The sequence below is a fragment of the Neobacillus driksii genome (assembly GCF_013409995.1).
In the GTDB taxonomy this organism is placed as follows: Bacteria; Bacillota; Bacilli; order Bacillales; family Cytobacillaceae; genus Neobacillus; species Neobacillus driksii.
This window is the reverse complement of sequence record NZ_JACCBX010000006.1, coordinates 175,780-233,450: the sequence shown is the minus strand read 5'-3', so window position 1 is coordinate 233,450 and position 57,671 is coordinate 175,780. Positions and strand designations below refer to the sequence as shown.

Sequence of the window (57,671 nt, the reverse complement as noted above, 5' to 3'; positions counted from 1 at the left end):
TAAAAACATCCGACATCTCAAGATGTAATGCCGTCATTGCTCTAGCAGTTGGTCCTCCCCATGGAAGAAGGTTCATGACACCTGAAGCCGATACAGCGATTCCAGCAAGAATTAACGGTTTCATACCAATACGTTTATACAAAGGTAACATGGCAGAAATCGTAATCATGTATGTAGTAGTTCCATCCCCGTCAAGGGATATTAAAAGTGCAAGAACGGCAGTTCCGATGGCTATTTTAACTGGATCTCCCTTTACAACTCTTAAGATAGTCGAAATAATCGGATCAAAAACTCCTGCATCAATCATGATACCGAAAAAGAGAATAGCGAAAAGGATCATAATTCCAGTTGGGGCAACACTTTTTATCCCTTCGAGCGCCATTGGCCCCATTTCTTTGCCAAATCCGCCGATTAATGCAAATACGACCGGAACCACAATAAGCGCAATCATAGCGGGAAGGCGTTTAGTCATAATTAAAATCATAAAAGTGATAATCATCAAAAACCCTAATATTGCAAGCATCGTCCTCACCTCTTTTGTTAGTAAATTAAATATAATCGAAATATTCAGATGTGAAAACGTTACCAAAATAAAGTTATTAACGTAAATTAAATAGTTTATGTTCATTTTGTTCATAGGAAAAGGAGGCAAATGTTTGCCCCCTCACTTTATTGGATAATATTTCTTTTCCGGCCTTCCAACAATTCCATAAACTACCTCTGTCCTTACTTCCTGTATGGAGGAGAGATATTCCAAATACCTTCGTGCAGTGATCCTTGATGCACCAATTTCCTTACCAACATCTTCTGCGGAAAGACCTTCTCTTCTACCGTTGAAAACAGCCTTAACTTTTCCAAGCGTGATTTCATCAATTCCTTTTGGCAATCCGATACTCTTTGCTGAATCTTCACTTTTTCCTTTACGAAATAGAAGGTCTACATAATTCTGATTTACTTCTTGGGAAGCCGAAAGAAGCGAGTGTTTTTTAATAAATTCCTGTATCACTTCATCGAATCTTTCCCTGCTAACAGGTTTGATTAAGTAATTCTCAACTCCATACCTCAGAGCTTTTTCAAGGAAAACTTTATCAGTTGCTGCTGTTATCATTATAATACTGACTTTGGGGAAATTCTCCCGGATAGTGGGGAGTAACTCAGAACCTAGCATATCCGGCATATATACATCTAGAAGCAGTAAGTCGGGGGTTTTCTGCTCTAATAATTGCAAAGTCTGCTCACCATTCAATGATTTTCCAATCACGTCTATTTCCTTAAACTTATCTAAAAATTTCTCATGTATATCCGCTATTCGAAAATCATCTTCCGCTATAGCCGCTTTTATCTTATCCAAAATTCCCATCCCCTTGCAAATTCTTTGGTAGATAAACTGTAAAAACAGTTCCATTTTCTAGGTTGCTTTGCACCTCGATAATTCCATTCAATTCCAATACTGATTCTTCAGCATTAGATAATCCAAATCCTCGTGGTTCACTGCTTTTTTTCGAGGTATACCCTCTTTCAAAAAGAAGAGGAAATTCTACTGGACTTATTCCCTTCCCATTGTCTGAAATCTCAAATATAATATCTCGACCGATATCTGTAGCGAAAAACGTAACCGTGGGCATCTCACATTCTAAGACAGCTTCAAAGGCATTATCTATTAAGTTTCCAAGGATTACGATCAAGTTTGAGAGTTTAATATGGGACGGTAAACGATCCAAATAGCTGTCTGAAATAATCTCAAACTGTATTTTCTTTTCTGATGCTTTTCCTAATTTCCCTAAAAGGATTGCCTGCACTTTGGGATCTTTGATCTGGTTAAAAACGACTGAATTCTGAAATTGCAGTGTTTGAGTTTCGCTTTGGATCATATTTATTGCCTCGTTATATTCACCAAGTTGAAGCAAACCCAATAACACATATAATTTATTGGTAAATTCATGCGTTTGGGCACGAAGATCTTCCGAATATCTTTTTACTTCAGATATAGTATTTAGCATTTGCTCTATTTCTGTTTTGTCACGAAAGGAAGCAACAACCCCCTTAATACCATTTTCATCAACAATCGGAGTACTATTGACGATAATCGTTTTATCATTCCAGATCATTTCTTTATCCGATTGAGAGTTTCCCGTCCGTAATACCTCATACAAATAATTAGAGGGAAATAACCCATCCACTTTCATATTTCTGACTGTTCCCTGAAGATGTAGAAGCCGTTTTGCCTGCTGATTCATCATCGTAATGTAGCCTTCTTTATCAATTGCTAAGATGCCTTCTTTTACCGCATGCAGGACAGCGTTTTTCTCTTTATATTGAGATGCGATTTCGTACGGCTCAAGTCCCATCGTATCCCTGCGGATATTGCGTCCGAGTAAAACACTACCTAAAAGGGAAATCAAAAGGGCAATGAAAGAAACAATGAGCACTCTTCTAAGATTATTTATGATTTGCTGTTTGACATCTTCAAGTAGATATCCTACTGAAACGATACCGATAATCTCCCCCTGATGATTAAAAATAGGGGATTTTCCTCTAATAGATGGCCCTAGCGTACCCTCTGCCTTCGAGATATAATACTCACCTTGAACAAGTGCTCTTTCATTATCTCCACCTGTCATCTTTAGCCCGATTTTTGTGTTCAAAGGATGCGAATATCGTATACCATCTCTATTTCCAATGACTACAAATTCCGCACCTGTTTCTTTTCGTATTTTCTCTGCTATCGGCTGTATCGTTTTAGAAGGGTCGCTCGATTGGAAAGCATCGATAATAGTCGGCATAAATGAGACGGTTTTCGATAATTCCAATGCCAGCCTTCCCTTATTTTCCTCAATTTGTTTACTTTCCATATAACTATAAAATCCTGACATTAGGATGATTAACAATAAACCTAGTGAGAGAACCAGCCCGAATATTTTTGTTTGTAGGGTAACTTTTATTGTTCTCAGGCAGAAAACCTCCTAGTAAAAAATCTCTTAATTCTTAGTTGCTTTGCTTAAAACCATATAAACACGTTCTGGTCGACCGACAGTTCCGTAAGATAAATCTGCCTCTATACTTTCATTATAAACTAAATGTTCAAGGTATCTTCTAGCGGTTGTTCTGCTTACACCTATTTCTTTCGCAACACTCTCTGCTGTTAGTCCATATTCAACCTTCCCGAGAACCTCCATTACTTTTTCTAATGTTAGCGGATCGATTCCTTTCGGAAGGTAAGACTTTTCATTTCCAGCACCATCCGCTACTTTCCGCAATAGCTTGTCCACCTGCTGCTGAGTCACATGTGTATTATCTTTTCCTAACTGCAAAAGATTTCCATGGTACTCCTTAAATCGAAGTAGGGATTGCCTAAATCGGTCAAAAACTACCGGTTTAATAATATAATCAAACACGCCTATACTAATAGCCTCTTGAACTCTATTAATTTCTTTTGTGGCTGTAATCATAATAACATCCATTTGTTTCGATTGTTGTTTTGTTTCTTTTAATAAATCAATTCCGTTCATATCGGGAAAATAGACATCTAACAAAAGTAAGTCGGGCTGCAAAATATCTAATAGGGTTTTCGCTTCCAGATAACTGGCTGCTATGCCAACCGTTTGAAAGCCTTCGATTTGTTCAAGAAACCTCTTCTGAATTTCTGCTATCCTTAAGTCATCCTCAACAATTAAAACTTCAATATCTCTTTTCCCCTTCATACACATTCCCCCTGCTTTTTGGTATCGCCACAGTAAAAATAGTACCTTCCCCAAGATTTGATGAAAATGTGACATATCCACCTAAGCCCTTAATTGCCTTTTGAACTAGACTAAGCCCAAGACCTGCATTACTCTTCGTATTCTTTGTTGTATAGCCTTCTTTAAAAACCTGTTCATTATTTTTAATATCTATCCCCTTCCCGTTATCTTCTACCTCAATAATCAACTCCTTACCAAGGTCGGTTAGGAACAGTGCGACTTTTTTCTCTTCTTTTTCATTCTCCCTGACTGCTTCAAAAGCATTGTTGACAAGGTTGCCAATAATGGTTACTAATGAATCTCTGCTGATTTCATATGGGATATCTTTAAAGCTACTCTGTCTATCTATTGAAAAATCAACTTTCAATTCGCTCGCTAGACTTACCTTTCCTAATATAAATCCTGCAATAATAGGATCAGGTATTTCCTTCATTAAAAATTGAATGAAGCCCTGGGCGACATCCACTTCTTTTGAGATAAAATCAATGGCTTCTTTATATGAGCCAAGCTGAATCAAGCCTAGCAGGGTATAGAGACGATTAGAGTATTCGTGGGTTTGAGCACGTAATCCTTCTGCATATGCTTTTACATGAGATAATTCTTGCAGTAACTGGGCTAGCTCTGACTTATTACGTAAACTTGCAACTGCCCCAATCACAACACCTTTCTTATTAAAAATCGGAATCCGATTTGCCAAAAATACATCCCCAAAGATGATAATTTCTTTATCATATTCCGCCTGACCTTTTCGAACCACCTCTAGGAGATTCGTATTTTCTAAAACCTCTTCAATTCGTTTTCCACGAAGCAGAATCTCATTTGGAACTTTCAAAATTTTATGAGCGGTTTCATTCACTACAGTGATTCGCCCATCGGTATCGATTGCTATAATTCCTTCATGAATAGACTCTAATATCGCATGTTTTTCTTGGTACATCCAGGCAATTTCTTTCGGTTCTAGTCCAAACATTGCCTTTTTGATATTTAAAGAAATGAGTAAAGCTGCTAGTAGTCCTCCTACTAAAATAAGCAGTGTAGCAAAAAAGATTTTTTTCTGTATCACCGAAACTTCCTTTTCAATATCCGTCTGTAGGTAACCAACTGAAACAACGCCAATCACTTCTCCCTCGCTAAAGATGGGTGCTTTACCCCGTAGAGACGGACCTAGTGTCCCGGTAGACTCTGAGACGACAGATTTTCCTTTAAAAACAAGACCATTATCGCCCCCGACCATTTTTTGTCCTAAGCGCTTTGGATTGGGATGTGAATATCGTATTTCATTCCGATTCCCGATAACAATAAATTCTGCCCCAACCTGTTTACGAATGTTTTCTGCGATCGGCTGGATCGTTGAAGCAGGATTTTCAGCTTGAAACGCTTTCTTGATATCTGGCATATTAGCAATCGATTGGGCTACAGATAAGGCTTTAGAACCTATTTCCTGTTTAAGATTGGTTTCCATTATGTTTTTAAAGGTAACCTCAAAAATAACTCCGATTGAGACAATAAGAAGAAGAATAACTAACATTAATTTCGAATGTAACCGCACGCAATCACCTCATTTATATTATATTAAAAAAACTCCTTAAATAAAGGAGTTTTCTCATTATTATAAAAATTTAGCCCTCAATATTAATAATTACATCCTTTCCTCTTCTCTTCATCATGAAAGGGATTAATAACCAAAGGAAGGTAATGATAAGAAAAACAAGTGAAATTGGTCTTGTAAAGAATACGCTGAAATCCCCATTAGAAATGGTTAAAGCCCTTCGTAAATTATTTTCAACCATGGGTCCTAAAACCAGTCCAAGAACAAGAGGGGCAATTGGATAATCATTCTTGCTCAAGAAATAGCCAAGAAGTCCACATCCTAATAAAAGTAAGAGATCGTAAGTTGATACTTGAACTGCATAGACTCCAAAAATCGAGATGGCAATAATCATAGGAATCAAGAATTGCTTTGGTGTTTGAATAATTTTCGCAAACACTTTGACAAGTGGGAGATTTAAAATTAATAGCATAATATTTCCGATAAACATACTGGCAATCAGTCCCCACGCCACTTGAGGATGGTCCTCAAATAATAACGGCCCCGGCTGGACATTATACATCATTAGGGCTCCCATTAAAATGGCCGTTGTACCTGAACCTGGAATCCCTAATGTTAATAAGGGGATCATCGCCCCACCAGATGCCGCATTATTTGCCGATTCAGGTGCCGCAACCCCTGCAATCGTTCCTGTTCCAAACTTTGAAGGCGTTTTTGAAATCTTTTTTTCAAGAATATAAGAAAAGAAGGAAGCGAGTGTTGCACCAGCACCTGGTAGAATGCCTACAAAGAAACCTAAGATCGAACCTCGAGCAATTGGTCCTGCGGATTCTTTTAGCTCAGCTTTAGATGGAAGTAAATTGTTAATCTTTGCAATTTCGGTATCTTCCTCTTCTTTTTCCAAAATGGTTTTAAAAACCTCACCGACAGCAAACAACCCTACCGCGATGGTTAAAAATTCAATTCCCTGATATAACCATGGAACATTAAACGTAAATCTGGCAATACCTGATACGTTGTCGATGCCAATCGTACCCAGTAACAAACCGAAAACAGTCATAATTAGAGCCTTCGTTACCGATTTTCCCGCTAATCCACTGACAGCCCCCAGCCCTAATAGCATTAAGGAAAAATATTCTGCTGGTCCAAATTTAAGCGCTACAGTTGATAATGGTTTTGCTAATGCAATCAGTGCCACAAGGGTAATAATCCCCGCCACAAAAGAACCGATTGCCGAAATCGATAAGGCACTTCCTGCTCTTCCTTTCTTGGCCATCTGATAACCGTCCAATGTCGTAACAACAGAGGAGGATTCTCCTGGAGTATTTAATAGTATGGAAGTGGTCGAGCCGCCATACATCGCTCCATAATAGACCCCAGCAAGAAGAATAATAGCACTCGTTGCTGCATTTTCTGGTGGGAGTCCTCCCGTAATAGAAGCCGTTACTGGAATGAGAAGGGCTACCCCGCTCATTGGTCCAATCCCAGGAAGCACACCAACAGCGGTCCCAATTAAAACCCCAACAAAGGCAAAGAGGATATTATACCAAATAAGTGCCGTTCCGAATCCCTGAAATAAATAATCTAGTGTACTCATCTTGAGTCCTCCTTTCTATCTCGCTTAAAACCAAATTGGCCAGTCTGGCAGTGTACCTTTTAAAACCTCTACATATAAAAAATATACAAGTCCTGAAAAACAAGCTGATATGATAAGGGATTGAATCACTTTCGAACGTTCCATCGTTTGAAAGCAAACGAATAAAAATAGAAAGGTAGTGATGACATACCCTATTGTTTCCAGCGTTAAAATATAAATCAATGTAGCTGCAAATATGATTAAGAAAGGCTTATACTGTAATTTTTCTTTCGTTCCCTGTTGATTCTTCGTGATGAATGTTTCATAAAATAAACGGATACTTAATAAAACGAGTGCGCTTCCAAGAATGAATGGAAATATATCAGGCCCTACTGCACTTCCATAGGACGAGCTTTCAAGATTCTTGCTCCCAATAATAAATAGAACACCTACGGCAAGAAACAATGCTGATGCAATGTAATCGAATTTTAATACCATTCCTAATCCCCCTTCAGAAAAAATAGAGGAAGGAGAAAGTTAACTCCTTCCCTCATGTTTTACTTTTGCATTCCTAATGCTGTTAATAATTGTTGGACTTGGCTTTCTTGCTCTTCTAAAAACTTTTTGAAATCAGAACTGTTTTTATACTCCAATTCCCAGCCTTGCGTCTCAACTTCTTTTTTCCATTCAGGAGAGTTAACGAGCTTATCAATTGCTTGTTCCCAATAGGTTTTCGCTTCTTTAGACATTTTTTCAGGACCAAACACCCCGCGCCAAATCGTAAACTCTGCATCTACACCCTGTTCTTTAGCAGTTGGAACATCCTTAAAATCACCCGTTAAACGCTCAGTTGAGGTAATCGCCAACACGCGCACCTTGCCCGCCTTTAAAAATTCTTTAACACTTGAGGCATCAGTACCTATGACATCTGCGTTACCGCCGAGTAGTGCCGTAATTGCTTCACCGCCGCCATCATAGGAAACGTATTTAACTTTTGTTGGGTCCACGCCATATTTATAAGCAGGTAAAATGGAAATTAAATGGTCCATGGAACCTGGTGCGGATCCACCTGCAAAGGTAAGTTTACTAGGATCTTTCTTTACCTCTTCCAAAACTGATTTTAGGTCTGTAAATTTGGAATCGGCTTTTACAACTATTGCACCGAAATCTTTTGTAAGCTGCGCCAATGGTGTTGTATTTTTGTAGCCGTATGGACTGTTTCCTTCTTTTTTCAGGTTGTTAATAACAATCGGTGGTGAATTGACAAAGAGCATGTCATTATTTTCAACCTGCTGGGTAGCGTATTCTGCCATGAAGACAGCACCGCCGCCACCAGGCTTATTCTCTACCGTCAAAGGCTGTTCAACGATCTTCGTTTCACCCAGCACTTTCGTAAACGCTCGAGCGGTTAAATCCCAGCCGCCCCCTGCCCCTGATGGTGCGACAACTGTAATCGCCTTCGTTGGATAGCCAGTAGCTTCTTCCTTCTTTCCTGGGCTTGCTGTTTCATTACTGCTGCTGCATGCACCAAGGCTTAAGGCTAATGCTCCTGCAACCATAACTGCTGATATTTTTTTCATAGAAAACATTTCAATTCCCCCTTGTAAACGTTTTCTTAATTTTACAAAATTTTTGAATTTTTAATAGATTATACATTTAAACAGCATTAAAAACTTTTTAACCATTTTGTTCATTTTGTTCACGAAGGTAAAATATCCGATTTCCTAAAAAGCTATTTTTTGTCAATAATGTACTCGAATAGTTCCACTTAGATAAGCCACGATATAAGTGTAAGATAATTTTTTGAGGAGTTGACAATACTTGAAAAAAGGCTTGATTACTTTCGTTTTAACCTCTACTCTCATCGGTTTAACTGGTTGTGCTGGAGATAATCACAATGCTGGCAATGATAACAACGGTGCAAATTTAGGGGTAAATAACGTTAGAAACAACATGAGAAACAATGATAACAATGGTGTTACCGGAAGAAATGTTTCGAACCAAAACTTAAGAGTTTCAACTCGTGCGGCAAACAATGTAGAACGATTAGGAGAAGTGGGTCAAGCCCATGTAATCATCCGTAATAACGACGCATATGTAGCTGTCCGATTAAACAATCAGCAAGGTACTACAGGGGATCGTGCCGGTACTGGCACAGGTACAACGAATAACAGGGGTGGAAACGGCAATAATGCTGGGAATACCCAAAATACCGGGACTAGTAATGCAGGGATTACTGGAACCAACACAAATGCTGGCAATAATGGGAGCACAGGAAACAACACGAACGTAGGAAACGGGTTTACAGGAAACTATACGAACTCTGGAAATACAGGCACTACAGGTCCCAACATGAATACTGGGACTGGTGCGATAACCGGAAACAATACGGGTGCTGGGACAGATCGTATAACTGGAACAAACACAAACACCGGTAATAATGGTACTGGTGGAACAGGTACGAATACAGGTAATACTGGTACGAATATGAATGGTAACAATGGGACAGGTGGTACCAACTATAAAGAAGTATCTACTCGTCTTGAGCAAAGGATTGCTGACCAAGTAAGGGCAGCTGATAAAAAAATTCACAATGTTTATGTTTCTTACGATAACGATTTCTACACTCAAATGAACAACTATTCAAACGATATTCAAAATGGACGAAACAGAAATGGTATCTGGGATGATTTTACCGATACTGTCGGAAGGTTTTTTCGTTAATAATCCATGGAGAAAACTGTCGAATTCACGTCGACAGTTTTCCCGTTTCAATTTATAATATTAGGACCTTTCCAACAAACATTCTTTAGGAGGAATCTCAATTAATCCCTCAATACTTGGCTGCCTCATCGCTCCACCTTCCGTCCATTCAGCGAATTTTATCTTAACTGTTTTTACAGGTGTTACCCAGGTGGCATGCGCATGACGTTGAGGTGTCTTGTGAAAAGGATGCTGGTCTATTACCAATCCCCTTAATTCTTTCGTTAGTTCTTTCCAGTCAACAACGGTCATTTTCCCGGTCCCTGTATGACCCACATAATGAAGGTTCCCTTTATTATCATATAGACCGAGTAGAATGGAATTTATGGTATCATGCCCTAATGTAAAACCTCCGATGACGGCGATGATATCACGATAATTTTTTACCTTGAGCCAGTCATCCCGCTTTTTTCCAATTGAATAATGTGAACTAAGCCTTTTCATCACGATCCCTTCCATACCTTGTTCCTTAATGGCATGAAATAAGGCTTCTGCTTCAGAGATAGAAGGAACTAGTTGAATATGATCGTTAGGAGTAATGATGTCCGCGAGTAGTTCATTTCTTACTTGAAACGGCTTGTTATGAATCCACTCACCATTCAAATAAATTACGTCGAAAATCATATAGATAATCGGTACAGATTCTGCAACCATTTTTATGCGTTCTAAGTTCCGTAACCCATCCCGTCTCATTACTTGTTGGAAAGAGGGTCTTCCATCTTCCCCTAAAACAATAACTTCTCCATCTAAAATCACGGATGCGCTGGAACAGTATTCATGAATGGGTATAATCTCTGGAAAGTGGAAGGTCCGTTCATTCTTTTTTCGATTATAAAGCCGTACTTCTTGTGTGTCGAAATAGGTAAGGATTCTAACCCCATCCCATTTAACTTGTGCAATCCATTGCTCCCCTGTCGGAATCATATCACTGCTAACAGGCTCCATTGCAAAAATCGGCTCCAGCTTAACCACCCCAATTATTAGATAATACATAGTTTTTACGAGAACCACTGAAAATATATAGGAAAAAGGAGGTCAGTCGTATGGAAGTAATAGAGGTTGATGGCCGAAACATCGAAATTACACACCCAGAGAAAGTTATTTGGGAAAATCAAGGCATTACAAAGATGGACTATATTCAGTATTTGCTTGATGTTTCATCTTATCTTATACAGCATGCCAAAGAACGATTATTAATGATTTGGGTTTATCCTCACGGGATAACTGGAAAGAAAATCGAAAAAAGATCAGTCCCTCAAACTGCGCCAGAATGGGTCAGCCATACTTTCTATAAAGATAAGGAAAGAATATTATTAAATGATCAGGCAACACTGGTTTGGGCAGCGAACTATGGTGCAATCGAATTCCACGTTCCATTTGATACCCATGAAAAACCCGATTATCCGCTGGAAATCGTATTCGATTTAGATCCTCCCGATGATAATAGCTTTGATCTTGTGTCGGAGGTTGCAATAAAGTTGAATCAACTTCTAGAATCGCTCGGTTTAATCTCGGTCCCTCGCACATCAGGTTCTTCAGGCATGCAAGTTTTTGTACCGATTCAACCCGATTATACTTTTGAACAAACCAGAAAGATTAATACCTTTGTTGCTCAGTATTTCGGTGAGAAATTGCGGCAGCACGTAACTCTTGAACGAGTGGTTTCCAAGAGAGGAAACAAACTTTATTTCGATTACTTGCAGCTATGGCGAGGAAGGACAATGCCAGTGGTTTACTCGGCGAGAGCAAAATCAGAACCAACGGTAGCTACTCCTCTAACTTGGGAAGAAGTTGAAGCGGGCATAAAGCCGTCCGACTTCACAATTTTCAACCTGAAGAAAAGGATACTAGAGGAGGGAGATTTGTTTGATCTAATTACTGCGGAAAAACGTAATCAGTCATTGGATGATATTCTTAAATTTATTGAAAAAAATAAGGTTTAGGACTGAAAAAAGGCCCTAGAAATTCCTAAGAACCTTTTCGACAATTTAATCAAAATTGATAAAACATTCACCAAGGATGGAATTCCCCCAAAGTAATGTTAAATGATCGTTGTCGTTAACGGGACCGACACCTTCAGGGGTTCCCGTAAAGATTAAATCCCCTTCTCCTAATCCAAAGTTTAGGGCTGTGAAATCGATAATGGTCTGTAAATCAAAAATCATATTAGTGATATTACCTTGCTGCACCTTTTCTTCATTTTTAATTAAGGAAAAGTCATTCTGCTTCATTTCTTCTATCCCTGGAAAGGGAATATATTTGCTGACAATCGCTGAGTTTGGGAAACCTTTTGCTAACAGCCATGGATGTCCTTTTTTCTTGAGTTCACTCTGGACATCCCTTAGTGTAAAATCGATACCGATTGCGATACTTTCTACTATATCGTCTACTTTTATCCCCTTTTCATATGGTTTTCCCATCCTAATAACAATTTCGGTTTCAAAATGAATAGATCCTCGGTTACTAGGGAGTGAAATTTCCTGACCAGCAGCTTCTATAAGAGCATGAGTAGGTTTGGAAAATAGCATGGGAGAAGTCGGCACTTCATTTTGTAATTCTTTGGCATGTGCAGCATAGTTTCGACCAACGCAATAAATGTTATTTACTTTATTCAAGACAATCCCTCATTTTCCAAGTTAGTATTATCATTTTAACATAATCTAGCTTAAGTTAAGTTTGGAAAAAATGTTTGCGAATGAAGCTACTTTACTACATTTTTCGGTTGAAGCGGGTTGTTTTGTAAAATGGTTTCTACTTCTTCATAGCCCTCTAGAAATGCAAAGTTATATCTAGCTGGAAGTGCGAAAACATATTCATTATTTTGGGTTAGCATTGTTGGTCCAATCGGTGCTGCACCAATATGAAATTCCCCCTTTTCAAGTGAGGACCATTGTTTAAGAGTAAAAATCATTATCGGAATATCTTGTCTTGGTTTATCCTCTGTCCATTCAGGATGTCTTATTAATAGGATTTGACCATTTTCCATTTGTTGTTGATCAGCACCTATACCTTCCCACGAATCCGATACAATCTGATAGCCCTCCCAACTTTCGGGTAACGTAAAGGTAAATCCATATTCTTCGTTTTCATAAAGGTTTTCTTCAGATTCATTCTGATCTATTTCTTCATTATCATTGTTGCTATCTACTGTAGGTTCTCCTTTACCTTGCTGCCCTTGTAGATTTGAATCAAGATTTATTATCGGGATTATAAGAATGGCGAATAACACCAAGGCAGCGATACTGGCTAAACCTAATGAGATCTTTTTCATTATTCCAGTTCTCTTTTTCTTCTTATCATAAGAACGGGCAAATTGGATTAGGTTTTCATGGATGATATCTTGTGTATTCTTAGTAAAGTTTTTATCATAATCTGGTTTTGGCAATGATCGAATTTTTTTCTCTAGTTCATAAAACTTTTCATTATCTTTCATAGAGAAATTCCTCCTATATTTTTTTGTAATGTCTTTAACGCACGATGATAGGTTGTTCGAACCTTATTTTCATTCCAATTTAATACCGAGGCTGTTTCAGATACAGAGAGTTCTTTAATCCCTCTAAGAATGATTACATCTCGATAATTTGCTTTTAATGATTGTATTGCTTGATATAGTAATTTATTATTTTCATTGAGTTGGAGAATTTTCTCCGGTGTTTCCTTATCCGATTGCTCATCCCGGAACGAAATCCATTCCTTCATTCTCAATCGATTCCTTTTCCTCATTTCATCAATCCCAACATGGCGCGCAATTGAAAAAAGCCAGGTTTTAGGACTTGCTTTTTGCTGAAAAGTATCAAAACCTTTAATCGCTCGAATAAAAACTTCCTGCACCAAATCTTCTACATCACTCGACCCGATGTAATAAACCAAATAATGGTATATATCTTTATTGTACAAGTAAAACCATTCCGAAATTATGTTACTATTCATCCGCTGGTCAACTCCATTTGTCCTCCAATTTTTATACTCATAAATTAGTCGAATAAGTTTAGCGTTTATGTCACTTAATACAAATAATATTTTAGATTTATTCGCTTTAATAGCTTAACGATCGTAAATTTAGCAGCGTTCGTATTGCGAAAAGGTCATTAGGACAAAACTAGAAGCGGAGAGAATGCCAACGAAAAAAAAAATTAAAGAAAGAATCGGTGTCTTATCGGGTTGATGGTGGATTCAGGAGTGTAAAATCTTGTTATAGGAGGAAAATCAATGACCAAGGAAGAGGCATTTAAGCTTTTAGTACTGATTGAATCGGTTTACTCCCATTGCATATTTAAAGACGAAACAGTTCAGCAATGGTTTCAATTTTGTTCTGAAATGGATTATGAGAAGGTATTAACGAAACTGAAATACCACATTCGAAAAAGTCCCTATCCTCCTGCGATTGGTGATATTGCTGTATTCCAATTTGAAGAAGGTCATTTTCCTACCACTTTACAGGAATGGATGAAGGAAGGACGGGTGAGAATTGAATGCGACCCTAAATCAAACAAACGAGGAACACTACCTGACTGGCTAGCCGAATATTCACCAAGAAAGTGTGTTGAACTGGCTTTTGAAGAAGAACTATAGCCGCGATCAAGATAATCCGGTCTAGATTTATTCAATAAAATAAGGAAGGCAGCTTGCCCTCCCCTGTTTTATGTCAGCCTTTAACCGATCCCAAAGCAATCCCTTTTACTAGATACTTTTGGAAGAATGGATAAGCAATGAGTATCGGCAGGATACCAATTACTGCAATTGCCATCCGCACACCTGTGGTAGGAATTTGCGAAGCGGCTGAACTTGTGTTTGTACCTAAATTACTGCTTGCCAAAAATTGAATGTCAGACAGCATCCTGTTTAACATGTTTTGGATACTGAATAAGGATGGTTCTGTGATATATACAAGTCCATTAAACCAGTCATTCCAATAAAAGATTGTTTGAAGGAGCCCAATCGTAGCCAAGATCGGCAATGAAAGCGGCAGGATGATGGAGAAGAAGGTTCTAAATTCACCTGCTCCATCCATTCGTGCGGATTCAATAACAGGCTCAGGGATGGAAGTCATAAAAAATGTTCTCATTAAAAGTACGTTAAATCCGTTCATTAACAATCCTGGAACGATTAATGCCCAAATCGTATTTTTAATATCAAATACTTGCGTAAATACGAGATAGGTCGGAACAAGTCCGCCATTGAATAATAGTGTAAAGAAAACAATGAAAGTAAAAAAGTTTCTGTACGGTAAATCGCGTCGAGAAAGTGCATACGCCAAAAACGCAGTCATCGCCAAGCTGACAAACGTTCCGAATACCGTAACGAAAATGGTAACACCGTAAGCCCGTAAAATACTTGCTGAATTAGTTAGCAGGTACTCATATGCTGCAAAGCTAAACTCTTTTGGAAAAAAGGAGTATCCTTCCTTCAAGATCGAGGCTTCACTTGAAAAGGAAGAAGATAAAAGAAGGATTAAGGGAATAATGCTCCCTGCAGCAAGTATGAGTAAAAAGCTATGTGAAATCCAATTTGTAATTCGATCTGATCTATACATTTCGCTCCTCCTCCGGCTTAAAATAATGCATTGTCTTTACTTTTTCTACGTACGAGATAATTCGACACTAACACAAGGATAAAACCTACAACGGATTGATACAAACCGGCAGCTGCTGACATTCCGATATCCCCAAGCTGCATTAACCCACGGTAAACGTAGGTATCAATAACATTTGTCGTGTCATAGATCGCACCCGAATTCATTGGTACTTGATAGAACAAACCGAAATCTGAATAAAAAATCCTTCCAATCGCCAGTAAAGTCATCATGATAATAACTGGCATAATGGATGGTATAGTTATATGAATAATTTGCTTCCATTTATTCGCACCATCCAATGTGGCAGCTTCATAGAATTCTTGGTCGATTCCAATAATTGCTGCCAGGTAAATGACACACAAGAAACCAATACCTTTCCACATATTGATAAAGGTTAAAATATAGGGCCAATATTTGGCTTCTGAATACCAGGAAACTTCATCGAGCCCAAGCAACGGTAGAATAGTATGGTTCAGATAACCGGTATCCTCGCTAAGGAAGGCATATCCCAAATAACTAACAATGACCATTGAAATCAAAAATGGCATAAGGATGACACTTTGATAAAAACCTTTCGCCAGCTTATTTTTGATTTCATTCAACATAATCGCTACAGCGATAGCCAAAACAGTATTTAAAATAATAAAACCACCATTATATAGAATGGTATTACGCGTAATTACAAAAGCATCTCTTGTGCTAAACAAGTATTCGAAGTTTTTAAACCCAATCCAATCACTTGCCAGAATCCCTTTTGCAAAATTAATATCCTTAAATGCAATAATAAGACCAAACATCGGTAAATAATTATTGATCAGTAAGTAAATTAATCCAGGCAGCATCATGATAAATAACGGCAGAGCCCTTTTCAATTTCATCAGTCTGGTGTTAACCTTCCTCACAGGCAGCGATTGGACATCTGCTTGCAAGTTTTTAACCGTAACTTCTGACATCCCTATTCCCCCTTTGTCCCATTTGTTGTTTAAAGTGCATTATAAAAAAAGAGATTAAAAATCAAATTGGGATTTTTAATCTCTCCACTTGGTGGATATCATTTTTGCGTTTTAGCCCATTCATCCAATTGTTTTTGTTTTTCGGCAATAATCTTATCCATACCTGCAGCCTTCAATTCTTTAATAAATTTAGGCAATTCCGTTTCTGGATCTAACACACCGTTCTCCAAGCCGATTGTATATTTATTTACGACATTCGTAACCGCGGTAACTTCTGTTTTAACCGGTGAACTATCAAAATTAAAACCTAGTGCCTTAGATTTAATCGCACTTTTATTAAATTCATCCGTTTGATGCCAAAGGGTTGGGTCATCCCCTTCAAATATATAGGAGAGGAAGGAATTACCCATAGCGAAATTCATATTTAAATTGTATCCATTGTTTGTTGCATCCACGCCTTCCGGATACTTAACCAAGGTTTCTGATACTTTTTCATAATGCTTTCCTTCAATACCCCAACTTAATAAATTGACTAACTCTTTGTCTTGATACATTAAGTTAAGAAATTTCATCGCAGCTTCTGGAATCTTGGAACTTTGAGGAATGCCCCACATCATCGTTGTTACACCAAATGTTGTCGACACAGGTTCTCCAAGTGATGCTGAAACCATAGGCATTTGAGTATTTTTAGATTCCTGTGAATCTACCCCTGGTTTTAACGGACTTAAATAACTAAAACCTACATTTGACTTTACTAAATTTGCGCCCGTTTCAGTATTGGTACCTGGATTTTTCATGAGAAGTCCTTCATTTTGCCATTTCCGCATTTTCTTTACAAACTCTGCATATTCATCCGTTTCATACAGGTTTACTACTTTCAATTTATTATCATATTTAGGTAATACACCTAAACCATCACCTAAACGATCGAACCAGTTATAGATCATCGTTGGCTGCTGTCCAGGATTAGAAGGGACAAGTGGAGGTATATCTTTCTCGTTATCCTTTATCGTTTTCAGGACTGACTCTACATCATCTAACGTTTTTACTTTATTAACATCAATGTTATATTTCTCTACCAAATCTTTACGCATCATAATCCCACTGGCTGAAGCCATATCTCGTTGTGTTGGAACCGCATACAATTTTCCAGCAACCTTTGATGCATTCAAATAATCTTTATCCATTACCTTTTTGATATCTGAGCCATATTTGTCTACCAAATCATCCAGTGGGAGTAATTGTCCTTTTGCAGCTTGGGAAGTGTAGCCAAAAAAGGACGCAACAAGCATTAAATCTACTTTTTCATTGCTTGATAGCATCAAATTAGTTTGTTGAACATAGTTTCCAATGTTAATGGGTGTTAATTTTATTTTTACATTAATCTTTTCCTTAGTAAGCTTGTTAATTTCATCCTCAACTATTTTTAAATCTTTAGGAACGGAACCTGAAAACAATACCATATTAACCTCTGGTACGTCGTCTCCTGATTCAGAGTTCTCATTTGTTGAGCTTTCCTGTTTCGGACTACACGCTGAAATCAACAGTAAAAAAACTACTAACATAATACTAATCAATTTTCTCATTCATTTACCCCCTATTTTTATTCAACAATAACCCGACTTTTAGAAAGATTCCTTCACTATTAGAATCTATCTTTGTGAAAGCGGTTTATTATTGACTATTATAGAGAGGAATTTACTAGAAAACGTCCAGAATTTTAATATAAATGATATCAATTTTTATTATTATTCAGAAAATAACAAATATTTATTCAAATAGTTTAAATCCTCTACTTCGTTTAATTGATACCCTTCAACTCCTTTTTTCTTTTGTCGTATACTGATAGCTTTATTCGATTGCTTTTTTCGATATTGGTAGGGAGTTGAGTGGAAGGTTTCTTTAAACAGTTTATGAAAGGTATTTAGGTTAGAAAAGCCCGACTCCATTGCGATTTGAATAATGGGCCAATCTGATTCCAGCATCGTTCGGACAGCATGTTCCAAGCGAATACCATTTAAATATTTTACAAAGGATTGGCCCATATGCTGTTGAAAATACTTGGATAAGTAAGGGACCGTTAGTTGTTCATTTTCTGCTATTTCATTTAATGTAAGTGGATGCATAAAATTTTGTTGAATATAGTTTGTAATCCTAGTAAGTCTTTCTATACCTTTCTTGCTGTTTCTGTATAATTGCAGATTATTCTTTACTCTAAAATGGCAAAGAAGTTTGTAAACTATATCTAACAATAGAGAATGTATTTTTACTTCATAACCATCCATTTTATTTCTTGAGAATAACATCAATTGAGCAATTAACGACCGAATTTCATTAAACCTTGCTTGTTCCACATGTTGATAGGATTGGCAGTGAAACGTTTCATTTTCAATATTTTTGTACCATTTCTTAATTAATGAGACAGGGATTTGAAGGACTATTAGCTTATTATCCTCACTCGATTCTACTCCGTGAACTTCATTACTATTTATTAGCAGCAAGTCATCTTCTTGTAAAAAATACTCATCTCTGCCGACAAATACATGAATTCGTCCTTTCAGAACAAATAGGAATTCAATCCTGTCATGCCAGTGCATCGCTACATATTTAACACTCGTCATCAACATAAACATCGGTATTTCTTCATTCACTACTACACTTTCATATGGATATTTCATAAAACCTCCCGAACAAATGAATATGGTAATAGATTTGAAAAAATTCAAAAAAACCGCAAAAGTTTATCTATAACTTTGCGGTTAACCATTCCTACAAAAAAATGTAATAGTCTTTAAAGTCCCTGAACATATTTCTCCATAATTTTTAAATCGTTTGCAATACTTGTGAATTTATTCCCCAGCTGTCCTTCGTTTTCTACGATGGCATAACGAACGAATCCTAATTGATGGAGCTTTTGGTAAGTCTCTTGGAAATTGACGATACCGGTCCCTAAATTAACAAAATCATTTGGTTTTACAATCTCTGTGTAAATTTTCATCGTATCTAGGTCTGATTCTTGAGGTGAAGATGGGAATATAGTAACCGGATTTACATGCTGTCCTAAATCCTTTTGGTGGATCATATCACAGCGACTGCCCAGTTTTTCGAGTAATGCCAAAGGATCAAATCCACCTCTCATAACCCATACTAGGTCCAACTCAAATTTTACGAGTGCCGGATCAGTATTTTCTGCAAGTAGTTCAAATAATGATGTTTCTCCTACTCTCCTAAATTCATGAGCATGGTTATGATAATAAAAGCTTAAACCCGCTTCTTTGCATTTCTTCCCTATTTGATTAAGATGTTCTGCTGTTTGCAATGTGTCTTCAAGGTCTGAAATAAACGCCATTGGAAAAACAATCGACTGACATCCAAGTGCTGCATTTTCTTCAACAATCCGATCCCAATCAGCATCCATTATTGAGCTCCCTGGAGCAACACCTTCATGCGCAGAAAATGCATTCAACCCTAAGTCCTTCAATTTCTGTTTGATAACTGGAAGGGAAAAAGCATCTGTATATCGCTCTCCCGTAGAAAAATTCACCGTTAGCAATTCAAGATTCTTATATCCCTTTTCTGCAACATGCTCCAAGGTACCAAAGTAATCTTCGTTTAGTTCCTTAAATACTGAGAATAAATTTAATCCAATTTCCATTGCCATATCATCTTCTCCTTAACTAGTTTATTTTTGCCCGCTTATAATCGAAACAAAATCAGAATTTTGTCTAGCTTTTTGATTCCATGCCACACACATAACAATACTGCCTAACAAAATAACAGCACCAAATATAAATGGAACATTAAAGGATACATCAAATAAAATTCCCGCTAATGAAGGTCCGATAATATTACCTAAACTGCTATACGCATTGTTCATGCCTGCTGCGAAGCCTTGTTCACTTCCAGCCATTTTTGATAGCAACGTATTAATCGCCGGGCGGAGAATCGATGTAAATAAGATAAACAAGATATTCATCATCAACATAAATAAAAAATTCCCAGATAGTAACATAACAACCATCGTTAGAGCAGATAAGAAGAAACAAACATTAATAACTCTAATCTCATCAAATCGTTGAAGAAGTTTGTCTACTAAAAGCGCCTGAATGATAACCCCAATCAAGGCTGCAATGGTCATGATGATGGAAATATCTTTAGGAGTATACTCATACTTTTCACTAACATATAATCCAAAGATTGTTTCAAAGTTTGCGAGACCAAATGTCATGGTGAATACAAGCAGTAATAGTACGAAATAAGACACCTTAAAAGACCTTTTGATGTCATGAACCATTCCATTTTGTTCCAACGATGAATTTCTAAACTCATGTTGTTGTGCTTTTGACAAAGACTCAGGTAATAATAATAGTGAGACGAACATTGCGACAGCCGCGGCGAGCGCTGAAGCATAGAACGGTACACGTATGCCGAACTCTGCAAGAAATCCACCAATTCCTGGACCAATAACAAAACCTAGCGAAATGGAAGCACCCAGTAACCCCATCCCTTTCCCGCGATTTTCTATTGTTGTAACATCTGCCACATATGCCATCGTAGCGGGTATAAGCAAGCCAACACCGATTCCCCCAATGAAGCGTGATAGATAGAGGATCCAGAGGTCGGTACCAACACTAAACATAAATTGAGATATCGCAATGATCGATAACCCAATTATCGTAATGATTTTCCGACCATAATGATCCGAAAGCTTCCCACCAAGAGGTGAAAAAAGAAACTGAGTTAGTCCTGTTGCGGCTACGAGGTACCCCATATCTTTACCGCTGGCACCAATCTCAACAATAAATTTTGGAAGAACCGGAATTGCCAGCCCAACCCCTACTAATGCAATAAATGTGTTGATCATGAGAATTAGTAACGGCATATTGATCTTTACTTTTATAAACCTTTGCATTCACTTTCTCCTGTTCTAAAAATTAAAGCGGTACTTATTTAATTTTACCTGCCATTACACTAATTTCATTTCTCTTATTTAATCTCTTAATGGTACGATTCTTATCCTTGTTTTTGGGAACTTCTTTAAAAAATAGAGAGATTAAAAATCTAACTATGATTTTTAATCTCTCTATCAACGATCTGTTATTGTTCAGTTCCGTTATAGTCAAACCAATCAAATTCTGCATTGTTAATACTCTCTTGTCCGTTCGAACTTGCAAACATGCCAAGCATTGTTCCCACCATCCCGCCGACAATTTCGGGATTTATTTTTCTCGCGTCTGCATTCTCGTATAGTATGGTGAGGCTCTCATCCACTTTGCCATAATAAAAGCTATAATCTTGCCCCTCCGCAATTATGCTAAGAAAGATAACTCCACCATCGACTACTGTTTTTGCTAGCTCTGTTTCAGTTGTAACTCCTTTAAAGTGCGGTTGGTGCGGGTATCCAGTTAGCTCGCTGGTACACTGTATTAGCCTCAGAATTTGCTGCCCTTCTTCCATCGACCGTTCGAACCGTAATTGATGATTAGATGCCTGCATCACGACAAGTCCTGCTGTCTCATTCTCTGATAATGCATCAAATCGCATACTAACCGAAATCCGAAAGTTTGCATGCTGTTGTCTGCGTCCGATAAAGCTTAAACTTGGAACACCCTTATCCGTTTTGGTTGCAGACAAGTCGATTTTACGTAACTCCGGGCTCATGGAACGCGGCAGCAATTTCAAAGTTAACTTGCTGTCTGAGAGCGTATGAAAATCTTCATAAGGTGTGCCGAAGTATACCCAAGCCATTCCTAGCTTTCCTCCCTCAAAATCATCCCTTACCGCTCTAGGCTTTTGCGCAGTGGCAGGGAGTTCAGGTGCGGGATAGCTCCATTCTACTTTCCCCGTTCCAGGGCTTATGACCGGCCAACCCTCCTCCCAAACGACTGGTGCAATAAAGGTTTCCCTACCAAGGTTTTTATGATAGCCTTCGATGAGGCGTGAGGCAAGCATAACAGCATACCATTCTCCGTTTTTCAGTTCAACGAAATCAGCATGGCCAACATTACAGATAGGATACTGTTTGCCTAGGTGGCGATGGGTCAAAATCGGATTTCCAGCATATCCCTCATAATAATCAAAAATATTTTTTGCGCGTGCGATCGTGACTGCATGGAAGTGTTCCGTACCACCCTCTGCAATCATCAAGTAGTAATACCCATCCTTCTTGTAAAGATGAGGAGCTTCAGGTGAAGCGCAATTCGTTAAGGCTCCGCCCCATATTGTCTTTTTTCCACCGACAAGTTGCATATTGACCAGATCAATTTCACAAATCCAGATCACTTGACTTCCATGAGTGCCGTCATGACTGACTTCTCCTCTCGTACCAGTGATGTATGCCTTCCCATCGTCGTCGAAAAATAAGGATGCATCGATTCCAGGACACCCTTCGATCCAGTACGGATCTGACCATGGCCCCTTGGGATCAGTAGCAGTCACAATAAAATTCCACTTGTCGCTTACATTTGTCGTAATCATATAAAAGGTACCGTCATGATAACGAAGTGTTGGGGCCATGATTCCCGCTGTCATATGATCTGCCGTGGTATGCAGTTGTGACTTACGGTCTAGGATGTTCCCAATCTGCTCCCAATTAGCCAGGTCCGTACTATGGAAAATCGGTACCCCCGGGAATAGGGAGAAACTTGAGGTAATCATGTAGAAATCATCACCTACCCGACATATGGAGGGATCGGGATAAAAGCCAGGTAAAATTGGATTATTTAACTGTTTAATCTTCAAATAAATCGCCTCTTATTTTTGTTTTCAAAACATTGGTGACCATGGCACTGATTCCGTTAAACTATTCGGGCAGTCGAAAGTACTAATTAAACCAAAATCAAAGTTCTCTTATGCGTTCCGCCCAGAATCGTATCGACCACTGGAGGAAAATAAGAACAACTATACGTATAGTTAACTTCAATTTCGTGACTGCCTGATTCCAAACCGCCTTCTTTTGCAACAGTTAGAGTCGCAGGTTCTAAAAGTCCCCAGTGAACATCTCCGAGTTCTGCCATTTCCGCTTGTGTATAGGTTACATCATTGATGGTCCAAGTAATTTGATCACCCGAGAACGTTTCCCCATCGACTGTAACCGTAGCCGGGCGCAGCTGAGAAAGCCAGAGTCCACGGTAATAAAGAGATCTGATATTAACCTGAAAGCCTATGACTTTCCCATGACTTTCTACATTTTTAAATCCTCTCGATTGTATACATGGTCTTTCTAACATTCTATTTCTCTCCTATTCTCCCAAAATTCTTTTCATCATGACATGGTGTTTCCGCACCTGTTCAACCGCATAGCCGGGCACATCTTTCTTTGGACCTTCATATTCACTTACCATATAACCGTCCCAATTATGCTCTATCAATGTATTAATGATCGTTTCGTATGGAATCGTCATCTCTTCGAAATCATCTGACATCTTCACGAATTTAGCGTGGCAACAGTATACATAAGGTAACAATGGGATAATATCCTCTACCGGGCTGTGGTCACTCTCAGGCATGATAAATTCATTTGGTCCCCATTCACTGGCTGGTATAGTCTTGGTTGTAAAAACACCGAAGTCGATGTTTAGCCCAAAATGTTTGGTTCCAGTCTCTTCAATAAGCTGAACATAATCATCCACCATTTTGGATTTTAGAAGAGTAGGAGCATGAATCTCCGGGCACATGCGCACATTATATTTTTCTGCCATCGGAAGAGCCAATTTAATAAACTCTCTCCAGTTTTCTACAGGAGTAAGTTCATCATCAATTACACCTAATTTAGTACGAAGAACAGTGAATCCGAGCCTGTTGGCCAGTTTAAAATCACGAACCAGCATTTCATAAGATTCCTCCGGGGTAAGATGTCTTCCCTGATAGAGACGGGAATCTACCCAATGTCCATATTCCACTGGAACAATATCATATTTTTTAATCAATCGATCCCAATTCTCCAGCCATTCTTCGCTTGGATTTGGATAACCTTCAATATGTGAGTTTGCTAGGATTTCTAACCCCCTCGCACCCATATCATGCATTTCCGCAAACATATCTTCCAAACTCATAGTCACACCATATTCACCAGCATAACTATAAAGAGAAACTCCCCGTTTCGGTTTCGTTTTGCCTACCTGATTAGTCATTTCAGTTTTCTCTCCTTTTTTTAGTATTCAAATATGATTCCGCTTACATTAATCATACCCCTTGTTTTCTTTTAAGCCTTTCCTTTAATTAACCTAATAGATGTAGATTTTTGTTTCTTTTATGGTCTCATTCTTGTAATAGTAAAGAATAGTTAAAAATTAATGTGTAATTTTTATCCACTAAGCGCACTCCACTAAATTAGAAAAACCCGAACATGGAGCATATTTACTGCCCATTATCCGGGTTTACATATAAAACTTCTTATTTTACAATTCATTAATTCTTAACAGATTTACACATTTCCATACTTCTAATGCAGTTCTCGGAATTTCGCTGGGGTAATACCTTCTTTTTTCTTAAACACCATCCCAAAATAACTTACATCTTCATATCCGCACAATCTACTTATATTCTTGATTTTCTCACTTCTATCTTGAATGAGTAAGGTTTTCGCATGTGCTAAACGAACATCTGTAATATAGTCAAAAATAGAAAATCCATTAATCTTTCTAAATAATTGGCAAAGATATTCCTTTGACAAATGGACCTCTTCTGCTAAATCTGATAACACAATGGGCTCTTTATAATGTTCATTTATATAATCCATAACGAGATATACTTTCTTATTCTGATTTCGAAAAGACTTTTCATTGTGTATCGTGGTTGATTTTGCAATTTCCAATAAGATTTCATAAAGTACTTTTGAAAAATCATATATTTCCGTTGAGCTATTTCGTGTAAATATAAAAATTAACTCTTCCATATATTGTTCTATTTTTTCAATATCGTTTTGTTTATAAATACCTGATTGTTTAATTCCTATGTTTTCGAAAAAAACCTTTGCCCCATAGCCTGTAAAACACATGAAATGAACATCCCATTCGTTGTTCACTCCGTAATATTTATGACCAACATCGGGAAAGAGTAACATCCCACTCCCTTCCTCCACCACATACTGTTTATTGTCTATTTCTAGCACACCGCTTCCTTTGACAGCTTGAATCCACTGAAATAAAGGCAAGCCTGTGGGTCTGTTAATGTATTCCTGCCTATGATCTAATCCTAGAGAATATAAAACAAAAGGAAGTTTTATATTCTGTTCGGTATATTTTGTAAAAAAAACCTTTTTCATAGCTAAAAGAAGCACCATCGCTTTCTTAATATATTCATATTCACTTAAATATTTTAAGATTTTATCTGATCTCATAATTTATTATCATATTAATATAGTCTTATTATGAAAGGATGCTTATATTATGTCAACTTTGCCTCATATTAAAAGGAACAATGCTATTCCAACTTTATATGTTCATGATGAACCCTTTATTGCTTTAGCGGGAGAAATCCGTAATTCGAGTGCCTCTAGCCTCGAATATATGGAAAAAAATGTTTGGCCAAATATAACAACATTAAATATGAATTCCGTCATTGTTCCTGTTTACTGGGAATTGATCGAGCCTGAAGAAAATCAATTTGACTTTAGCCTCGTTGAAGGACTGATCAACCAAGCGCGTGAAAACAACATGCATCTAATTTTTCTCTGGTTTGGCTTATGGAAAAATTCAGAATCTAAATATGTACCACACTGGATGAAACAAGATACAAAAGCTTACTTCCGTGCCTGTAAGGCAACCGGCGAAGCAATAAATACCATATCTCCATTATGTGAAGCTGCAGTTGAGAAGGATGCAAATGCTTTTTATCATTTAATGAATTTTATTAAATCTATTGATTCAGAAGAAAATACTGTTATTGTGATGCAGGTTGAAAATGAAATCGGACTTTTAGGTACTGACCGGGATTATTCTGTTAATGGAAATGAAGCTTTTTCTCAGGAAATTCCGGGCAGCGTTGCGAAAGAATTCCAAGTTTCTGGAACATGGGAAGAAGCATTTGGCTATGATGCAGCAGAATACTTTATGGCCTATTATTTTGCATCCGCAGTAGAAAAAATTACTCAGGCTGGACAAAACGCGTATCCACTTCCTTGTTACGCTAATGCATGGTTGGAACAATACCCGTGGCGTGCAGGAACCTATCCGAGCGGCGGACCTGTAATGAAGATGCAAAAAATGTGGAACTTAATGGCTCCTTCTCTATTTTGTCTGGCACCGGACATTTCTGTTCCATATGTACCTGATGTGCTTGATCAATATTATCAGAACGGCAATCCACTATTCATTCCCGAGGTCCGAAAAGATGCGGTATCTGCTACCTATGCCTTATATGCTGTTGGTGGATGTAACGCGATTTGTTACTCACCATTTGGCATTGAAGAACTTTTGATGAATCCGGAGAATATTGACAAACCACCACTAGAATTAATGGTGGCATTAAATATTGACCCTTCAGCATTTGAAATTGAAGGCAGCGCAGCGTATCTTGCCAAGAGCTATTCTATTATCGAAAATATCAAGCCGCTTTATTTTAAATATAGAAACACTAGTCATTTACAGAGTTTTGTAAAGAGAAATGAACATGACTTTGGTAAACTTCTTCATTTTGACAAATATGATATTCTCGTATCTTATTCACCGAAAGCACCCTATAAGCCAACTTCTGGCGGTATGATTTTTGAGGTTGCAGAAAATGAATTTGTCGTTATTGGAACGATGATGAAGGTTCAATTCTTTTCAAAACCAGGAAAAAATACACACGTGGATTTACTACGATTTGAAGAAGGCGAATTTGTTAACGGAGAATGGAAAGCGGGACGTGTCTTAAACGGTGACGAAAAGATGATGATACAGTTTAAAGATATGCCATCAACTTTTAAAATTCAGGTATATGAGTACTAAAATATTTTTAATAAGACAAAAAAAGGAGCCAACCCTATTTTATAAGGTTGGCTTCTAAGTTTTTAGTTCTTGCTTGATTGTTTAACCAATGATGCAGCACCAATAACGCCTGCATCATTTCCTAACAGTGCAAGTTTCAATTTTGTACTAGTTCTAACGGTTGGGAAGGCAAACTTATGGAAGTATTCTTCCACTCCTGTTAACAGCATTTCTCCCGCTGCTGATACTCCCCCGCCAATCACAATGGTTTCAGGGTTTAATATGTTCCCAATATTACCGCATGCAAGTCCTAAGTAATAATAAAATTTATCTAAAACGATTAAGGCTAATTTATCTCCACGTTTCGCATGATCAAAAACAGTCTTTGCGGTTACTTCTTGTCCATCGTCAATTAACCATTTCAATTCGGATTCCCCAGAAAATTTTTCAGAAAAATCCCTTGCCAAACGAACAACACCTGTTGCACTAGCTACTGTCTCCAAACAGCCTTTATTTCCACAAGTACACTGATAACCTTCTGTATCTACTATAATATGGCCAATTTCTCCGCCTGCTCCTACCTTGCCATGAATCAGATTTCCATCTGCAATAATTCCGCCGCCAACACCTGTTCCAAGCGTAACAAAGACCACATCTGCACCATTTTCACCAGCACCCTTCCAGCGCTCGCCTAATGCTGCAACGTTTGCATCATTATCGATACAAAACGGAATACCTGTCCCAGCTTCAATTAATTCTTTTACTGGCTGCAAAGTAGTCCAATTTAAATTAAAGGCACCAATAACAGTCCCTTTTTCACTATCAACCGTTCCAGGAGAACCCATTCCAATTCCTAGGAAATCATCAGCTGACAGTCCATATAAGCTTAGACGATGGTTAATCGATTCAATAATGTTTGGAACAATGTTCTTCCCAGCATCTTGAATATCAGTCTCAATACTCCACTTTTGTTGGACTTCTCCTTCTTCCGTCAAAATGGCAAACTTTACAGTCGTGCCGCCTAAATCAATCCCAATTAATTTTTTCACTTTTTTCCCACCCTTGGCAAAGAATACAGGTGAATTTCACCTGTATTCTCACAAAATTATAGTCCTAGTATTTTTTTTTGCATTTCTAAATGACGTTTTGTCATAACTTCAGCTCTGCCAGATAGATGATCTTCATATTCTGAGACAATATATCCATCAAAATCAGAGTTTTGGATAATCGGTAGAATATCCTGATATGGAATACTCGCTTCCTGAAGGTTCTCATCAATATAATGGAATTTTCCATGGAAGTGGATATTGTATGGCATGATTTTCTTTAATCCTTCCAAATCAGGCTGATTATAGAATGTCACAAATCCATACATTCCTTGGAGAGCACCCATTACAGGACCATTAGCTCCAGCTTCAATCAGCCGCTGTCTTGCTTCCTCTCTTGACACACCATCATAACGTAGTTGTGCGGCCATTTCTAGCAATTCAAGTGGTGCTCCATTCGCTAGAGCCTCATCCCAATGAGGTTTATTTGGACGAGTCGCGAAAGTTCCAAAGTCTGTTACAATTCCAAGATATTTTGATCCAGTTTTTTCAATCACTTCCACATATTTTTGAATATTAGGAGATGATGGTGTCTCCGGATTATGAAGTTCAACCCCAACCTTAATACCATAAGCTTCAGCATAAGGCGCTAATTTACCAAATGCTGTCGGCGATAAAAGGTACTGGGCACGCATGATTTTACATCCCAATTTATTAGCCGTTTTTAAATCAATGATGGCAGATTGTAGCAATTCGTCTTCCGTCAAATCACGGTCGGATCTTAACCCGCGGTCCGCATTGGCTCCGTAAGAAACAAATTCAATCCCATAATGATCTGTCATCGCTTTGAATTCATTTAATACTTTGTCACTAGCATATGGATAAGAAGGTAGCATTTGGGTACCTACCAATTCAAATCCTTCTGCTCCATATTCCGCAGCAGTACGAATACAATCTTCTAATGTAAATTTACCTTTTATATATTCATCTGTAAAGCTATATAAAGAAATTCCTAACTTAATATTCCCCACTTGGAGATAACCTCCTCTCTCTTACTATCTAACAGATAATGTTTTACTCCCACAAGAATCTAATTTAGCATAGTCGTGCTCTTTTTTGCTTCCAGGAACCGCCATATATGGGATACGCAGCATCATTTTCACATCTATGTGATGTTCTCCTTCAGTTAAACCGCCTGGTGCAAACACTTTAATCGTAGCTGGTTCTATTAAATTCCAAAACTCTGAAATAAGACTGGGTAATTGCCTTAAGGTAAACTCTTTTTCATTAAGACAAAACGTGATATCATCTGAATTTACTTCATTACCATCAACGGCAACAACAAACTCTTCAATACAAGATAAGAAATGTCCACGGTAGTTACTCAAACGAATTTGGAATTCATATCCTAGCTTTTTCCCATTCACATATGTGTTTACTAGACTATCATCACAAACAACATCGACGAATGGCAACCTCATACTAAATGCCATGATTGCACCCTCCTATTTGCTTAAAACAGTCTCGTCTTCAAACACAATTTCCTTGCCTGTTTCTGCAGATTTATAAACCGCATCTAAAATTTTCGTTACTACAAATGCTTGTTCTGGTTTTACAAGTGGTTCTTTATCATATAAAACAGCCTCTAGCCATTGCTTTGCTTCTAGTACCTCTGGTTTATTTGATCCGCCTTCAAAGAATGCAATCGCTCCACCAGCGGAGTTTTTCTCTTCTGTTAACATACCATTGCGTGCAGAATTATAAACTAATTCATTTGTACGGAAGCTCATGCCAGAATTGATTTGTGCTCCAGCTTTTGTTCCGCAAAGGGTAGTAGCCGCTTCTCTGGATTCTAAAACATTAAGTGCCCAAGATGATTCAAGGAAAATCGTCGCTCCATTTTCCATTTTAATATAACCAAACGCAGAGTCTTCTACTTCATAAGTTTCTGGATCCCATGGTCCAAACATATTGCCTTCAACAGCTTCTGGTAGATTACCTAATTTATTGAAAACAGAACCTGTTACAGAAACTGGTTTGTAATTATCCATCATCCATAAAGTAATATCAAGAGCGTGCGTACCGATATCGATTAATGGACCTCCGCCTTGTTGGGATTTGTCAGGAAATACTCCCCAAGTTGGTACTGCACGGCGGCGAAGCGCATGTGCTTTTGCAAAATAAATATCGCCAAGCTCGTCCTTTTCACAAGATTTATGAAGAGATTGTACTTCCGGACGGAAGCGGTTTTGATAACCAATTGTGAATTTCTTGCCTGACTTTTTCCAAGCATCAATCATTTTTTGTGCCGCTTCTGTAGTGTGAGCCATTGGTTTTTCACACATTACATGCTTACCCGCTTCAAATGCAGCAACAGTAATTGGGCTATGGCTTACATTCGGAGTTAAAACGTGTACAAGATCAATTGATTCATCCTTCAATAGCTCACGATAGTCTGCGTAAACTTTAGCATCAGGTGTGCCAAATTCTTTCGCTGCTTTTTCAGCACGCTCAATGACGATATCACAAAATGCAACGATTTCACTAATTTCTTTAAATTGTGCTAATGCTGGAAAGTGCTTTTGATTTGCAATACCACCGCAGCCAATAATACCAATCTTTAATTTACCCATAATTTTCATTCTCCTTTTTCTTCATTAATAAATGATTTTTAGTTTTATATTTTATTAATCTATTTAAGCAAAAAACTGACTCAAATAGTTTTTACTAATTTTAATAGAGTCTTTTTTAGATTTAAGTGAATCTTCGAATGCCTTGTCCTCTACTTCTATGACGGCATATCCACGGTAACCAATATCTGTTAAGGCAGATACATATTGTCCCCAATTTACATCCCCTAGACCTGGTAATTTGGGCGAGATGTATTCAAGCGGTGTTGCCATGATTCCTACATCATTTAAGCGGTCTTTGTAAACTTTAATATCCTTGAAGTGGATGTGGAAAATCCGTTCTTGGAACTCATAGATTGGCTTAATATAATCCATTTGTTGCCATACAAAATGAGAAGGATCGAAGTTCAATCCGAAATTTTTATTAGGAATTAGTTCAAACACTCGACGGAAGATGGCTGGTGTTGTCATAAGGTTTTGTCCTCCTGGCCATTCATCTTTAGTAAATAGCATCGGGCAGTTTTCAATTGCAATTTTTACATCAAGTTCTTCAGCGTATTCAACGATTGGCTTCCACACAGTAGTCATAATCGCCAAATTTTCTTCTACTGTTTTCTTTTGGTCTCTTCCAATAAAGGTTGTTACCATGTTAATATCAAGGTTATTGGCTGCCTCAATACATTTTTTTATATGTGCCACATAGTAATCACTTTTTTCTGGATCGTGATCTAGGGCATTGGGATAATATGCAATAGCGGAAATTTTGATTCCTTTAGCTTCGCTATAGTTCTTGATATAGTCCACATCTAAGTTATCAACATCTATATGGGTGACACCCGCATATTTTCGAGCTGCTTTACCTTGCGGCCATGCACATATCTCCACACATGAAAATTCGTTTTCAGCTGCATAGTCAATTACTTCTTCAAAGCTGCATTCACTCAAAATTGCGCTGTTAAATCCAAGTTTCATTGCTGTCTGTTCCTCCTCCTATGTTGTTTCTATTAAATGTTATACATTGATTCCGCTTACATATATATCTTAACCTCTTTTTACACATGTTCCCTTTCTTTAATTAACCTTTTCAGGTATAGATTTTCGTCTTTTTTGTATTTTTCTTATTTTTTGAGATAAAATCAGGTTAAATATTATAATGTTTTTTTTAATCTATTAATATATTGGGCCTAATAAACGGAAAAAGGTGCGATACTTTGTGTATCACACCTCATTTATCTACTTTGTAATTATATCGAAAGAGTTATTTTTCCAAACATACCTGTAGGATCGATTGCGTCGTGCCAAACAATAAATGGTGGTTCTGGGTGATTAAATCGATCTCGATCTAATGTGGTGGCTACTTCCACACGAATGGTATTAGTCCCTTTCTTTAAATAGTTTGCCGCCTCAAAAACATAAGGCGGGCACACTTTCATCCCCACATATTCATCATTGATCCATATTTCTACTGCTTCATAAATATTCTCAAAAGTTAATATCCCTTGTTTTGTTACTTCTTCTAGTTCAATCGTCTTTTCGTACTTAATGATTCCAGTGAAAGTAGGATATTCTTTGGAAATCGGAACTAATTCTTTCATTTGATTCAGTTGGCCGAAATTTGGGTATTCAATCTTCTTTACTAAAGAATAGTTCCAATCTGTTGATAGATCAATTGTTTCTTCACACTCAGAGATTTTCATAGAAACTGGACGATAATCTCTAAACTCACTTGCTTGTTCTTCATCACCTACAAACACCACACAAGATTCATAAGGCTTTAGCTCTAAATAAATAATCGCTTTTCCATTTTCTTTTCTTACTGGCAGATTTTCAAATGTATTTTCTAAACCGTTATAGACAATAGCAAATTCTCCATTGGTTAGTTTAATTTCACCACTAAATGTCTCATGTGCAGATTCGTTCTGAAACATATATATATTATTTTCTTTCATATAATGATAATAAGTTAAATCCTTAAAAGGTGTCTTTAAATGAACATCAAATATCCCTTGTGCCTTAAGATTAGCAGCCAACTCAGTTAAAGCAACCACTTTACATTTTTCAATAGCTCCCAAAAGTTCTAATGCTTCCTGACCATCTACTAGATTCGAAATCCCTTCAGGTCTTCTGTCTACAAAAATAATCTCCAAGCCTTCCGCTTTCTTAATAAAAGCAGCCAACTCTTTCGTAATATATTGACTGTAAGGAATCACTAAACATTTAAATTGTTCACCATTAATGTGTAAAGCGTTATTCTCTACATTTCCGTTATAAGTACCTAGGTCACTTAAGATATCAATCGGAACAAAATCAAAATCAATTTGATTTTCAGTCAGTATTCTGGCTGGTTTTTGCATTTTCATGTATTCCCCAGTCCATTCACTTTCACCGTGGTATAAAACAGCTACAGGAGCAACATGAATACCGTTATTAAAAATATGACATAAGCGATTGGCATAATGCATGAGATGCGCGAAATGCTTAAACTGTGGATTATGTCCTCTTGCATAAAAATGCGGCGGGCAATCAAAGTCAGGATATTCTCGCATGGAAAAAGCGTGTGGTACAAGATAATTGATACCTCGAACTAACAAATGATCGAGGATATACTTCATATCCCTAACTCCAAGTTTCCATCCATAAGCTCCAAAAAGTTCACACATCGTTCTTCCTTTTTTCTTCGGATCGAGATGTCCATAAGAAGACCCGAGTTTTCCTAGTGTATAATGATAGAATTCTCCATCTCCTTTGAAGACTCCCCTTCTCTCTAGACCGGCACCACCAAAAATTACCTGACCGCCAATCACATCAATTCCCGACATATGCTGACCAGACAAAGCTCTAAAGAAATGCCCCGCCCCGCTTCCTAATCGGCTATGCTGATCATTATCCTCAATAACGTGGCCAATGTATTCAACATTGTGTTCTTCGCACCATTTTCCGAGTTGATTACTAAAGTTCTTCTGATATAACCGAGTAATGATATCCATATAGGTATATCGAGTATGGACACATTGATTCATTTCCTCAGAACTAGCCCATAAATAAGGCAGGTACACTCTCCAATTCTCACCATGAGCGTTTAAAAGCAAATTTTTTGCTTCTTCACTCCACGGTAAAGGCATATCCTTTCTTCCGATCGTTTCATTAAAGTCAAATCCATTTACATTTCCGAAAGCTGGCTCATCAGAAAAGAACCCGGCAAAAGTCTTTCCGAATTCATCCTTATAACGTTCAAAATGTGGTTCATATACTGCTTCAAGCTGCGTGCTGACAGACTCTTCATCGATCATATTAATGTATTTCGGGTTACCGCCATCTGTTTTGGTTTCATATATAACAAACAGTCTCCATGGTCCTTCTAGCAAAGTGCATGTTAAGAAATCTCCCTCAACACTGTCAGTCAAATCGAGTAACTCTTCATAGATAATTCCGTCATTTACTAACTTAGCTGCTACTACACTAATTAACTTATTGTTTTTTTGTTCTTCTTTGTCATTCGGTTTACCAATATCAAGCCAAGAACTCTTTGGTTTTAACATTGGGGTAATATGTACCGTTACCTCATTTTGGGCTCCTAAGATATCAAGAGTATTGTAGTTAATATAAGTTTTCTTCCGGTTTGGGTATTTTTTCTCAATTAAACCGTTGGCATAACCGGTTGGAAAATGTGCATCATCTAATACCCAAACACGCATACCTCGCTCTTTCGCCTCTTCCATAACAATATCAAGGTCATGCCACCATCCTGGACCCGCAAAATCAGGATGCGGCCGTGCTTCTACACAAATACCTCGTATTCCGCATTCATAGATTTTTGAAATTTCTTCTCTGATTATTGATTCATCTTCCCCTTTCATCCAAAGAAAAGGAAGAATGTAATTTTCATTTTTATGATTGATTAAGTCCTTTATGGTCTTTTCCATTATGCTTCCTCCTATTAAAATAGCTTATAAGCTACACATATTTGTGTAACTTATAAGCTCCGCAGTTTTTACATTGTTAATCCTTGTCTTTTTAGAAGTTCTTCTGTATTCCTCATAGCTCTTGCCTTTGTAATATGATAGAAGAACAAAGGAATCGTTCCGATAATTAATAATAGACCCGGTCCTAAATTCACTAACATGTTAATTCCGTTCACTACCTCCGGAGTTTGTTGTGTATTCGCAACATAGCCAATTGCCCCAAGAATAGCTGCACTCAAGGCTCCTACTGAAGCGCTTGCAATTTTGGTTACTAGACTGGTAAAGGAATAGATCGCACCATCTGCACGTACGCCTGTCTTCAATTGACTCTCATCGATTGCATCCCCTACCATACTGAACACCATAAGGCCGCTAAAACCAAGAGGAATACATGAAATCGCTGACAAAATAAAGATCATCGTAAAATTTGTCACAGGTGTTAAATACAATCCAATCCAACCAAGCCCCATAAGGATGGATCCACCAATTAATAGAGTTCTCTTCTCAAAGTATTTGGCGATAAAAGAAACTCCAAATGCTCCGATTGCTCCACAAACCGATAATATTGTAAATAATACCGCAATTAAATCTGGTCGATTTAATACATAAATAGCATAATAAACGATAGTCCCTATTCTACCAAATACTCCAAGTAAAACAATGAAAAGACTAGTTAGAATTAACAATACTGGTTTATTGGACCAAACAGATTTTAAAGATTCTTTAATTGTTGGTCTTTCTTCTTTTGCTGGAGTAACAACTTCCTTACAGTTTTTAAACGTTAAGATTAGAAGTGGAGCTGATACTAATGATAAAACAATTGCTGCATAGAAGAAACCGTTTTGTTGATCTCCCTTACCTAAGAAAGTAATTAAAGGCATTACAGCAGCACCAGTTAGGATACCTGCTAATTGTCCAAAAACTCCTCGATAAACGTTTAAATTCGTTCTTTCGTTTGTATCCCTTGTCATTACTGTGGCAAGTGCACCATATGGAACGTTAACCACTGAGTGAACTGTACCTAATAATAAATAGGTTATCGTAGCGTAAATCACCTTGCCGGCAGTTGAAAGATCTGGCGTGTAAAAAGTCAAGATATTAAGGGCACATAGAGCTAATGCCCCATAAAGAATATATGGTCTAAAACGTCCGTGTTTGCTTTTCGTGCGTTCCATGACTAGTCCGAGTATTGGATCTACGAAACAATCCCAAACCCTAGCAACTAGTAAAATGACAGCAGCCACACCACCTGCAATACCGAAAACATCCGTATAAAAGAATAATAAATAGGATGACGCTAAACTCCATACAACGCTAGCAGAAAACTCACCAAATCCATAACTTAACTTTGTCATAAAACTTAGCTTTTCAGTAGTCTGAGGTGCAACTATATCATTAGTTTGCTGAACAACAACATTTGCCATATTTCTCCTCCTATTTTTAAGAACTGACCCCAACATGTGTATTCTTCATTACAGTAGCTACTGTTACTATTATAGTATCTGACCCTTCATGCAAACGCCTTCATATTATTAAACATATAACTCTCATATTTTAACCTCTTTCAAAAATAAAGGGCTTTCATTTATAATAGGTTAAAAATTAAACTGTTATTTTTAATCTGATGTTCAAATATTCGGAAATTTCTAAGTAATTTTAGTTAATTTGACCCTTTTCTAGCATTTTATCATATTATTAACTATCTTAATTGAATAATTAGTAGTCAAAAAAATAGCAACCATTAAAAAATAAATTAATGGTTGCGTCTATAATTAAACGATTTATTAAAAAAATTATTATCAAACTAGTGAAAATTCTCCCTCTAGCCCTTCCTTCGAATTCGGGCCGACGTAAACTTTAAATAAACCAGGTTCAATAATGTAATCCATTGCTTCATTGAAGAAACCAAGATTCTTGATCTCAATCTCAAAACTAACGGTTTTTGTCTCCCCTGGCTGAAGTGCTACTTTTTTAAATCCTTTTAACTCTTTAACTGGTCTTACTCTGCTAGCCACAACATCAGAAATATAAAGCTGGACAATTTCTTCTCCTGTGCGATCACCTGAATTTATTACATCTATATAAACTGTAACTTTACCCTCTTTCGTAACTTCAGAAGACGAAATAAGAAGATTTTCATATTCAAACGTGGTGTAACTTAAGCCAAAACCAAAAGGATATAATGGCTCGGATGGGCCATCTATATATTTTGATGTGAATTTTATTTTACCTGCAGGTCTTCCTGTTTTAGGATGATTATAATAGATAGGCACTTGTCCCACAGAATATGGAAAAGTAGCTACTAGTTTACCACTTGGATTGTAATCTCCAAACAAAACATCCGCTATTGCATTACCACTCTGAATGCCCAATTGCCATGCTTCTACAATGGCGGATACGTTCTCAGCTGCCCAAGGAATCGTTAAGGGTCTTCCGTTAATGAGGACAACTACTACTGGTTTTCCTGTATGATGCAACGCCTTTAATAAATCTTCCTGTCTACCAGGTAAGTTAAGATCCATACGGCTCGAAGCTTCGCCACTCATGTCGGCAGTCTCACCAACGACAGCAATGATCACATCAGATTCGTTTGCTAATTGTACCGCTGCCTCAAAGTCCATATTTTCATTACCGGTTACCTCACAGCCCTTTGCATTTACGATTTCTGTATCCTTATCAACCGCAGATTGGATCCCTGTCAGAACAGTAACTACCTCTTCTGGATTACCCGTTATCGCCCATGTACCTAACATTTCCTTTTGATTATCAGCTAAGGGACCAACAACAGCAATTTTCTTATGATTCTTCTTTAATGGCAGGATATTGTCTTCGTTCTTCAACAATACAATCGATCGTTGTGCCATCTCTCTAGCCACTTCCACATGTTCAGGAGCAAGCAGAGTTTTTTCTTCCACTTCTTTACTCGTTCTATATGGGTTATCAAATAGTCCTAAATGGAATTTCACACGTAAGACACGTCCAACTGCTTCATCCAATACATCGGTAGGTATATCACCATTTTTGATTTGTTCAGGTAAATCCTGTTGGTACGTACCATGACTCATATCCATCTCTAGCCCTGCCAATAAGGCTTTCTTACTAGCTTCCTTCCGATCAACCGATTCCCCATGAACTACCACTTCTGCTATAGAATTTGCATCACTAACAACAAAGCCTTTAAATCCTAACTGTTCTCTTAAAACATCTGTTAAAAGGTATCTATTAACCGTACACGGGATACCATTTAAATCATTAAAGGCACTCATAAATGTTCCAACACCCGCCTTGGCTGCTGCCTCAAAAGGTGGAAGGTAGACCTCATGAAGAGTTTGAAGTGACATATCTACAGTATTATAGTCACGACCGCCCACAGCTCCTCCATAGGCAGCAAAGTGCTTTGCACATGCAAGAACCCTTTGAAATTCGGATAAGTCTTCTCCTTGAAACCCTTTTACTCGCGCAGCTCCAATCATACTCCCCAAATAAGTATCTTCTCCTGCACCTTCTGCAATTCGTCCCCAACGCGGGTCTCTGGTGATATCTACCATCGGTGCATAGGTCCAATGAATCCCCGCAGAAGATGCCTCTTTAGCGGCAATTTCTGCCGTTTTCTCGATTAAATCCAAATCCCAACTACACGCTTCTGCAAGCGGGATGGGAAAAATGGTTTTATACCCATGGATAACATCCAAGCCAAAAAGCATAGGAATTCCCAATCTAGATTCCTCTATGGCTATTTTTTGTAATTCATTAGAGATTTCTGCTCCTGTGACTCCACCCATTGAACCAAGGATACCTTCTCTAATTTTATCCTTATGATAATTCTTCTCCATTGCCTGAAATTCCTGATAAGAAATCTCACCTTCAACCAATTTTGTAATAATTTCTTCAAATGCACCATAAAGGGATGGAACAATTTGTGTTAATTGACCAACCTTCTCTTCTAAAGTCATTTTACCAATTAATTCATTTATTTTACTTTCTTGATCTTCTACTATCATCTTATCCTGCATAGCCCTTTCTACCATTACTAAAATCATCCCTCTCAACTTTTATATAAAAATACATAAAGTATCCTAATAGGTAGATTTTGTATAAATCTATCTATAGGATACTTTTTTCCTCAAAACGATGAGGAGAGTCGTAGAATTTTATTTTTATCTTTTTCGAAAAAAACAGGCTCATTTTTACTTGCAGCTAGATAAAAATGATCAATAATATTCATCATATAAACCCCATGCTCTGCAGGAGCCATTAATGGATCACCCGATAAAATACTATTTGTAAAATGTTCAAATTCATTCTTTAATTTAATATTTGGGTTCAAAATAGGAGAAATATCTACACAGGTATCCAGCAGTTCAGAATGAATCTTTAACTCACCATTTATGAGAGAAACTCCACCTTTTGTTCCTAGTATTTCTACATACTGCTTGTCTTTTTCAATATTGGAGGCCCAGCTGAATTCAAAATTTACAGTTGCCCCATTTTTAAGACCAATAAAACCCATGGCAGAATCTTCAACATTAAAGATACCATTTGGATTTCCCTTATATCCATTTCGATTACGTGTAGTCGTTTGATCAAAATTATTATAAGTGGCTCCAGTCACATAGGAAGGTTCTGGCATACCCATTAGGTACATGGCTAAATCAAGATAGTGAACACCCAAATCTATCATAACTCCGCCGCCAGCATAATCTTTATTGGTAAACCAAGTGCCTCTACCCGGTATACCACTTCTTCTAATCCAGCCAGCCTTTGCCTGGTAGATTTCACCTAGGTAGCCCGTATCAATATATTTTTTCAGGTAAACAGCTTCATTTGTAAAGCGGTTATTTAAGCCAAGCATTACTTTTTTCCCTGATTTATTTTTTGCTTCAACGATTTTTTTAGCTTCGATTGCATTTACTGCTAACGGTTTCTCACAATGAACATTTACTCCCTTTAATAGGGCATAAATAGAAATTTCAGCGTGCAGGTAGTTTGGTGTACAAACACTTACAAGATCCAATTCTTCAGCATTAAGCATATCTTTATAATTGCTATAAACTTTTTCAATCTTATATTTATCAGCTAATCTGTTGGCATTTTCAATATTCACATCACAGATGGAAACTAATTCAATATTAGGTAGATTCATATAATTATTTAAATGTTTTCTTTCCGCATTACTCCCTGCACCTATTAATCCATATCTTAATTTCCGATTATTCATGTCTAATCCTCTCCTTCATGCTCTAAAATGCAAGCTTCCTCATATATTCGATTGTAAAATCGATTCCTTTTTCACCAAGTTCACCCGTCCATACTGGTGAATGCGGTTCAATGCTCAAGCCCCCGTTATAGCCTTTCACTCTTAATAATGAAAGGAAGGTTTTCCAATCTGTTTGATCCAAACCTGCTGGTGGATCATCCACTCTTTGACCATTAATGATCATCGAACCTTTTAAATGCACATGGTTAAAACGTTCTCCCCAGTCCAAGGTTTCCTGTAGGTAATCCCCGCCAAAATAACGGCTGTGAGATGGGTCAAACTTAATTCCTAAGTCTTTTAAATGACCATGAACGATTTTCCAAACCTCTGGAGTATTGACATAGTTTACTTTTCGGCAGTTGTAAGTAGAGACTTTTACTCCTTTTGGTTTAGCATAGTCAATAAGCAGGGAGAAAAAGTTTATTGCTGCTGTACAGTTTTCGTAAAAGGATAATTCTTCGACATAATTACAGCCACTTACAAAATTGGTGCATCCCAATTCACTTGCAACATCTATTAATCGAAAGCATCTCTCTAATTCTTCTTCTATGACGTTTCCCTTTTCATCAATGCGCAAAGACTTCCATCTTCCTATAGAGGCAACTGCAACACCGTATTCATCTTTCCATTTTTTCAAATTATCTCGATTGCGATAAAAGGCGTCTACATCTTGACCTTCATTCACACATACTTCAATAAAATCTAGTCCTTTTCGCTTTGCTTTTTGAAAACTTTCCTCTGTTGGTGTGGCAATAATTCCAATTTGCATCATTTCTAATCCTCTCTTTTCCAATTTATTATTGGTCTATCAATCTATATAACAATTTGTATTTGAGTAACGCTTACAATCTTATTTTAATCAATTTGTTTATGCACATCTCCTCACCTGTTAACCAATTTATTGTAGATTTTAATTCATTTTGTTTTCATACTGCACCAAAATTTAGAAGAGGTTAAAAATCTAACTGTTTTTTTTAACCTCTAATTATCATCAATAAAATGAGAGGAAAATGAGACGAAAATATCTATCTACTAAGATAATTAATGAAAAGGAATGGAGGGAGACACAGGTTATGATACATATGTAAGCGACATCAAATAAGAAAAAACGAAGGGAGAATTTTTAATGAGCAAAATAAATACATGCGTAAGTTTGTATAGTTTGCAGGATGAATATTTAAATAAGCGTATGAGCCTAGAGGATATCTTCAAATTTCTAGCAGAAAATTCAGTCGAAGGAATTGAAATCATTCCCGATCAGATGATGCATAACGCACCACATCCTTCGGAACAAACTTTAGCAGATTGGGATCGATTAGTATCTACCTATAAAATGAAGCCAGTCATTGCAGACGTCTTCTTAAACACAAACTTATATAAAAATCGCGAATTAACTAAAAAAGAGTGTGTTGATTTACTAATAGAAGAAATTAAGCTTGCAAATCGTTTAGGGATTAAGTTGATTCGTTTGGTGTCAATGGTACCCGCTTATGTTATCGAACCATTATTGCCATATGCTGAAAAATACAATGTTACCTTAGCGTTGGAGATTCATGCTGGTTTAAGCTTCGATGTTAAGAAAACACAAGATTTTATTAAGGAAATGAAGAGATTAAATTCTCCTTATATCGGTCTAGTGATTGATACAGGAATTTTCTGCAACAGACTGCCAAGAGTAATGGCTGATTATTGTAAGCATTTAGGTACAAACCAAGAAGTAATTGATTATATCAATCATATATTCGAGCAAGGAAAAGATCCTAGAAAAGTATATCTAGAACATAATGGATTTCCAACTGAATTGAAGCAACTATTAAAATCCGATGCCGATTACTTCTTTGCTCATATGGCTGATGGATATGAAAATGAACATTTCAGTGTTTTAAATGAATATTTTCCATACATTAAACATTTCCACTTTAAGTTATTTGAAATGACAGAAAAGGGAGAAGAATATTCCATTGATTATAAAGGCATTCTTCAATATTTGCATGATAAAGGCTACGATGGTTATGTTTCTACAGAATATGAAGGAAACCGCTGGGTGCTTCCTGGACATCCAATGCAGGAAAAAGAGCAGGTTCTAGCACATCAAAAGCTTATTCGAAACGTAATTAAAGAATTAGAAGGCCAGGAGGTATATTAATATGTTTGATAATAATGTTTTCCTTGAAAACACTTGTAAAAATATAGTAGAGGCAGGAAACGTGACTGGATTTGAATTGAAGACCAATATTACTTATTACCGGGGTATTCCGCTATCCATGGTCAATGATATTGGAGTTGAAGTAGATGGTGAAAAGATTGCACGTGAACATATTGTTTGTTCTGTTGATGAGGTCGCTTGGTTTACGTTAGATGAAATGGAAACCGTCACATCCTATAAATGGGAATATGGAGAACCGTTAACAGTAAGAGTTCTCAAAGATGGTGGTTTATCCAACGGGAGTCATGAGATTGCTTTAGATGTAGTCGTGCGTACTGCCTATATACCTGTTCCTTTAGCAGGACGTAAAGTAAGGACAGTGGAAATAGCTTAATAAAATGATAGAGGGTAAAAATCGCATAACGATTTTTACCCTCTATTTTATCTCTCTCCAAATAGCAAATTAAGCTCAAACAAGCGTACTTCATGTGGTTGAAGTTCCCCTTTTAAGACAATGGAATGATTTTCAACAAGGGAATGCTCTACTTTCATATGAGGAACACAAATTTGCTTAAAATAATCCACTTCATCTGGTTTGATGTCATCCACCACACCGAATTTCAACCATTCATCTAATATACTGCCATGTTCGCGATTTAATTTTAGTTCTTTAACACGGTATTTCCCATTGGAAATATCTTGGATCTCTAACGAAAGTTTTAAAGGTTCATTGTTTTCAAAAATATCATACTGCTCGTTGATTCCTGTGCTGCCCTCGGGATGTAAGTAATAAGAATAATTGAAATGCTTATAGTTAAAGCATAATACTTGATAGCGATCGCCGGATTTTTTGGTAACAATATAATTGTCACCCTTTGCCACTAAAATCTCACCTAATTGTTTTAACAGGACAAATGCATGGTAACTTGGTTTTTTGATGCCATTTTTCGTCAGCAGCCCGGCACCACCATGAAGGATGTTTTTCGAATCGCGAAAATCACTAAAAATATCAGAGCATAACCAGTATCCCATCATTTTCAATTGATTTTGATTCAAATTTTCAACAATATTCTTTACCATGTAGGCTGCTTTAAAACTGCTGTCATTAAGAAAGTTACGATTCGATATGCTAATATTCCATTCAGTGACGTTAAGTTCTAAGTTTTCTAAGCCTGCTTTTTTCAAAGATTTTCTCACATCATTCAACTTGTTTAGCACATAGTGAGGATTAGTAGAATGTAAATTTTTAATTGGAACCCGATATTTATCACGATCTATTTCAATCGGATATAGATAAATAGAGAGAAAGTCAGGCTGAATTTCTTCCTTTTTCCATTGTTCAAGTAACAAATCCAGTTTGTCCCCTTCTAGATCCATACTTAAACCACATCCGCCAATCCTTGCTCCAGGAACCAGTTCTTGCGCAGTCCTTTTAAATTCACTAAATATTTTAAAGAACTCACTATATTTAGGCTCTTTGATTTGATTATTCTTAATTTTCGCTAAGAATTCTTTTTCTTCCTGTGTTTCACTGTTAAATTCATCCATAGGCCGCCACATTTCAAAGTACCAGCTCTCGACTTCTTCAATACCATAACGCTCGATACTTTGTAACAAAAATGCCTTCACAAGATTTTGCCATTCTGACAGTGTCCTTTCACTTATAGTTTGGACTACAAGTGTCTCACCAATGGCTTTTTGAATGATTTTTGGTTTCGGACCCATTTCAATGAAAGGTTTTAATTTATTCTTAATGAGGAAATCCAGCAATTTGTTTGCATTCGAAAAATTGTAAATAATGGATCCGCCAGAGCGGTCTTCTAGAAGCATATCATCACCAAACAATCCCCAAAATCTAGCGTAGGTAAAACCGATTTCCGATTGTAAAAGGGTAATTTGCTCTTGCATATCTGAATTCAATAAATCTTTTGCATACCCGATATTAAGCAATCTATTCCAATACTTTACAAAAGCATCCGTTTTTCCAACTTTTACAATTTCCGTTTCCGTATTACCTCTAGATTCAGAAATTGATTGAATACTTTTTTCCTCGGTACTTTTAAGATAATCGCGCAGCTCCGTTAGAGCTTCATCGTTTTCTAGATTGCTAATATCATTTGAAATGTCTTTTTCTTCCACTGTCGAACCTGTCATTTGTTTTCTGTATTCAACAGGTTTAATCTGATAGCTTTCATTAAACACTCTATTAAAAGAAGCTAAATTTGGAAATCCATTATCTAATGCAATTCTTGTAATTGGTTTGTCAGAGTTAACTAATTCGTTAACAGCATGTGCCAAACGAATTTCATTCAAGTATTGTGAAAATGTTTTTCCAGTTTGTTTTTTAAAAAATTTAGATAAATAAGGAATGGAGAGATAATGAATACCCGCTACTTCCTCTAACGATAATGGCTCTCGATAATTGCTTTGAATGTAATCAATGATATCTGTTAGTCGTTCATTTTGACCCTTATTAGACGTATTAAGCAGCATTTGATTTTGATTCTGTAAATAATTCATTTTAAGAGTTGAAATGAATTTATAGGTATTTTCTAAGAATTCCACTTGTGAAAAATGGTTTACTTTCATATAAACCGTTAGTAAATCCTCCATCACTGTTCTCAATTTTTGATTGGCTGAGTGATCGTGCTCGATTGAATTACAAATGAATAATAGATTTTTCTGAGCTAGAAGTGAGCTTAATTCAAAGTAATTAAGATGGAAAACAATAAATAGATTCTCTTCATTAGACTGGAAAGAATGAAATTCATTAGAATTCACCAATACAAAATCAGAACTTTTCATTTGAAAGATTTTATTGTTAACTTTGACCTGTAAATTACCCTTTATCATATAGATCAATTCTATCTCTCTATGAGCATGTTCCAGATTACTTTTTTTGTGCATAACTGAAATTGTTACTAATTTCGAATCTATTGAAGATTGGAAAGTATGAGAACCAACCAATTCCATCCCTCCATAAAAAACTGTACTTTTAAAGCTACTATTTTTTAATATAACATATTAACATTTTAAAATTCGACAAAATATTTAAAATTCATTTAAATATCATGTTTTAAAAAAATAAAATAGCCTAGTTCTGTATGAACTAAGCTTTCATTGTATTTATTTTGCAGCTTTATTGAACAAAAGCTTACTTATTTAATAAGATAGTACCTATTGCAATTAGAAAAAGTCCAATAATGGAATAAACTGAAATCTTCTGCTGTAAAAACAAAATCGATAATAATGTAACAACAACTGCATATACCCCAGTTTGAAGACCACCTAGCATTACCGTATTTCCAAATACTCTGCTGCCTTGAATGAAGCCCCATGATAGGACGATGTTTCCTATAAAAGAAATAGGGAGAAAATATACATTAAATCTAATGCTGTCTTTTAAAGTTGGTTGAAAAAAATATGCTGATAATATTGGCAGTAAGGAAAAAACAATAGCACCAAAAATAATTGCACCAAGTACAAGAAATTTCAGGACAAACACCTACTTTTACTCTTTTAGTGTTACTTTATCCAAAGTTGGACAGCATATTCTATGTTCTAAAAATGTAAAAAGGCACCCTCCTGTCCGGAGGGTGCGCAATTTTCGGATTTATTTTGTAGTAAAACTAAAAAGCTTTTCTAAATGACGAACAATTTCACCTTTATCAGCTTCAACAACTTCTACATATTGTGGTTTATTAAATAATTGATTTATTTGCTCAGGGAATGTCTGCTGGATCTGACAACGCTCAATGGATTCATTAAATTTTGCCGGATGAGCAGTTGATAATGTGACACAAATCTCACCAGGTTTATTACAGCTTTCGTATGCAGCTACCCCACAGGCAGTATGGGGGTCTAGTAAATAACTGGTTTCTGTATTGTACTTACTAATCGTTTGCAAGCATTCTTCCCCATTAACACCGTGTGCTGCAAAATCCTGCTGCACCTTTTGAAGCAGCTCGTCGCTTACAACAATTTTTCCTTCTGAATTGAATTTCTCCATTAAGTCCGACACGGCCTTTGGATCTTCTTCAAGCAAGTAATATAGATAGCGTTCAAAATTGCTTGCTACCTGGATATCCATGGAAGGGCTGAAAGTGCTGCGGAATTCACCGGGCTTGTACACTCCATCATGGATAAAATCTTCTAAAATATTATTTTCGTTAGTGGCAACGATAAGTTTCCCAACTGGCAGTCCCATTTTCTTTGCAAGATAACCAGCAAAGATATCGCCAAAATTTCCAGTCGGCACACTAAAGTTAATCGTCGTTAAATCAGTTTCCTTTTTTACCTGGAAATACGCATAAAAATAATAAACCGTCTGTGCCATGATTCGAACAAAGTTAATTGAATTAATCGCACGCATATGGTATTTGTTTTTAAAATCCACATCAGCGAACAATTCTTTGATGATTCTTTGACCATCATCAAATGTTCCTTTAATAGCTAAATTCAAAACACTTTTGTCATCAACAGTCGTCATTTGTAATTCTTGTACCTTACTTACTTTGCCATGTGGGTGCAAAATACAAATGCGAATTCCTTCTTTTCCTCTTACACCCTCAATCGCTGAGGCGCCGGTATCCCCTGAAGTAGCACCGAGAATATGAATCGACTCCCCTGTCTGTTTGGATACATAGGAGTATAAATTTCCTAAGAATTGAAGCGCAATATCTTTAAAAGCAAAGGTTGGGCCGTGGAATAGTTCTAAAACATACATGTTATCCGTCAGCTTTTGAACAGGTGTAACCTCTGGGTGGCGGAAGGTTGCATAGCTTTTCTCAATTAATTCTTTCAAGTCATTGTCTGGAATTTCGCCATCAACATAATAGGAAAAGATTTCGTATGCTAATTCCTGATACGTTAACTTAGACATTGCCTCTAACTTTTCTGCAGGAATCTGCGGGATTTTCTCCGGTACTAATAGTCCTCCATCATTTGCCAGTCCCATTAGGACTGTGTCGATAAAACCAATTTTACTTACATTGCCGCGTGTACTAACAAAGTTCATAGCTGCCTCCAATATCTATTAAAAGTTTTATTGCCTCAGTTTTGAATTGTGAGATTGTATCCTTTTAAAGTTCTAAAATATAAATTTCATTTTAACACAATTGAGTGAATAGTCTAGAAATTATTATTTGAATTTTCATTAATTATTAACGCTTTTGATTTTTATTTCATATTCAGATTTTTGATGTCTTGAAACAAATTTATTATTGGTAATCCAGAAACGCCATGGGTAATCCTTGGCTTCACCTGAGTTGTCTATTCCAATCCTTTTTCCGACTGAGATACAATCCGGAAAAATACCTTTAGCTATATATAAAGGTGGAAGTGTAAGGGAACTTCCATAATCATCCATTGTAACGCCCAATGATTTTGTCAGTTTTCCAGGACCATTTGTCAAGTTATTCAGGTCTTGAATTCTTCTTCTGGTTTTCATCAACTCGATACCATACCGAGGTTCTAGAGCACGGACCAGTACGGCTTCAGGTTTTTCTTCACCGCCACTGACCACATTGAAAAGGCAGTGGGTATGCATGAGATACGTATAGGCAAGCCCTGAATGATGGAACATGATCTCCGTTCTAGCCGTCCGCTTATTATTGTAACTATGCGCAGCCCTGTCACCTGGACCGATATATGCCTCTGTTTCTACAATATAACCTGCAGTCATCCCCTGATCGCTTTCTTTTACGAGAAGGCACCCGAGCAATGCCTTTGCTAGATCCAGGGTAGGTTGTTCATAAAATTCCTGCGGTAGTGGAACGATTTCTTTTGGAGAATCTTCCATGACAGTTGCCTCCATTTAGGTGATTTTCTTATTGTTTTACCCATATTAACGAGGAGTATTAAAAAAAAGTATAATTGAAAGAAATTATTTAAGGACAAATGTTAACTGGCACCCTCCTCCGCGGAAGGTGCCAGTTTCTTAAATCAATGAACAGATTGACACATGCTCTTAATAATCATTTTTAACATATTTTCAACCAGATAAGGAACCTCTTCGAAAGAGTTTTTTATGTGCAGTCTTTCTGTTCGTTTGTGGGCATCTTTTCCAAATGGACCGACATTTAGGACAGGTGCACAAAGCTGGCTCATGGCATCAAATGGTATACAGTAACTGCTTCCCCATACTGGTGTATTCGCTTTAAATGCAGTCCACCCTTCGCCTTCATCATGATAGTTAACGTAGCTTAAGTCACTTATTCCATTAAAATAATGAACCTGTTTTACAGGTAAATTAAATCTTCTCTGTCCTATGTCCCTAACAAACTGGACACATCTCTTGACGAGGTCATCATCAGATGAATTAACCGCCGGATAATAAGGTGGTGCATAGAGTAAGACGATTGCTGGTGCAAGTTCCTGACATTCAATCATCAGACTGTCTGCTATTCGTATTGATTTTTCACGGTCATCCCAGTTGGGCATTTCCTGAACTTGAGACTTTATTTCCTCCACAAAATCCAATCCGAATTTACGGGTCGCATATGTTTGTAAATCCTCGTAACGCAAAACACGGACTTCGCCCACTGGCTGAACAGAATGCTTCAAACAAACCTCTTTATACGCTTGATTGCAAGCTTCTGCAGCATCAATGGCAACTGTTTCAAAAATCTCCATGATTTCATCTGCAGTCCGTTTCATTAAAAACACATTATATAACGCTGCAGATCGATAAGGCGTTTGAACAGAGTATTCCAATCGTAAATCTTTTTGCTGGAGGGTAACAGGAAGTGGTGTAGTTTCACCATTCATTTTTTCTTGCAGAGTCAAATTCCACTCCATTCTCTGCGTCAAAAATGAGGCAATAAATGGCGCTGTAATGCCACTTAGTGGTTCGCCGACATGTGTTTCTTTTCCATAAAAGAGCGCAGATGGCATAATTTTTCCAATGGATCCAGAATACACATAAAAGCTTCTGTCACCTGGTTCTTGCGTAAATACCGGCTCCCCATTTAGGAAAAGCTTATAGGTGAGATTATGTTTATCTTTTAATTCCAACAGTTTCGTTACAGCCGCACGCATACCGGATGAGTTTACCTCTTCATCAGGGACAGACAGCAGGAGGAGATTTATCGGCCATTTCTCAACCGTTGCTTTTTCCAATAACCCCATATGCATTGCCAGTCCCATCTTCATATCCATTGTGCCCCGGCCAAATAAATATTCACCAGATAGGAGATCATTAAGAGCCTCCCCGTCTAGTTCACCCATTCTATTTAATAGTAATTTCGTCAATTCTTCCGGCAGATAGGCATACTCCTCTAAGTCCCCATACTCTTCAGTGTTTACCGTATCAAAATGACTTAGTAAAACAATTGTATCCTGTTCCTCACGATCACACTTATACAACCCTGCTAAAAATCTCCGCCCCAAATCAGCCTCATAAAGACCCAAAAGGTCGGGATTCTCTTGAAAATACGTTAACTCCTGAAGTTTCGCCTGAACCTTGCCAGGAAACTCACGCTCCCCATCAGTTAACGTCATGCTTTTCCAGCTCACCAGTTCACACAATAAACTCCGCAGCCTATCCGGTGTTCCCCACCTAAGATGTTCCATAATCCTATCCCCCTTTACCAATCCAATAAGTGTCCACCCTAGGTGGACACTGTCCACGAGCGGTGCCTGTCACCGATGTTTTGTCACCAATGTTTGTTTCACCAATTAATAACAACCGTGTTTGTTGCTACTATGTTATCCTTTTATATTTGTTTCTGAGTTTGCTTTGGTTTGTTTGTTTTTGAAGTGGTAGGATACGTAGCATATTACTAGGAATCCTAGACCGATTAGCAGTCCTATTAGTTGTGTTGGATCAAAGGCAAGGAATATAAGTATGGAAACGCAGAATACGATACAGATCAATGGGATTAACGGGTACAATGGGACTTTGTATTGCAGGTCCTCTAATTTCCCACCGCCCTGTAAATATTTACGACGGAACATCAACTGAGAGAGAGCAATTCCGATCCAAGAGATGGTCACGGATATTCCAGCAACAGACATCAGAAGAACAAAAACAGTATCTGCGGCAATAACACTTGTCAGTAGTGATAATAGTGAGAATATCATCGTAAAGACTAGAGCTGTAAATGGAACCTTCCGTTTTGAAAGTTTCCCAAACCGTTTTGGTGCCATTCCCTCATGAGCCATGGCCCACAAAAGACGGGTTGAAGCGTAAATACAAGAGTTACCTACAGATAATATCGCTGTCAGGATTACAAAGTTCATAATATCCGGTGCAAATGGAATTCCAGCCAAATCCATTAAAGTAACGAATGGACTTTCTAGTAAACCGAGTTCCTCGGATGGAAAGATTGCTGATAAAATAATTATAGAGGCCAAATAAAAGACAATAATTCTAAATAACACGTTGCGAATGGCACGAGGTATATTCTTAGAAGGTTCCTCGCTCTCTCCGGCAGCAATCCCGATTAATTCAGATCCTTGATAGGAAAAGATCACATTCATCATCGTGACAAAAAGAATCGCAATCCCAGCCGGGAATAAACCTGATGGAGCTAGATTATCTAATAGTGGAGCAGGTCTGTCTTCAAGAGGAATAATACCAAAGATGGCCCCGGCACCTATAATGATAAAAAAGATGACAGCAATTACCTTGATACCCGCAAACCAGTATTCTGCCTCGGCGAAACCTCTTGTTGTTAAAGCATTAATCCCGAATAACAACAATATAAACAACGCACACCATATCCAGACGTAAACATCTGGGAACCACCTCTGCATCAGAATACCTGCCGCGGTAAATTCAACACCAGCTGTAGTAGCGGACCCGATAAAATACATCCATCCTAAAGAAAACCCGGCAGAAGGACTAATGAATTTACTGGCATATGTTTGAAAAGAACCTGTTACAGGCATATAGACAGCTAGCTCTCCTAGGCAGACCATCACTAGGTACAAAATGATACCGCCAAACAGATAACCAACTAGAGCACCGCCTGCTCCTGATTGATTAATTGTATAACCGGCATTTAAAAACAATCCCGTACCAATAACTCCCCCTAATGAAAGCATAAATAAATGCCTGCGCTTCATGGAACGATTTAATTGATTTTCCTGACTTACCTGATTAACTGGTTCCATTCCCTCTCCCACCCCTCTTAAAATAGCTGTAACCCTTTTTTATTAAAATCGTAGTGACAAGCAGCTTAATCCGCCATCCTGTTTACGGAATTCAGACATTTCAAGTTCAATAGTGTGGAAGCCGGCCGTATTTATTTTTTGTTTTGTTACTGGATAACCTGCAGGGATGATGACATAGTCATTCACACGGATACAATTTGCAGCGTATTCCTCTTCAGGTGGAACAACTATTTTTTGATATTGGTTAAACTCCGGATGATTAATAAATTCTCCTGCGACTACAATCGTTTGATTCCCTAAATAAGCAATACCTGTTTTTAGATGAAAGAATTTATCTAACTCAACAATGGTGCCTTTGTAACCTTCCAATTCAAGGATCGTTTTTAGTTGCATCGCACCATCATGGTTCGTTCTAGCTGAAATTCCTATATAAAAATGGTCCTCAATCTGCAGGATATCTCCTCCATCAAGAGTTCCTGGAGACATAATAGTATAAATAGTTTCATAGAAAGACTTGAGTATAGGTTCCATTTCTTGGATTTCACCATTACGGGAAATTGCCCCAGGATTCGAAATCACTGCGAAATTAGGTGTCAATACCGCTGTATCTTCCACGAATGTAGAATCTGGAAATTCTATATTACTAGGAAGGATCTTTACCGTTGTTCCGCATTTTTTCAACGCCTCTATATAGGCCTGGTGTTGTTCTAACGCTAATTCGAAGTTTGGCCTTCCTAAGTCAGAAGTGGTTAAGCCACCAACATAGCTTTCACCTGGTATTTTTACAATTGTATTGTTAAACATCACATTTTTCTGCTTGTTTACCCTCTCACTACTGGACATGTTAGACATGTTGGACCCCCCGTTCCTAAATAAGAAATTTCATTTCCCTCATATTCATAAACAGTTGCGCCTGCTTCAAGTAATTGCTCCTTTGTTGATGGATTACCTGAAACCATTACACAGACTCTTGGCGCTAATGCAAGAACATTGCAGCCAAGACGGTGATACTCGTCACCGGGCACCTCTATTAATTGAAAATCTCGCTTGATTAACAGCTGCCGAAGAAATACCGGCATAAGCCTTGAATAAACCACTGCCAGGTTTTCGTCGACGATACTAATAATGGACATGAGATGAAGACATTCTTCTTCCCCCTGGTCGTGAGGCAATTGAACAACAACGAATTCGTCTACCAACTCTTTTGTCATCTCCTGGATTTGTCTAATGGCCTCATCATTCGTCCGATAACCACGGCCAATCAATAAGGTCCGATCATCGAGCCATACTATGTCTCCTCCATCAGCCATCGCGTCCCCTCTCAGTTCTCCTAATATAGGAATCTTCTTTTCTTGTAAATATTGTTTATAAGCCTCAGCCTCTGGTTGTCGTAATTTTTTCCCAGACTTTAAAATAATTGCCCCTTGTTTCGTAAATTTTACAGGATCATGGGCATAAAGGGAGTCTAATCCAACAGTCTCTGCCGTAGGTAAAAATTCAATTTCAGTCACATGTTCCTTAATAATCGAAAGAAACTGTTCAAATTCATCTTGTGCCTTAATGAAATCTGGTTCATTCATGTAGTTAAATCTTTTCCATTCATTCCCCAAATGTTCTTGACTGATAAAAGCATCCTTTGGATGTTTTAAAATCACCTTGTTAAGATTTTTGTACATCGATGATAACAAATTTTTTAACCCCCTTTTCCGCATAGTGGAAAACCTTTTCTTTTAATGGAAACTTATAATATGATATTATTAAAATTAGGAATACTTGTCAATTAATTTTGAATTTACTGAAAAATTAATTATTCCTTTCTTTATCTAGTTCATAAACATAATGATTGGGGTTGAATAAATTGCAGACAATTGACCGAGCTATGCAAGTAATTAAAGTTCTAGCGCATAGCGATACTAAAAATTGGTTCTCGATTACAGATTTATCAAAGGAGTGTGACTTGCCTGTAAGCACTATGCATCGTCTTCTACAATCCATGATCAAACATGGATTAATTCAGCAGGATCCGAATCTTAAACTCTATTCATTGGGGTATTCCTGGCTGGAATATGGCTTACAAATGTATGATACCTTTGATTTTGTCGGGCTGATCCGTCCTGAAATGGAGTCATTAATGCATGAAGTGGAGGAGAGTGTTTATTTCAGTAAGCCAATTGGCTTGGAAGCTTTAGTTGTCGAAAGAATTGATTGCCCGCATAATCCAATCCGGATTTATGACCAGTTGGGAATTAGAATCCCAATGAATATCGGGGCTGCCAATAAAGTCATGCTGGCCCATATGAATAGGGGCGAGGCTTTAAAAATCATAAGTGAGTTAGTACCGAAACAAGAAATGGATTCGTTTTTACAACAACTAAACACCATTCAGCAAAAAGGTTTTGGAGAAAGCCACGGAGAAAAAACCAAAGGCACCTCCTCTGTCGCCGCTCCCATATTCAATCACTCCAACGAATTAATAGGAGCATTAAGTATTGGTTACGTTGATATCAACCAAACAGATGAAAAAAAACAGTTATTAATTGAAAGAGTTATTCAATACGGCTTGCGGATATCAGCCAAACTAGGCAATAAACTTTATATCCATACGAAAAAAAACATTAAGGAAACATAAATAAAGCCCAGTGAAAACTCATTACTTGGAGTGAATCTTTTAAGTATAAGTCAAGTAATTGGCAGGCGAACTTAACACTAATTTTTTTTATTCGCCGCAGACTTGTCAAAGCACCCAATGAGCGGGTGCCTTTTTTCTATGGTTCAATTTTCCTTGTTACTTTGTTATCTACACTAGCGAATTCCGTTCCATATTTGCCTGAAGACCCAGCTTGGTGTCGAGACGCCTCCGCTTGATTAGCAAGTATTTCAGCCTCTGATGAACGACTTTTCTTTTTGTTATCTGCCATTTACAATCACCTCCAGAATATTAATGTAACCAATCATTTCAAAGTTTATCTTTATATTCATCAGCTGTGATTCTATTAAGGCGAGATTGCATGCAAAATTAAAGGACATTGTGCAATGAACATGTAAAAGGCACCTTCCTACGCGGAAGGTGCCAGTTTTTCATCAATTAACAGATTGGAACTTCATTTTAGTAATGGATGTATTCGCTTTCAGAACAGAACTTCATTAAACTTAAATCCTTATTGAATAATTAGTCTGAATTTCCATTGGTAACCCGACGTAATTTTCGGCTAGACTGGTTGCCGCAGCCTGTGAAGAAGTCACATAATCTAACTCAGCAAGTTGGATATTATGTTCAAAAGAGCTATGTTCAAAGTTTCGATGCAGCATGGTCGTCATCCAATAGGAGAATCTTTGAGCTTTCCAAATACGGCGGAGACAAATTTCCGAATAACGAGTAAGAGTATCCTCCTCACCGGAATGATAATATTCACTCAAGCCCCTTGCCAATACTTGAACGTCGGCTGCTGCTAAATTTAGACCTTTCGCACCTGTTGGAGGAACAATATGAGCGGCGTCTCCCGCGAGGAATAGATTCCCATAGTGCATTGTTTCGCACACGAAGCTTCGCATAGAAACAATATTTTTTTGAATAATCGGTCCATCCAGGATGCTCCAGCCATCCATGTCTAACCTTGCATGAAGTTCCGACCAAATACGATCATCTGACCAATTCGTAATATCATCCTTTGGATCTACTTGGATATAATGCCGCTGGATTTCAGGCGACCTTGTGCTTATTAACGCGAATCCTCTTTCATGATTAGAATAAATTAATTCAGGATTGACCTGTGGTGTTTTGGCTAGTATCCCAAGCCAGCCAAAGGGATATATTTTTTGTTTTTCAACCCGTAGGTTTGCCGGGATTGCCTGACGGCTCGGTCCATGGAACCCATCACATCCTGCAATAAAATCGCAATTTAATTCTTCATAATCTGTCCCATTTTCAAGCTGAAACCGGATTAAAGGAGATGATGTTTCGATTTGATGCAGGCTGACATCCTTAACATTAAAATAAATCTTTGCACCTGCTTCAAGACGTGCTGCAACTAAATCTTTAATGACCTCATGCTGGGCATAAACGGTAATCTTTTTCCCACCGGTAAGTTCATGCATATCGATTCGATGTCTTCTGCCATTGAATTGTAATTCTATTCCATGGTGGGCATGCCCTTCCTTCATCATGCGGGCACCGACACCTGTTGCATTCAATAAATCGACTGTTCCTTGCTCTAATACACCTGCACGAATTGTTCCTTCTATTTCTTCCCGTGAGCGAGATTCTAGAATGATAGAATCAATCCCTTGCAGATGCAATAAATGTGACAACAAAAGTCCTGCAGGACCTGCTCCAATTATTCCTACTTGCGTATGCATATTTTCCCCTCCTATCCAAAGTTATTTAGCAAATTGTGTTTCTTCCGTCGTTTCAGGGAGTGTAACTACTTTTTTTCCAAATGTTATAACAGCATTCCAGCTGCCGGATGATTGACCATCTGCTAAATAGGCAGGCTCCCAGCCTTCCTCTATCATACTGAACAACATGGCAAGGTGACGTCCTCCTGACTCTACCCTGGCATGCCTCGCATATTCAGGCAGCATTTCATAAGCTGCTTGATAATTCTTATTCATCATAAATTCAATAAATTGTTTATCCATCGCATGTTCCGTAACCGTCGGCGTATTGTGTCTGCCGCGGACTAAATTATGAGACAATGCACCGCTGGAAACAAACACAACCTTCTTATCCGTCTCTCGTAAAACTTTGGCAATTGTTTGCCCCCATTTATATGTTTCTTCTAAATTGGCTGCCAAGGTGACAGATAAATTAATTACCGGAATATCTTCATTCGGTACCAAGTATCGTAAAGGAACAACACTGCCATAATCCCAAAGATAATAGGGATCATTCACCCCTTGAACCTGTAATCCAGCTTCTTCACCAGCTTTTACTAATTTATTGGCTAAGTCTTCATCACCGGGATAATGATAAGCCACATCCTTTATTAAATCAGGTGCTTCAAATGCAGTAAGGATTCCTTTATGAATAGGAGTGCAGTCTACATAATGGAAGAAAGTAGAAGGCCAATGACAGGAAACCAATACAATTACATCTGGATTTATTTCCTTCAGCTGTTTCCCAATTTCTTTCATTGAAGCAGCCATATCCTTTTGGAATTCCGGTACTAAATCCTCATGACACATACTCGGAACGTGAGGAGCCAACATACTAAATTCAATCGTCATCATAAAACCCCCTTAAACAATTTTTCATTCCTAGAAAGCTTTACTACTAGATTAGCGTCGGTCAATATAGGAGCTTTATAGTTACCCAAATCCTTTTTACCGCTTCTCTTCGGTCACTATGGGGTTTCTATAATGATCCAAATTCTTTTTCAAGCTTCCCTTAGGGCACTATAAAGATCTAAGTTACTTTTTCTAAAAAGAATCACTCTTAGCATGGAGGTATCAACCGCCATGCTAAGGTCATTTGTTTATTTTTCTACAGGCTCTCCAGCTTTTCCCCAATGTGTCTTAGGGATCTCTGTTACGATTACTCTTATATTCTCTTTCGGAGCATCCAAAGTTTCAGAAACTGTATTCGTTACATTGCGAATTAATTCTGCTACTTTTTCTTTTGGTCTTCCTTCCATCATTTGCACTTGAATAATAGGCATGAAAATCCCCTCTATTTACAATTTTCTAATCAGTTACAGTAAATGATACTTCGCCAAAACCATCAAATTTTCCGGTTACGATATCGCCAAAGTTCAACTTAACAGCAGCCGTAATGCCGCCAGTTAGTATGACGTCACCCTTACGAACCTTGTCACCCTTCCTTGCCAGCATATTTGCCAGCATCGCGACAGAATGGGCGGGGTGTCCTAGGACAGCAGCTCCTGCACCCAATTCCTTTATTTCACCATTAATCGAAAGCGTCGCGCCGACAAGGTCCAGTTCAAATTGTTCCGGTTTTTTCAAAGATGTCCCAAACACAACTCGTGATGTTGAGGCATTGTCAGCAATAACATCCGGCAACGTAAACTGGAAGTTTTCATAACGGCTGTCGATGATTTCCAATGCCGGAAGAACATACTCCGTCTTCGCGAGAACCTGCGCCCCTGTTATTCCCGGACCTTCAAGATCTTCCCCCATCACAAAAGCAACTTCTGCCTCTACTTTCGGATGAATCACATCACTTAAGCGGACTTTGCCGCCATTTTCGATCAACATATAATCAAACACATATCCATAAATAGGCTCTTCAATGCCCATTTGCTTCATCTTGGCAAAGCTGGTTAAACCCATCTTAGGACCGACGATTCTTCTTCCTTCACTTAATTTGCGGTTTACGATTTCTTGTTGAACAAGATAGGCTTCCTCCACCGTCAAATCCGGCTTCAGGCTCACAGTAACCTTCGGAACTTCACGCCTTTCTTCCTCCGCTGAAACGAGGTAATTGGCAAT

52 protein-coding genes (2 of these 52 only partly in view) are annotated in these 57,671 nt (G+C 37.7%); 7 read left to right on the top strand and 45 right to left on the bottom strand.

What is annotated here, in order from left to right:
* The 8 genes from F4694_RS15375 to F4694_RS15340 form a co-directional block, all read right to left on the bottom strand.
* A protein-coding gene (locus F4694_RS15375; RefSeq protein WP_179599740.1) for a CitMHS family transporter crosses the window boundary here: on the bottom strand, positions 1 to 628 show its beginning. The gene continues 770 nt to the left of window position 1, outside the view; the window shows 628 of its 1,398 coding nt (coding positions 1-628); its start codon is at positions 626 to 628; the stop codon falls past the left edge of the window.
* Between the two features lie 36 nt (positions 629 to 664).
* On the bottom strand, positions 665 to 1,351 hold the full coding sequence (locus F4694_RS15370; protein ID WP_179599456.1) for a response regulator: 687 nt from the start codon (positions 1,349 to 1,351) through the stop codon (positions 665 to 667).
* Positions 1,344 to 2,951: an ATP-binding protein gene (locus F4694_RS15365; RefSeq protein ID WP_179599738.1), complete on the bottom strand. Its 1,608-nt coding sequence runs from the start codon at positions 2,949 to 2,951 to the stop codon at positions 1,344 to 1,346. Before F4694_RS15365 ends, F4694_RS15370 begins: the two co-directional genes overlap by 8 nt.
* Positions 2,952 to 2,978: 27 nt before the next feature.
* Positions 2,979 to 3,701, bottom strand: coding sequence for a response regulator (locus F4694_RS15360; protein ID WP_179599454.1), 723 nt, complete (start codon positions 3,699 to 3,701; stop codon positions 2,979 to 2,981).
* The gene (locus F4694_RS15355; protein ID WP_218895676.1) at positions 3,679 to 5,268 is read right to left on the bottom strand and encodes an ATP-binding protein; all 1,590 of its coding nucleotides are present in this window, start codon (positions 5,266 to 5,268) and stop codon (positions 3,679 to 3,681) included. Before F4694_RS15355 ends, F4694_RS15360 begins: the two co-directional genes overlap by 23 nt.
* A gap of 91 nt (positions 5,269 to 5,359) precedes the next feature.
* Positions 5,360 to 6,886, bottom strand: a complete 1,527-nt coding sequence (locus F4694_RS15350) for a tripartite tricarboxylate transporter permease (RefSeq protein ID WP_179599450.1) — start codon at positions 6,884 to 6,886, stop codon at positions 5,360 to 5,362.
* Between the two features lie 24 nt (positions 6,887 to 6,910).
* Positions 6,911 to 7,363: a tripartite tricarboxylate transporter TctB family protein gene (locus F4694_RS15345; protein WP_179599448.1), complete on the bottom strand. Its 453-nt coding sequence runs from the start codon at positions 7,361 to 7,363 to the stop codon at positions 6,911 to 6,913.
* A gap of 59 nt (positions 7,364 to 7,422) precedes the next feature.
* Positions 7,423 to 8,454 (bottom strand): Bug family tripartite tricarboxylate transporter substrate binding protein, encoded by a 1,032-nt coding sequence (locus F4694_RS15340; RefSeq protein WP_179599446.1) that lies wholly within the window; start codon positions 8,452 to 8,454, stop codon positions 7,423 to 7,425.
* A 232-nt stretch (positions 8,455 to 8,686) separates the two neighbouring features.
* Here F4694_RS15340 and F4694_RS15335 point away from each other — a divergent pair, with 232 nt between their 5' ends.
* Entirely contained in the window at positions 8,687 to 9,589 is a 903-nt protein-coding gene (locus F4694_RS15335) for a YhcN/YlaJ family sporulation lipoprotein (RefSeq protein ID WP_179599444.1), read from the top strand.
* 60 nt (positions 9,590 to 9,649) lie between these two features.
* On the opposite strand, the gene F4694_RS15330 is transcribed toward F4694_RS15335, so the two are convergent.
* Entirely contained in the window at positions 9,650 to 10,621 is a 972-nt protein-coding gene (locus F4694_RS15330; protein ID WP_179599442.1) for an ATP-dependent DNA ligase, read from the bottom strand.
* Between the two features lie 50 nt (positions 10,622 to 10,671).
* On the opposite strand from F4694_RS15330, the gene ligD reads away from it, so the two are divergent.
* Positions 10,672 to 11,571, top strand: coding sequence for a non-homologous end-joining DNA ligase (ligD, locus tag F4694_RS15325; RefSeq protein WP_179599440.1), 900 nt, complete (start codon positions 10,672 to 10,674; stop codon positions 11,569 to 11,571).
* Between the two features lie 45 nt (positions 11,572 to 11,616).
* Here ligD and F4694_RS15320 read toward each other — a convergent pair whose 3' ends face one another.
* The 3 genes from F4694_RS15320 to F4694_RS15310 form a co-directional block, all read right to left on the bottom strand.
* Positions 11,617 to 12,243 (bottom strand): fumarylacetoacetate hydrolase family protein, encoded by a 627-nt coding sequence (locus F4694_RS15320; protein ID WP_179599438.1) that lies wholly within the window; start codon positions 12,241 to 12,243, stop codon positions 11,617 to 11,619.
* 86 nt (positions 12,244 to 12,329) lie between these two features.
* Positions 12,330 to 13,061, bottom strand: coding sequence for a hypothetical protein (locus F4694_RS15315; RefSeq protein WP_179599436.1), 732 nt, complete (start codon positions 13,059 to 13,061; stop codon positions 12,330 to 12,332).
* A complete protein-coding gene (locus F4694_RS15310; RefSeq protein ID WP_179599434.1) occupies positions 13,058 to 13,558 on the bottom strand; it encodes an RNA polymerase sigma factor in 501 nt (166 codons plus the stop codon). The genes F4694_RS15315 and F4694_RS15310 overlap by 4 nt, the downstream gene beginning before the upstream one ends.
* A gap of 279 nt (positions 13,559 to 13,837) precedes the next feature.
* Between F4694_RS15310 and F4694_RS15305 the strand changes: the two genes are divergently transcribed.
* Positions 13,838 to 14,200 carry a hypothetical protein gene (locus F4694_RS15305; protein ID WP_179599432.1) on the top strand — a complete coding sequence of 121 codons (363 nt, stop codon included), beginning with the start codon at positions 13,838 to 13,840 and terminating at the stop codon, positions 14,198 to 14,200.
* Positions 14,201 to 14,273: 73 nt separating this feature from the next.
* Here the strand turns inward: F4694_RS15305 and F4694_RS15300 are convergent, their stop codons facing one another.
* The 10 genes from F4694_RS15300 to F4694_RS15255 form a co-directional block, all read right to left on the bottom strand.
* Entirely contained in the window at positions 14,274 to 15,161 is an 888-nt protein-coding gene (locus tag F4694_RS15300; RefSeq protein WP_179599430.1) for a carbohydrate ABC transporter permease, read from the bottom strand.
* A 17-nt stretch (positions 15,162 to 15,178) separates the two neighbouring features.
* Positions 15,179 to 16,081 carry an ABC transporter permease gene (locus F4694_RS15295; RefSeq protein ID WP_257029264.1) on the bottom strand — a complete coding sequence of 301 codons (903 nt, stop codon included), beginning with the start codon at positions 16,079 to 16,081 and terminating at the stop codon, positions 15,179 to 15,181.
* Positions 16,082 to 16,254: 173 nt separating this feature from the next.
* The gene (locus tag F4694_RS15290; protein WP_179599428.1) at positions 16,255 to 17,742 is read right to left on the bottom strand and encodes an ABC transporter substrate-binding protein; all 1,488 of its coding nucleotides are present in this window, start codon (positions 17,740 to 17,742) and stop codon (positions 16,255 to 16,257) included.
* 162 nt (positions 17,743 to 17,904) lie between these two features.
* Positions 17,905 to 18,834 carry an AraC family transcriptional regulator gene (locus F4694_RS15285; protein ID WP_179599426.1) on the bottom strand — a complete coding sequence of 310 codons (930 nt, stop codon included), beginning with the start codon at positions 18,832 to 18,834 and terminating at the stop codon, positions 17,905 to 17,907.
* Positions 18,835 to 18,947: 113 nt separating this feature from the next.
* Positions 18,948 to 19,817, bottom strand: a complete 870-nt coding sequence (locus F4694_RS15280; protein WP_179599424.1) for a sugar phosphate isomerase/epimerase family protein — start codon at positions 19,815 to 19,817, stop codon at positions 18,948 to 18,950.
* 21 nt (positions 19,818 to 19,838) lie between these two features.
* A complete protein-coding gene (locus tag F4694_RS15275; protein WP_179599421.1) occupies positions 19,839 to 21,068 on the bottom strand; it encodes an MFS transporter in 1,230 nt (409 codons plus the stop codon).
* Positions 21,069 to 21,253: 185 nt separating this feature from the next.
* Positions 21,254 to 22,897, bottom strand: coding sequence for a glycoside hydrolase family 43 protein (locus F4694_RS15270; RefSeq protein ID WP_179599419.1), 1,644 nt, complete (start codon positions 22,895 to 22,897; stop codon positions 21,254 to 21,256).
* 86 nt (positions 22,898 to 22,983) lie between these two features.
* Positions 22,984 to 23,385: a C-glycoside deglycosidase beta subunit domain-containing protein gene (locus F4694_RS15265; RefSeq protein WP_179599417.1), complete on the bottom strand. Its 402-nt coding sequence runs from the start codon at positions 23,383 to 23,385 to the stop codon at positions 22,984 to 22,986.
* 12 nt (positions 23,386 to 23,397) lie between these two features.
* Complete coding sequence (locus F4694_RS15260; protein ID WP_179599415.1) at positions 23,398 to 24,288, bottom strand: sugar phosphate isomerase/epimerase family protein; 891 nt, start codon at positions 24,286 to 24,288, stop codon at positions 23,398 to 23,400.
* Between the two features lie 311 nt (positions 24,289 to 24,599).
* Positions 24,600 to 25,496, bottom strand: coding sequence for an AraC family transcriptional regulator (locus F4694_RS15255; protein WP_179599413.1), 897 nt, complete (start codon positions 25,494 to 25,496; stop codon positions 24,600 to 24,602).
* 49 nt (positions 25,497 to 25,545) lie between these two features.
* Here F4694_RS15255 and F4694_RS15250 point away from each other — a divergent pair, with 49 nt between their 5' ends.
* A complete protein-coding gene (locus tag F4694_RS15250) occupies positions 25,546 to 27,087 on the top strand; it encodes a DUF5597 domain-containing protein (RefSeq protein ID WP_179599411.1) in 1,542 nt (513 codons plus the stop codon).
* 62 nt (positions 27,088 to 27,149) lie between these two features.
* Here the strand turns inward: F4694_RS15250 and F4694_RS15245 are convergent, their stop codons facing one another.
* From F4694_RS15245 to F4694_RS15200, 10 genes are all read right to left on the bottom strand, one after another.
* A complete protein-coding gene (locus F4694_RS15245; RefSeq protein WP_179599409.1) occupies positions 27,150 to 28,115 on the bottom strand; it encodes an ROK family glucokinase in 966 nt (321 codons plus the stop codon).
* A 56-nt stretch (positions 28,116 to 28,171) separates the two neighbouring features.
* On the bottom strand, positions 28,172 to 29,143 hold the full coding sequence (locus F4694_RS15240; RefSeq protein ID WP_179599407.1) for a sugar phosphate isomerase/epimerase family protein: 972 nt from the start codon (positions 29,141 to 29,143) through the stop codon (positions 28,172 to 28,174).
* A gap of 24 nt (positions 29,144 to 29,167) precedes the next feature.
* Entirely contained in the window at positions 29,168 to 29,605 is a 438-nt protein-coding gene (locus F4694_RS15235; protein WP_179599405.1) for a C-glycoside deglycosidase beta subunit domain-containing protein, read from the bottom strand.
* Positions 29,606 to 29,617: 12 nt separating this feature from the next.
* Complete coding sequence (locus F4694_RS15230; protein WP_179599403.1) at positions 29,618 to 30,745, bottom strand: Gfo/Idh/MocA family protein; 1,128 nt, start codon at positions 30,743 to 30,745, stop codon at positions 29,618 to 29,620.
* 63 nt (positions 30,746 to 30,808) lie between these two features.
* Positions 30,809 to 31,714 (bottom strand): sugar phosphate isomerase/epimerase family protein, encoded by a 906-nt coding sequence (locus F4694_RS15225; protein ID WP_179599401.1) that lies wholly within the window; start codon positions 31,712 to 31,714, stop codon positions 30,809 to 30,811.
* Positions 31,715 to 31,986: 272 nt separating this feature from the next.
* Positions 31,987 to 34,665 (bottom strand): glycosyl hydrolase, encoded by a 2,679-nt coding sequence (locus F4694_RS15220; protein ID WP_179599399.1) that lies wholly within the window; start codon positions 34,663 to 34,665, stop codon positions 31,987 to 31,989.
* Between the two features lie 68 nt (positions 34,666 to 34,733).
* Entirely contained in the window at positions 34,734 to 36,128 is a 1,395-nt protein-coding gene (locus tag F4694_RS15215) for an MFS transporter (protein ID WP_179599396.1), read from the bottom strand.
* A gap of 375 nt (positions 36,129 to 36,503) precedes the next feature.
* A complete protein-coding gene (locus F4694_RS15210; protein WP_257029252.1) occupies positions 36,504 to 38,744 on the bottom strand; it encodes a glycoside hydrolase family 3 N-terminal domain-containing protein in 2,241 nt (746 codons plus the stop codon).
* A gap of 83 nt (positions 38,745 to 38,827) precedes the next feature.
* Positions 38,828 to 39,922, bottom strand: coding sequence for a Gfo/Idh/MocA family protein (locus F4694_RS15205; protein ID WP_179599392.1), 1,095 nt, complete (start codon positions 39,920 to 39,922; stop codon positions 38,828 to 38,830).
* Positions 39,923 to 39,944: 22 nt separating this feature from the next.
* Positions 39,945 to 40,733: a sugar phosphate isomerase/epimerase family protein gene (locus F4694_RS15200; protein ID WP_179599390.1), complete on the bottom strand. Its 789-nt coding sequence runs from the start codon at positions 40,731 to 40,733 to the stop codon at positions 39,945 to 39,947.
* A gap of 354 nt (positions 40,734 to 41,087) precedes the next feature.
* On the opposite strand from F4694_RS15200, the gene F4694_RS15195 reads away from it, so the two are divergent.
* Entirely contained in the window at positions 41,088 to 42,107 is a 1,020-nt protein-coding gene (locus F4694_RS15195) for a sugar phosphate isomerase/epimerase family protein (protein WP_179599388.1), read from the top strand.
* Position 42,108: 1 nt separating this feature from the next.
* Complete coding sequence (locus F4694_RS15190; protein ID WP_179599386.1) at positions 42,109 to 42,501, top strand: C-glycoside deglycosidase beta subunit domain-containing protein; 393 nt, start codon at positions 42,109 to 42,111, stop codon at positions 42,499 to 42,501.
* 47 nt (positions 42,502 to 42,548) lie between these two features.
* Here the strand turns inward: F4694_RS15190 and F4694_RS15185 are convergent, their stop codons facing one another.
* From F4694_RS15185 to F4694_RS15150, 8 genes are all read right to left on the bottom strand, one after another.
* On the bottom strand, positions 42,549 to 45,014 hold the full coding sequence (locus tag F4694_RS15185) for a GH39 family glycosyl hydrolase (RefSeq protein WP_257029263.1): 2,466 nt from the start codon (positions 45,012 to 45,014) through the stop codon (positions 42,549 to 42,551).
* Positions 45,015 to 45,261: 247 nt separating this feature from the next.
* A complete protein-coding gene (locus tag F4694_RS15180) occupies positions 45,262 to 45,612 on the bottom strand; it encodes a hypothetical protein (protein WP_179599383.1) in 351 nt (116 codons plus the stop codon).
* A 108-nt stretch (positions 45,613 to 45,720) separates the two neighbouring features.
* Positions 45,721 to 47,124 (bottom strand): threonine synthase, encoded by a 1,404-nt coding sequence (gene thrC / locus F4694_RS15175; RefSeq protein WP_179599382.1) that lies wholly within the window; start codon positions 47,122 to 47,124, stop codon positions 45,721 to 45,723.
* A gap of 138 nt (positions 47,125 to 47,262) precedes the next feature.
* Complete coding sequence (locus tag F4694_RS15170) at positions 47,263 to 47,907, bottom strand: DNA-3-methyladenine glycosylase (RefSeq protein ID WP_179599380.1); 645 nt, start codon at positions 47,905 to 47,907, stop codon at positions 47,263 to 47,265.
* A gap of 143 nt (positions 47,908 to 48,050) precedes the next feature.
* Complete coding sequence (locus tag F4694_RS15165) at positions 48,051 to 49,679, bottom strand: M20/M25/M40 family metallo-hydrolase (protein WP_179599378.1); 1,629 nt, start codon at positions 49,677 to 49,679, stop codon at positions 48,051 to 48,053.
* Positions 49,680 to 49,814: 135 nt separating this feature from the next.
* Positions 49,815 to 51,224 carry an amino acid permease gene (locus F4694_RS15160; RefSeq protein ID WP_179599376.1) on the bottom strand — a complete coding sequence of 470 codons (1,410 nt, stop codon included), beginning with the start codon at positions 51,222 to 51,224 and terminating at the stop codon, positions 49,815 to 49,817.
* 42 nt (positions 51,225 to 51,266) lie between these two features.
* A complete protein-coding gene (locus F4694_RS15155; RefSeq protein ID WP_306458476.1) occupies positions 51,267 to 52,076 on the bottom strand; it encodes a dimethylarginine dimethylaminohydrolase family protein in 810 nt (269 codons plus the stop codon).
* On the bottom strand, positions 52,046 to 52,900 hold the full coding sequence (locus tag F4694_RS15150) for a dimethylarginine dimethylaminohydrolase family protein (RefSeq protein ID WP_179599731.1): 855 nt from the start codon (positions 52,898 to 52,900) through the stop codon (positions 52,046 to 52,048). Before F4694_RS15150 ends, F4694_RS15155 begins: the two co-directional genes overlap by 31 nt.
* Before the next feature lie 182 nt (positions 52,901 to 53,082).
* On the opposite strand from F4694_RS15150, the gene F4694_RS15145 reads away from it, so the two are divergent.
* Positions 53,083 to 53,853: an IclR family transcriptional regulator gene (locus F4694_RS15145; protein ID WP_179599374.1), complete on the top strand. Its 771-nt coding sequence runs from the start codon at positions 53,083 to 53,085 to the stop codon at positions 53,851 to 53,853.
* 136 nt (positions 53,854 to 53,989) lie between these two features.
* Here the strand turns inward: F4694_RS15145 and F4694_RS15140 are convergent, their stop codons facing one another.
* The 5 genes from F4694_RS15140 to F4694_RS15120 all read right to left on the bottom strand — a co-directional run.
* A complete protein-coding gene (locus F4694_RS15140; RefSeq protein WP_179599372.1) occupies positions 53,990 to 54,142 on the bottom strand; it encodes a hypothetical protein in 153 nt (50 codons plus the stop codon).
* A gap of 232 nt (positions 54,143 to 54,374) precedes the next feature.
* A complete protein-coding gene (gene pobA, locus F4694_RS15135) occupies positions 54,375 to 55,580 on the bottom strand; it encodes a 4-hydroxybenzoate 3-monooxygenase (protein ID WP_179599370.1) in 1,206 nt (401 codons plus the stop codon).
* Between the two features lie 21 nt (positions 55,581 to 55,601).
* Complete coding sequence (locus F4694_RS15130) at positions 55,602 to 56,450, bottom strand: DODA-type extradiol aromatic ring-opening family dioxygenase (RefSeq protein WP_179599368.1); 849 nt, start codon at positions 56,448 to 56,450, stop codon at positions 55,602 to 55,604.
* 248 nt (positions 56,451 to 56,698) lie between these two features.
* A complete protein-coding gene (locus F4694_RS15125) occupies positions 56,699 to 56,881 on the bottom strand; it encodes a 4-oxalocrotonate tautomerase (protein WP_179599365.1) in 183 nt (60 codons plus the stop codon).
* Positions 56,882 to 56,906: 25 nt separating this feature from the next.
* Positions 56,907 to 57,671 carry the 3' portion of a 2-keto-4-pentenoate hydratase gene (locus tag F4694_RS15120; RefSeq protein ID WP_179599363.1) on the bottom strand. The gene runs 18 nt beyond the window's last position, so 765 of the gene's 783 nt are visible here — the last part of the coding sequence; its start codon lies off the right edge, out of view; its stop codon occupies positions 56,907 to 56,909.

Coding starts and splice junctions, on each gene's coding strand:
- F4694_RS15360 (WP_179599454.1), bottom strand. CDS start 3,701: ATGAAGGGGAAAAGAGATATTGAAGTTTTAATTGTTGAGGATGACTTA.
- F4694_RS15355 (WP_218895676.1), bottom strand. CDS start 5,268: ATGTTAGTTATTCTTCTTCTTATTGTCTCAATCGGAGTTATTTTTGAG.
- F4694_RS15350 (WP_179599450.1), bottom strand. CDS start 6,886: ATGAGTACACTAGATTATTTATTTCAGGGATTCGGAACGGCACTTATT.
- F4694_RS15345 (WP_179599448.1), bottom strand. CDS start 7,363: ATGGTATTAAAATTCGATTACATTGCATCAGCATTGTTTCTTGCCGTA.
- F4694_RS15340 (WP_179599446.1), bottom strand. CDS start 8,454: ATGTTTTCTATGAAAAAAATATCAGCAGTTATGGTTGCAGGAGCATTA.
- F4694_RS15330 (WP_179599442.1), bottom strand. CDS start 10,621: ATGTATTATCTAATAATTGGGGTGGTTAAGCTGGAGCCGATTTTTGCA.
- ligD (WP_179599440.1), top strand. CDS start 10,672: ATGGAAGTAATAGAGGTTGATGGCCGAAACATCGAAATTACACACCCA.
- F4694_RS15315 (WP_179599436.1), bottom strand. CDS start 13,061: ATGAAAGATAATGAAAAGTTTTATGAACTAGAGAAAAAAATTCGATCA.
- F4694_RS15310 (WP_179599434.1), bottom strand. CDS start 13,558: ATGAATAGTAACATAATTTCGGAATGGTTTTACTTGTACAATAAAGAT.
- F4694_RS15305 (WP_179599432.1), top strand. CDS start 13,838: ATGACCAAGGAAGAGGCATTTAAGCTTTTAGTACTGATTGAATCGGTT.
- F4694_RS15300 (WP_179599430.1), bottom strand. CDS start 15,161: ATGTATAGATCAGATCGAATTACAAATTGGATTTCACATAGCTTTTTA.
- F4694_RS15295 (WP_257029264.1), bottom strand. CDS start 16,081: ATGAAATTGAAAAGGGCTCTGCCGTTATTTATCATGATGCTGCCTGGA.
- F4694_RS15290 (WP_179599428.1), bottom strand. CDS start 17,742: ATGAGAAAATTGATTAGTATTATGTTAGTAGTTTTTTTACTGTTGATT.
- F4694_RS15285 (WP_179599426.1), bottom strand. CDS start 18,834: ATGAAATATCCATATGAAAGTGTAGTAGTGAATGAAGAAATACCGATG.
- F4694_RS15280 (WP_179599424.1), bottom strand. CDS start 19,817: ATGGCAATGGAAATTGGATTAAATTTATTCTCAGTATTTAAGGAACTA.
- F4694_RS15275 (WP_179599421.1), bottom strand. CDS start 21,068: ATGCAAAGGTTTATAAAAGTAAAGATCAATATGCCGTTACTAATTCTC.
- F4694_RS15265 (WP_179599417.1), bottom strand. CDS start 23,385: ATGTTAGAAAGACCATGTATACAATCGAGAGGATTTAAAAATGTAGAA.
- F4694_RS15260 (WP_179599415.1), bottom strand. CDS start 24,288: ATGACTAATCAGGTAGGCAAAACGAAACCGAAACGGGGAGTTTCTCTT.
- F4694_RS15255 (WP_179599413.1), bottom strand. CDS start 25,496: ATGAGATCAGATAAAATCTTAAAATATTTAAGTGAATATGAATATATT.
- F4694_RS15250 (WP_179599411.1), top strand. CDS start 25,546: ATGTCAACTTTGCCTCATATTAAAAGGAACAATGCTATTCCAACTTTA.
- F4694_RS15235 (WP_179599405.1), bottom strand. CDS start 29,605: ATGGCATTTAGTATGAGGTTGCCATTCGTCGATGTTGTTTGTGATGAT.
- F4694_RS15230 (WP_179599403.1), bottom strand. CDS start 30,745: ATGGGTAAATTAAAGATTGGTATTATTGGCTGCGGTGGTATTGCAAAT.
- F4694_RS15225 (WP_179599401.1), bottom strand. CDS start 31,714: ATGAAACTTGGATTTAACAGCGCAATTTTGAGTGAATGCAGCTTTGAA.
- F4694_RS15220 (WP_179599399.1), bottom strand. CDS start 34,665: ATGGAAAAGACCATAAAGGACTTAATCAATCATAAAAATGAAAATTAC.
- F4694_RS15215 (WP_179599396.1), bottom strand. CDS start 36,128: ATGGCAAATGTTGTTGTTCAGCAAACTAATGATATAGTTGCACCTCAG.
- F4694_RS15210 (WP_257029252.1), bottom strand. CDS start 38,744: ATGATTTTAGTAATGGTAGAAAGGGCTATGCAGGATAAGATGATAGTA.
- F4694_RS15205 (WP_179599392.1), bottom strand. CDS start 39,922: ATGAATAATCGGAAATTAAGATATGGATTAATAGGTGCAGGGAGTAAT.
- F4694_RS15200 (WP_179599390.1), bottom strand. CDS start 40,733: ATGATGCAAATTGGAATTATTGCCACACCAACAGAGGAAAGTTTTCAA.
- F4694_RS15195 (WP_179599388.1), top strand. CDS start 41,088: ATGAGCAAAATAAATACATGCGTAAGTTTGTATAGTTTGCAGGATGAA.
- F4694_RS15190 (WP_179599386.1), top strand. CDS start 42,109: ATGTTTGATAATAATGTTTTCCTTGAAAACACTTGTAAAAATATAGTA.
- F4694_RS15185 (WP_257029263.1), bottom strand. CDS start 45,014: ATGCACAAAAAAAGTAATCTGGAACATGCTCATAGAGAGATAGAATTG.
- thrC (WP_179599382.1), bottom strand. CDS start 47,124: ATGAACTTTGTTAGTACACGCGGCAATGTAAGTAAAATTGGTTTTATC.
- F4694_RS15170 (WP_179599380.1), bottom strand. CDS start 47,907: ATGGAAGATTCTCCAAAAGAAATCGTTCCACTACCGCAGGAATTTTAT.
- F4694_RS15165 (WP_179599378.1), bottom strand. CDS start 49,679: ATGGAACATCTTAGGTGGGGAACACCGGATAGGCTGCGGAGTTTATTG.
- F4694_RS15160 (WP_179599376.1), bottom strand. CDS start 51,224: ATGGAACCAGTTAATCAGGTAAGTCAGGAAAATCAATTAAATCGTTCC.
- F4694_RS15155 (WP_306458476.1), bottom strand. CDS start 52,076: ATGTCTAACATGTCCAGTAGTGAGAGGGTAAACAAGCAGAAAAATGTG.
- F4694_RS15150 (WP_179599731.1), bottom strand. CDS start 52,900: ATGTACAAAAATCTTAACAAGGTGATTTTAAAACATCCAAAGGATGCT.
- F4694_RS15140 (WP_179599372.1), bottom strand. CDS start 54,142: ATGGCAGATAACAAAAAGAAAAGTCGTTCATCAGAGGCTGAAATACTT.
- pobA (WP_179599370.1), bottom strand. CDS start 55,580: ATGCATACGCAAGTAGGAATAATTGGAGCAGGTCCTGCAGGACTTTTG.
- F4694_RS15130 (WP_179599368.1), bottom strand. CDS start 56,450: ATGACGATTGAATTTAGTATGTTGGCTCCTCACGTTCCGAGTATGTGT.
- F4694_RS15125 (WP_179599365.1), bottom strand. CDS start 56,881: ATGCCTATTATTCAAGTGCAAATGATGGAAGGAAGACCAAAAGAAAAA.